Annotated in this window: 51 protein-coding genes and 1 riboswitch (1 of these 52 cut by a window edge); of the genes, 31 read left to right on the top strand and 20 right to left on the bottom strand. The window is 67.2% G+C overall.

Translation table 11 applies throughout. The features are described 5' to 3' along the window. On the top strand, positions 1 to 2,669 hold the 3' portion of the coding sequence (locus AC5P5R_RS12415) for a hybrid sensor histidine kinase/response regulator (protein WP_033835356.1). The gene continues 778 nt to the left of window position 1, outside the view; the window shows 2,669 of its 3,447 coding nt (coding positions 779-3,447); the start codon falls outside the window, past its left edge; it ends in the stop codon at positions 2,667 to 2,669. Positions 2,670 to 2,784: 115 nt separating this feature from the next. On the opposite strand, the gene AC5P5R_RS12410 is transcribed toward AC5P5R_RS12415, so the two are convergent. The 3 genes from AC5P5R_RS12410 to acs form a co-directional block, all read right to left on the bottom strand. Then, positions 2,785 to 3,360, bottom strand: a complete 576-nt coding sequence (locus AC5P5R_RS12410; RefSeq protein ID WP_024957786.1) for a manganese efflux pump MntP — start codon at positions 3,358 to 3,360, stop codon at positions 2,785 to 2,787. A gap of 88 nt (positions 3,361 to 3,448) precedes the next feature. Next, positions 3,449 to 3,538: riboswitch (yybP-ykoY riboswitch) on the bottom strand. 232 nt (positions 3,539 to 3,770) lie between these two features. Continuing rightward, positions 3,771 to 4,436 (bottom strand): response regulator transcription factor, encoded by a 666-nt coding sequence (locus tag AC5P5R_RS12405; RefSeq protein ID WP_005411662.1) that lies wholly within the window; start codon positions 4,434 to 4,436, stop codon positions 3,771 to 3,773. 79 nt (positions 4,437 to 4,515) lie between these two features. Then, complete coding sequence (gene acs / locus AC5P5R_RS12400) at positions 4,516 to 6,459, bottom strand: acetate--CoA ligase (protein WP_005411661.1); 1,944 nt, start codon at positions 6,457 to 6,459, stop codon at positions 4,516 to 4,518. A 245-nt stretch (positions 6,460 to 6,704) separates the two neighbouring features. Between acs and AC5P5R_RS12395 the strand changes: the two genes are divergently transcribed. From AC5P5R_RS12395 to xth, 4 genes are all read left to right on the top strand, one after another. Next, entirely contained in the window at positions 6,705 to 8,132 is a 1,428-nt protein-coding gene (locus tag AC5P5R_RS12395) for a DcaP family trimeric outer membrane transporter (RefSeq protein ID WP_049460637.1), read from the top strand. 160 nt (positions 8,133 to 8,292) lie between these two features. Further along, entirely contained in the window at positions 8,293 to 9,954 is a 1,662-nt protein-coding gene (locus AC5P5R_RS12390; protein ID WP_005411659.1) for an MFS transporter, read from the top strand. A gap of 213 nt (positions 9,955 to 10,167) precedes the next feature. Continuing rightward, on the top strand, positions 10,168 to 11,577 hold the full coding sequence (locus tag AC5P5R_RS12385) for a coniferyl aldehyde dehydrogenase (protein ID WP_100438178.1): 1,410 nt from the start codon (positions 10,168 to 10,170) through the stop codon (positions 11,575 to 11,577). 131 nt (positions 11,578 to 11,708) lie between these two features. Beyond that, complete coding sequence (gene xth / locus AC5P5R_RS12380; RefSeq protein WP_049471204.1) at positions 11,709 to 12,476, top strand: exodeoxyribonuclease III; 768 nt, start codon at positions 11,709 to 11,711, stop codon at positions 12,474 to 12,476. A gap of 72 nt (positions 12,477 to 12,548) precedes the next feature. Here the strand turns inward: xth and AC5P5R_RS12375 are convergent, their stop codons facing one another. After that, positions 12,549 to 12,800, bottom strand: coding sequence for a GlsB/YeaQ/YmgE family stress response membrane protein (locus AC5P5R_RS12375; protein ID WP_005411656.1), 252 nt, complete (start codon positions 12,798 to 12,800; stop codon positions 12,549 to 12,551). 84 nt (positions 12,801 to 12,884) lie between these two features. On the opposite strand from AC5P5R_RS12375, the gene AC5P5R_RS12370 reads away from it, so the two are divergent. The 9 genes from AC5P5R_RS12370 to AC5P5R_RS12330 all read left to right on the top strand — a co-directional run bounded on the left by AC5P5R_RS12370 (position 12,885) and on the right by AC5P5R_RS12330 (position 21,344). Continuing rightward, positions 12,885 to 13,484, top strand: a complete 600-nt coding sequence (locus AC5P5R_RS12370; protein WP_005411655.1) for a 4'-phosphopantetheinyl transferase family protein — start codon at positions 12,885 to 12,887, stop codon at positions 13,482 to 13,484. A gap of 39 nt (positions 13,485 to 13,523) precedes the next feature. Continuing rightward, positions 13,524 to 14,162 carry a 16S rRNA (guanine(527)-N(7))-methyltransferase RsmG gene (rsmG, locus tag AC5P5R_RS12365; RefSeq protein WP_005414912.1) on the top strand — a complete coding sequence of 213 codons (639 nt, stop codon included), beginning with the start codon at positions 13,524 to 13,526 and terminating at the stop codon, positions 14,160 to 14,162. A gap of 113 nt (positions 14,163 to 14,275) precedes the next feature. Next, a complete protein-coding gene (locus tag AC5P5R_RS12360; protein WP_005411653.1) occupies positions 14,276 to 15,073 on the top strand; it encodes a ParA family protein in 798 nt (265 codons plus the stop codon). Continuing rightward, positions 15,073 to 15,996, top strand: a complete 924-nt coding sequence (locus AC5P5R_RS12355) for a ParB/RepB/Spo0J family partition protein (RefSeq protein ID WP_005411652.1) — start codon at positions 15,073 to 15,075, stop codon at positions 15,994 to 15,996. The genes AC5P5R_RS12360 and AC5P5R_RS12355 overlap by 1 nt, the downstream gene beginning before the upstream one ends. 124 nt (positions 15,997 to 16,120) lie before the next feature. Continuing rightward, positions 16,121 to 16,855 carry a suppressor of fused domain protein gene (locus AC5P5R_RS12350; RefSeq protein ID WP_005411651.1) on the top strand — a complete coding sequence of 245 codons (735 nt, stop codon included), beginning with the start codon at positions 16,121 to 16,123 and terminating at the stop codon, positions 16,853 to 16,855. Between the two features lie 45 nt (positions 16,856 to 16,900). Then, a complete protein-coding gene (locus AC5P5R_RS12345) occupies positions 16,901 to 17,866 on the top strand; it encodes an NAD-dependent epimerase/dehydratase family protein (protein WP_005411650.1) in 966 nt (321 codons plus the stop codon). A gap of 89 nt (positions 17,867 to 17,955) precedes the next feature. Beyond that, positions 17,956 to 18,678, top strand: a complete 723-nt coding sequence (locus AC5P5R_RS12340; protein ID WP_049459721.1) for a glycosyltransferase family 2 protein — start codon at positions 17,956 to 17,958, stop codon at positions 18,676 to 18,678. After that, positions 18,678 to 19,025 carry a lipid-A-disaccharide synthase N-terminal domain-containing protein gene (locus tag AC5P5R_RS12335; RefSeq protein ID WP_005414908.1) on the top strand — a complete coding sequence of 116 codons (348 nt, stop codon included), beginning with the start codon at positions 18,678 to 18,680 and terminating at the stop codon, positions 19,023 to 19,025. The genes AC5P5R_RS12340 and AC5P5R_RS12335 overlap by 1 nt, the downstream gene beginning before the upstream one ends. 546 nt (positions 19,026 to 19,571) lie before the next feature. Then, entirely contained in the window at positions 19,572 to 21,344 is a 1,773-nt protein-coding gene (locus AC5P5R_RS12330) for a DUF885 domain-containing protein (protein WP_005414906.1), read from the top strand. Positions 21,345 to 21,439: 95 nt separating this feature from the next. Here AC5P5R_RS12330 and AC5P5R_RS12325 read toward each other — a convergent pair whose 3' ends face one another. The 5 genes from AC5P5R_RS12325 to AC5P5R_RS12305 form a co-directional block, all read right to left on the bottom strand. Further along, a complete protein-coding gene (locus AC5P5R_RS12325; protein WP_049459521.1) occupies positions 21,440 to 24,649 on the bottom strand; it encodes an efflux RND transporter permease subunit in 3,210 nt (1,069 codons plus the stop codon). Positions 24,650 to 24,659: 10 nt separating this feature from the next. Further along, on the bottom strand, positions 24,660 to 25,865 hold the full coding sequence (locus tag AC5P5R_RS12320) for an efflux RND transporter periplasmic adaptor subunit (RefSeq protein ID WP_012481627.1): 1,206 nt from the start codon (positions 25,863 to 25,865) through the stop codon (positions 24,660 to 24,662). After that, entirely contained in the window at positions 25,862 to 27,115 is a 1,254-nt protein-coding gene (locus AC5P5R_RS12315; protein WP_100438179.1) for a TolC family protein, read from the bottom strand. The genes AC5P5R_RS12320 and AC5P5R_RS12315 overlap by 4 nt, the downstream gene beginning before the upstream one ends. Before the next feature lie 56 nt (positions 27,116 to 27,171). Further along, the gene (locus tag AC5P5R_RS12310; protein ID WP_005414902.1) at positions 27,172 to 27,504 is read right to left on the bottom strand and encodes a hypothetical protein; all 333 of its coding nucleotides are present in this window, start codon (positions 27,502 to 27,504) and stop codon (positions 27,172 to 27,174) included. Between the two features lie 161 nt (positions 27,505 to 27,665). After that, positions 27,666 to 28,064, bottom strand: a complete 399-nt coding sequence (locus AC5P5R_RS12305; protein ID WP_059035926.1) for a RidA family protein — start codon at positions 28,062 to 28,064, stop codon at positions 27,666 to 27,668. Between the two features lie 108 nt (positions 28,065 to 28,172). On the opposite strand from AC5P5R_RS12305, the gene AC5P5R_RS12300 reads away from it, so the two are divergent. Together AC5P5R_RS12300 and dnaQ are read left to right on the top strand one after the other, a co-directional pair. After that, positions 28,173 to 29,066 carry a LysR family transcriptional regulator gene (locus AC5P5R_RS12300; RefSeq protein ID WP_100438180.1) on the top strand — a complete coding sequence of 298 codons (894 nt, stop codon included), beginning with the start codon at positions 28,173 to 28,175 and terminating at the stop codon, positions 29,064 to 29,066. 55 nt (positions 29,067 to 29,121) lie between these two features. Beyond that, the gene (gene dnaQ, locus AC5P5R_RS12295) at positions 29,122 to 29,631 is read left to right on the top strand and encodes a DNA polymerase III subunit epsilon (RefSeq protein WP_005411640.1); all 510 of its coding nucleotides are present in this window, start codon (positions 29,122 to 29,124) and stop codon (positions 29,629 to 29,631) included. Between the two features lie 13 nt (positions 29,632 to 29,644). On the opposite strand, the gene AC5P5R_RS12290 is transcribed toward dnaQ, so the two are convergent. Next, complete coding sequence (locus tag AC5P5R_RS12290; RefSeq protein WP_100438181.1) at positions 29,645 to 30,859, bottom strand: nucleotide disphospho-sugar-binding domain-containing protein; 1,215 nt, start codon at positions 30,857 to 30,859, stop codon at positions 29,645 to 29,647. Positions 30,860 to 31,137: 278 nt separating this feature from the next. On the opposite strand from AC5P5R_RS12290, the gene rpmB reads away from it, so the two are divergent. The 6 genes from rpmB to AC5P5R_RS12260 all read left to right on the top strand — a co-directional run bounded on the left by rpmB (position 31,138) and on the right by AC5P5R_RS12260 (position 37,351). Beyond that, positions 31,138 to 31,374 carry a 50S ribosomal protein L28 gene (gene rpmB, locus AC5P5R_RS12285; RefSeq protein ID WP_005411638.1) on the top strand — a complete coding sequence of 79 codons (237 nt, stop codon included), beginning with the start codon at positions 31,138 to 31,140 and terminating at the stop codon, positions 31,372 to 31,374. A gap of 10 nt (positions 31,375 to 31,384) precedes the next feature. Then, on the top strand, positions 31,385 to 31,552 hold the full coding sequence (gene rpmG, locus AC5P5R_RS12280; protein ID WP_169411268.1) for a 50S ribosomal protein L33: 168 nt from the start codon (positions 31,385 to 31,387) through the stop codon (positions 31,550 to 31,552). A gap of 261 nt (positions 31,553 to 31,813) precedes the next feature. Next, positions 31,814 to 33,232 (top strand): cardiolipin synthase, encoded by a 1,419-nt coding sequence (cls, locus tag AC5P5R_RS12275; protein WP_100438182.1) that lies wholly within the window; start codon positions 31,814 to 31,816, stop codon positions 33,230 to 33,232. A gap of 45 nt (positions 33,233 to 33,277) precedes the next feature. Beyond that, positions 33,278 to 34,699 carry an FAD/NAD(P)-binding protein gene (locus tag AC5P5R_RS12270; protein WP_100438183.1) on the top strand — a complete coding sequence of 474 codons (1,422 nt, stop codon included), beginning with the start codon at positions 33,278 to 33,280 and terminating at the stop codon, positions 34,697 to 34,699. A 9-nt stretch (positions 34,700 to 34,708) separates the two neighbouring features. Then, positions 34,709 to 36,901, top strand: a complete 2,193-nt coding sequence (uvrD, locus tag AC5P5R_RS12265; RefSeq protein WP_088429540.1) for a DNA helicase II — start codon at positions 34,709 to 34,711, stop codon at positions 36,899 to 36,901. Positions 36,902 to 37,024: 123 nt separating this feature from the next. Then, positions 37,025 to 37,351: a low molecular weight protein tyrosine phosphatase family protein gene (locus tag AC5P5R_RS12260; RefSeq protein ID WP_099497362.1), complete on the top strand. Its 327-nt coding sequence runs from the start codon at positions 37,025 to 37,027 to the stop codon at positions 37,349 to 37,351. A 24-nt stretch (positions 37,352 to 37,375) separates the two neighbouring features. Here AC5P5R_RS12260 and AC5P5R_RS12255 read toward each other — a convergent pair whose 3' ends face one another. Continuing rightward, entirely contained in the window at positions 37,376 to 38,002 is a 627-nt protein-coding gene (locus AC5P5R_RS12255) for a YajG family lipoprotein (protein WP_060380864.1), read from the bottom strand. A 143-nt stretch (positions 38,003 to 38,145) separates the two neighbouring features. On the opposite strand from AC5P5R_RS12255, the gene AC5P5R_RS12250 reads away from it, so the two are divergent. Continuing rightward, positions 38,146 to 38,700, top strand: coding sequence for a hypothetical protein (locus AC5P5R_RS12250; RefSeq protein ID WP_049417909.1), 555 nt, complete (start codon positions 38,146 to 38,148; stop codon positions 38,698 to 38,700). 48 nt (positions 38,701 to 38,748) lie between these two features. Here the strand turns inward: AC5P5R_RS12250 and AC5P5R_RS12245 are convergent, their stop codons facing one another. After that, positions 38,749 to 38,895 (bottom strand): hypothetical protein, encoded by a 147-nt coding sequence (locus AC5P5R_RS12245; protein WP_005411630.1) that lies wholly within the window; start codon positions 38,893 to 38,895, stop codon positions 38,749 to 38,751. Between the two features lie 183 nt (positions 38,896 to 39,078). Here AC5P5R_RS12245 and AC5P5R_RS12240 point away from each other — a divergent pair, with 183 nt between their 5' ends. Beyond that, positions 39,079 to 39,525 (top strand): universal stress protein, encoded by a 447-nt coding sequence (locus AC5P5R_RS12240; protein WP_005411629.1) that lies wholly within the window; start codon positions 39,079 to 39,081, stop codon positions 39,523 to 39,525. 256 nt (positions 39,526 to 39,781) lie between these two features. Here the strand turns inward: AC5P5R_RS12240 and AC5P5R_RS12235 are convergent, their stop codons facing one another. Further along, positions 39,782 to 40,066 carry a DUF2782 domain-containing protein gene (locus AC5P5R_RS12235; protein WP_005411628.1) on the bottom strand — a complete coding sequence of 95 codons (285 nt, stop codon included), beginning with the start codon at positions 40,064 to 40,066 and terminating at the stop codon, positions 39,782 to 39,784. Positions 40,067 to 40,164: 98 nt separating this feature from the next. Between AC5P5R_RS12235 and polA the strand changes: the two genes are divergently transcribed. Beyond that, on the top strand, positions 40,165 to 42,939 hold the full coding sequence (polA, locus tag AC5P5R_RS12230) for a DNA polymerase I (protein WP_099473876.1): 2,775 nt from the start codon (positions 40,165 to 40,167) through the stop codon (positions 42,937 to 42,939). Between the two features lie 340 nt (positions 42,940 to 43,279). Continuing rightward, complete coding sequence (locus AC5P5R_RS12225; protein WP_024957711.1) at positions 43,280 to 43,759, top strand: DUF421 domain-containing protein; 480 nt, start codon at positions 43,280 to 43,282, stop codon at positions 43,757 to 43,759. A gap of 42 nt (positions 43,760 to 43,801) precedes the next feature. On the opposite strand, the gene AC5P5R_RS12220 is transcribed toward AC5P5R_RS12225, so the two are convergent. The 7 genes from AC5P5R_RS12220 to AC5P5R_RS12190 all read right to left on the bottom strand — a co-directional run bounded on the left by AC5P5R_RS12220 (position 43,802) and on the right by AC5P5R_RS12190 (position 52,198). Beyond that, positions 43,802 to 44,965 (bottom strand): hypothetical protein, encoded by a 1,164-nt coding sequence (locus tag AC5P5R_RS12220; protein ID WP_099497361.1) that lies wholly within the window; start codon positions 44,963 to 44,965, stop codon positions 43,802 to 43,804. A gap of 95 nt (positions 44,966 to 45,060) precedes the next feature. Then, on the bottom strand, positions 45,061 to 45,957 hold the full coding sequence (gene hemF, locus AC5P5R_RS12215) for an oxygen-dependent coproporphyrinogen oxidase (RefSeq protein ID WP_099497360.1): 897 nt from the start codon (positions 45,955 to 45,957) through the stop codon (positions 45,061 to 45,063). 54 nt (positions 45,958 to 46,011) lie between these two features. Further along, positions 46,012 to 47,625: a hypothetical protein gene (locus tag AC5P5R_RS12210; protein WP_099497359.1), complete on the bottom strand. Its 1,614-nt coding sequence runs from the start codon at positions 47,623 to 47,625 to the stop codon at positions 46,012 to 46,014. Positions 47,626 to 47,662: 37 nt separating this feature from the next. Next, the gene (locus AC5P5R_RS12205) at positions 47,663 to 48,784 is read right to left on the bottom strand and encodes a hypothetical protein (protein WP_100438184.1); all 1,122 of its coding nucleotides are present in this window, start codon (positions 48,782 to 48,784) and stop codon (positions 47,663 to 47,665) included. A gap of 34 nt (positions 48,785 to 48,818) precedes the next feature. Then, positions 48,819 to 49,379: a hypothetical protein gene (locus tag AC5P5R_RS12200; RefSeq protein ID WP_005411621.1), complete on the bottom strand. Its 561-nt coding sequence runs from the start codon at positions 49,377 to 49,379 to the stop codon at positions 48,819 to 48,821. A gap of 30 nt (positions 49,380 to 49,409) precedes the next feature. Further along, positions 49,410 to 49,829, bottom strand: a complete 420-nt coding sequence (locus AC5P5R_RS12195) for an NUDIX hydrolase (RefSeq protein ID WP_005411620.1) — start codon at positions 49,827 to 49,829, stop codon at positions 49,410 to 49,412. Further along, entirely contained in the window at positions 49,826 to 52,198 is a 2,373-nt protein-coding gene (locus tag AC5P5R_RS12190; protein ID WP_088429552.1) for a S9 family peptidase, read from the bottom strand. Before AC5P5R_RS12190 ends, AC5P5R_RS12195 begins: the two co-directional genes overlap by 4 nt. A 164-nt stretch (positions 52,199 to 52,362) precedes the next feature. Between AC5P5R_RS12190 and AC5P5R_RS12185 the strand changes: the two genes are divergently transcribed. The 5 genes from AC5P5R_RS12185 (at position 52,363) to AC5P5R_RS12165 (ending at position 56,413) form a co-directional block, all read left to right on the top strand. Further along, on the top strand, positions 52,363 to 52,692 hold the full coding sequence (locus tag AC5P5R_RS12185; RefSeq protein ID WP_043034435.1) for a hypothetical protein: 330 nt from the start codon (positions 52,363 to 52,365) through the stop codon (positions 52,690 to 52,692). A 37-nt stretch (positions 52,693 to 52,729) separates the two neighbouring features. Beyond that, on the top strand, positions 52,730 to 53,383 hold the full coding sequence (locus AC5P5R_RS12180) for an RNA polymerase sigma factor (RefSeq protein ID WP_099497357.1): 654 nt from the start codon (positions 52,730 to 52,732) through the stop codon (positions 53,381 to 53,383). Then, positions 53,380 to 53,595, top strand: coding sequence for a hypothetical protein (locus tag AC5P5R_RS12175; RefSeq protein WP_099497356.1), 216 nt, complete (start codon positions 53,380 to 53,382; stop codon positions 53,593 to 53,595). The genes AC5P5R_RS12180 and AC5P5R_RS12175 overlap by 4 nt, the downstream gene beginning before the upstream one ends. A gap of 321 nt (positions 53,596 to 53,916) precedes the next feature. Then, complete coding sequence (locus tag AC5P5R_RS12170) at positions 53,917 to 55,212, top strand: ABC transporter permease (protein WP_224119312.1); 1,296 nt, start codon at positions 53,917 to 53,919, stop codon at positions 55,210 to 55,212. A 1-nt stretch (position 55,213) separates the two neighbouring features. Next, entirely contained in the window at positions 55,214 to 56,413 is a 1,200-nt protein-coding gene (locus AC5P5R_RS12165) for an FtsX-like permease family protein (protein ID WP_099497354.1), read from the top strand. Positions 56,414 to 56,432: the final 19 nt, after the last annotated feature.

The raw sequence follows: 56,432 nt of genomic DNA, 5'->3' as shown, positions 1-56,432 counted from the left end.
TCGAGTGCGGTGACGTGCGCGACGTGCGCCGCGCGCGCTGGATGTTCGGTGGCTACCTGGTACTGATCTCGGGCATGGTGCTGCCGATCGCCACCGCCGGCGTGACCCTGTTCGGCACCGGCGGCAGCGTCGCCGACGACTCGATGGTGCTGGCCCTGCCGCTGGCCGAAGGCCGCAACGCGCTGGCGCTGATCGCCTATGTGGGCGGGTTCTCCGCCGCCACCGGCATGGTCATCGTCTCGTCCATTGCGCTGGCCACCATGGTCAGCAACGACCTGGTGATGCCGGTGCTGCTGCGTCGCAGTGGCGACCATCAGGAAGCCGCCGACGTTGCCTCGCGCGTGCTGTGGATCCGCCGCCTGGCGATCCTGCTGCTGGCGCTGATGGCGTACAGCTACTACCGCACCAGCAGCAACGACAGCACGCTGGCCTCGTACGGCCTGATGGCGTTCGCGGCGGTGGCGCAGTTCGCGCCCGGGCTGATCGGCGGCCTGTACTGGCGCGGCGCGAGCCGGCGTGGTGTCGAGGTGGGCATGCTGCTGGGCTTCGCCACCTGGCTGTACACACTGCTGCTGCCGGCGATGACCATGGCCGGCTGGGTCGATGCTGGCTGGGTGCAGCATGGCCCGTTCGGCATCGAATGGCTGCGCCCGCAGCAGCTGTTCGGCATGACCGGCTGGGACCCGCTGACCCATGGCACGTTCTGGTCGCTGCTGGTCAATGCGGCGACGATGATGCTGGTGTCCGCACGCTGGCGGCCCGGTGTGGACGAGCGGCTGCGCGCCGCGCCGTTCCTCGACCCGTATGCCGAGCGCCCGTCGGTAGCCGGTGGCTGGCCCGGTCATGTGCACGTGGGCGACCTGCTGGCACTTGCCTCGCGCGTGGTCGGCGAGCGCCATGCGCGGCGTTCGTTCTTCGAGCAGGCACAGTCGCTGGGCCGCGAGCTGCAATCCTCGGCGCCGGCCGACCGGCCGTGGGTGCAGTTCACCGAACGCCTGCTGGCCGCGTCGATTGGTGCGGCCTCGGCGCGCCTGCTGCTGACCAGCCTGCTGCGTGGCTCGGGCATGGACCTGGGCGAAGTGGTGGCGGTGCTGGACGAAGCCGGGCAGGAACTGCGCTTCAACCGCGAGATCCTGTCGACCACGCTGGAGAACATCAGCGCCGGCGTCAGCGTGGTCGATCCGGACATGCGCCTGACCGCATGGAATCGTCGTTACCAGGACATGTTCGGCTACCCCGACGGCATGCTCTACGTAGGTCGCCCGGTGGCCGACCTGATCCGCTACAACGCCGAGCGCGGCGAGCTGGGCGAGGGTGATATCGAAGTGCAGATCAACCGACGCATCGGCTACATGCGCGCGGGGTCACCGCACGTGTTCGAGCGCACCCGCAGCGATGGCAAGGTGATCGAGATGCGTGGCCAGGCGCTGCCCGGCGGCGGTTACGTGACCAGCTACAACGACATCACCGACTACAAGCACGCGGAAAAGGCCCTGCTGGAAGCCAACGAGACGCTGGAACAGCGCGTGGCAGAGCGTTCGCATGAGGCCGAGGTCGCGCAGCAGTCGAAGACCCGCTTCCTGGCGGCGATCAGCCATGACGTGCTGCAGCCACTGAACGCCGCACGCCTGTTCGCTTCCGCGCTGCGCGACAGCGATCACGTGAGCGATGAGCAGAAGCACCTGGCCGAGCGCGTGGATGCATCGCTGCGCGCGGCTGAAGAACTGCTCGATGGCCTGCTGGACGTATCGCGCCTGGACGCCGGCGGCCTGCACCCAGTGATCGGCGAGTTCGACGTGAGCGCGCTGATGCGCGAACTGGCTGCGCAGTACACTCCGGTCGCCGCCGGCCGTGGCCTGCGCCTGGATCTGTTCGCACGCCCGGCATGGGTGCGTAGTGACCGCCGCCTGCTGCGCCGCGTGCTGCAGAACTTCCTGGCCAATGCGCTGCGCTACACGCGCCAGGGACGCATCGTGCTGGCCGTGCGCCAGCGCGGCGACGAAGTGGAGCTGCAGGTCTGGGATACCGGGCCCGGCATTCCCGAGCACCACATGCGGCAGATCTTCGACGAGTTCCACCGCTACCAGCAACCGTTCGATTGGGGTGAGCAGGGGTTGGGGCTGGGCCTGTCGATCTGCCAGCGCATCTCGCGTCTGCTTGACCATCGCCTCAATGCGCGCAGCCGGGTCGGCAAGGGATCGATGTTCTCGATCATCCTGCCGCGGGTCGCACCGTTGCCGGGCTACACCGAACTGGCCGCGCCGGTACAGGCCGTCGCCGCGCCGGTGCGCAGCGATTCGCTGGCGGGCCTGCGCGTGCTGTGCGTGGACAACGACGAGGAGATCCTCGACGGCATGCGCGCACTGCTCGGCCGTTGGCAGGTGCAGGTGATCACGGCATCGACGGTGGATCAGGCGTTGGAGAAGGTGGCCGAACGACCACAGGTGATGCTGGTCGACTACCACCTGCACGACCGCATGGATGGCCTGGACGCGCTGGTGGCCCTGCGCGAAGCCGCCGGTTACCCGCTGCCGGGTGCGCTGCTGACCGCCGATGGTCGCGACGAGCTGAAGCGGATGGCGCGCGAGCGTGGCTATCGCGTGCTGACCAAGCCGATCAAGCCGGCCTCGCTGCGCGCCTTCCTCGGCGCGCTGCGCGACGCGCAGTAGTGCCGGCCGCTGGCCGGCAACCACTTCATCGGCCTGGCAGTAGATCCACGCCATGCGTGGATGTGACGTCAGGTAGTGCCGGCCGCTGGCCGGCAACCACGTAATCGCGGAAGCGTTACCCCACGCCGTGCAGGTGCTCGTACAGGATCGTCGCACCGATGATCACCAGGATCACGCCACCGATGATCTCGGCACGCTTGCCCACCATGCTGCCCAGCACGCGGCCGAGCATGATGCCGACGGTGACCATGGTCAGCGTGCACAGGCCGATGACCGCGGCCATCACGCCGATATGCACGTCCATGAAGGCCAGGCCGATACCCACCGCCATCGCATCGATGCTGGTGGCGAAACCGGTCAGCGCCAGCTTCCAGAAGCCGTGGTGCTGCGAAGGGTCTTCGTCTTCCTCGGCACTGTCCGGGCGCAGGCCGTTGTAGATCATGTGGATGCCCAGCGCGCCGAGCAGGCCGAAGGCGATCCAGTGGTCGAAAGCTTCCACGTACTGCAGCGCGGCGCGACCGAGCAGCCAGCCGATGATGGGCGTGATCGCCTCGATGACGCCGAAGATGATGCCGGCACGCAAGGCATCGCGGAACACCGGCCTGCGCATGGCCGCACCCTTGCCGATCGCGGCGGCAAAGGCATCGGTGGACATGGCAAAGCCGATCAGGAGGATCGAAATGGGGGACATGGACAGCGGCTGAGGTCGGGCCAGGACGGACGCACGGCCTGCGCTCGCGCCCAACCTGACGTTGCGCGCGCGGGCCGCTGGTCTCGCCAACCATCATGGTTGTCCACGCCACGGCGCACTGGCCGAGTATGTTGACGTGGACGATTCCTGCGAAGGAATCCGGCTACTCCCCAAGGGGACGCGAAGCTTAGCATCGCGATTCGCGCGTGGCGCATTTCCAGCGAAACGCGCAGGCAGGGCTGGTTTGTATAGCGATGGCTATATCGCGAGCGCAGCGGTGCCGGGTAGTGCCGGCCGCTGGCCGGCATGCGCAACGGCGAGAGCGTGCCAAGCAAGCTCGGCACCTACCGAAGCGGTTTCGGGTGATTTCAGGAGCTGAAGGCGATTGCCGGCCAGCGGCCGGCACTACCTCAATCTTCTTCCGGCGGCAGCACGATGGCGTCGTCGTCGATCGCCAGCTTGCCGGCCATCAGCACGGCCTGGGTGCGGTTGGTCACGCCCAGCTTGCGCAGGATGGCGGTGACGTGGGCCTTGATCGTCGCTTCGGAGACATTGAGGTCGTAGGCGATCTGCTTGTTCAAGCGGCCTGCGCCCAGCATCTGCAGCACGCGGAACTGCTGCGGGGTGAGCTCGCGCAGTCGCTGGCCGACTTCGCGTTCCTCGCGCTCGGTGGGCGGCACGTTGTGCGCTTCCGGCGGCGCCCAGGTCTCGCCATCGAGGATGGTGCCCAGTGCGTGGCCGATAGTGTCCGAATCCGCAGACTTCGGAATGAAGCCCAGCGCGCCGTGGTCGAGCGCGCGTCGCATCACCGTCGCCTCTTCGCGCGCGGACACCACGACCACCGGCAGGTGCGGATGCAGCGATCGCATGTGCACCAGCGCGTTGAAACCCTGCGCACCGGGCATGTTGAGGTCCATCAGGACCAGGTCGGCGTCGTTGTGCTGGTCGGCCAGCGCGTACAGCGCTTCCACGCTGTCGGCCTCGAACAGCTGCACGCCGGGGATGACCCGCTGCACGGCGCCGCGCAGGGCTTCGCGGAACAGCGGGTGGTCATCGGCAATCAGGAGGGTGGTCATGGTCGGGGGGAACCGTGGGGGAAAGCAGATGGGGTCAGAGCCCTTTCCTTGCGGAAAGGGATCCGACCCCGGTCGTACATCAGCGCACCTTGCGCTCGTCCACCAGTGACGCCACCACCGACGGATCGGCCAGGGTCGAAGTGTCGCCGAGCTGGTCCGGCGCGTTCTCGGCGATCTTGCGCAGGATGCGGCGCATGATCTTGCCCGAGCGGGTCTTCGGCAGGCCCGGCGCCCACTGCAGGTGGTCCGGCGTGGCGATCGGGCCGATCTCCTTGCGCACCCAGGCGATCAGCTCCTTGTGCAGTTCATCGCTCGGTGCCTCTTCGGCCACCAGGGTGACGTAGGCGTAGATGCCCTGGCCCTTCACGTCGTGCGGGAAGCCGACCACGGCCGCTTCGGCCACCTTCGGGTGCGAGACCAGCGCGCTTTCCACCTCGGCGGTGCCGATGCGGTGGCCGGACACGTTGATCACATCGTCGACGCGGCCGGTGATCCAGTAATAGCCGTCCTCGTCGCGTCGGCAACCGTCGCCGGTGAAGTAGCTGCCCGGGTAGGTGCGGAAATAGGTATCGATGAAACGCTGGTGGTCGCCGTACACCGTGCGCATCTGGCCCGGCCAGGAATCACGGATGATCAGGTTGCCCTCGGTCGGGCCGTCCTGGATCTCGCCATCGGCATTGACCAGCGCCGGCTGCACGCCGAAGAAGGGCAGGGTGGCCGAACCCGGCTTGAGGTCCATCGCGCCGGCCAGCGGCGAGATCAGGATGCCGCCGGTCTCGGTCTGCCACCAGGTATCGACGATCGGGCAGCGGCTGTCGCCGACCACCTCGTAGTACCAGCGCCAGGCTTCCGGGTTGATCGGCTCGCCGACGCTGCCGAGCAGGCGCAGCGAGGCGCGCGAGGTCTTCTTCACCGGCTCCTCGCCTTCGCGCATCAGCGCACGGATGGCGGTCGGGGCGGTGTAGAAGATGGTCACCTTGTGCTTGTCGATGACGTTCCAGAAACGCGAGGTGTCCGGGTAGTTCGGCACGCCTTCGAACATCAGCGAGGTCGCGCCGTTGGCCAGCGGCCCGTACACGATGTAGCTGTGGCCGGTGACCCAGCCGACGTCGGCGGTGCACCAGTAGATGTCGTCCTCGCGCAGGTCGAACACCGCTTCATGGGTGTAGGCCGCGTACAGCAGGTAACCGCCGGTGGTGTGCAGCACGCCCTTCGGCTTGCCGGTGGAACCGGAGGTGTAGAGGATGAACAGCGGGTCTTCCGCGTTCATGCGTTCCGGTTCGCAGGTGGCCGGCTGGCTGTCCACCACATCGTGGAACCAGCGGTCGCGCGGGGCCTGCATGTCCACGGCACCGCCGGTGTGGCGCACCACCAGCACGGTTTCCACGGTATTGGTGCCCGGCAGCTTCAGCGCGGCATCGACGTTGGCCTTGAGCGGAATCCTGCGGCCACCGCGCAGGCCCTCGTCGGCGGTGATGATCAGCTTGCTCTGGCAGTCGCTGACGCGGTCGGCGATCGAGTTCGGCGCGAAGCCACCGAACACCACCGAGTGGATCGCACCGATGCGCGCGCAGGCCAGCATGGCCACGGCGGCGTCGACGATCATCGGCAGGTAGATGGTGACGCGGTCGCCCTTCTTGACGCCGAGATTGCGCAGCGCATTGCCGAGGCGGCAGGTGCGCTCGTACAGCTCGCGATAGGTCACATGCTGGGCCGGTGCATCCGGGCCGTCCGGCTCGAACAGCAGGGCGGTCTTGTCGCCGCGCGTTTCCAGCTGGCGATCCAGGCAGTTCACGCTGGCATTCAGCTCGCCATCTTCGAACCACTTGATGTGGAAGTCGGACAGGTCGTAGCTGACGTTCTTGATCCTGGTCGGCTTGCGCATCCATTGCAGGCGCTCGGCGGCCTTGCCCCAGAAACCATCCGGGTCGGTCACCGAAGCCTGGTACTGCTGTTCGTACGACGTCTTGTCGATGCGTGCCTTGGCGGCGAACTGCGGATCGACGGGGTAGATATCAGCCATGGCACCCTCACTTGCACGTTGACTTTGTATGTGCGGTCGCAGCATCGCAGCGACCGATCCCCTTCAGTTTGCCCCATCCACCCCCGGCCGCGTCACCACTCTGGTTAGACCATGGTCGAAAGTGAGCGCCCAGCAGGGCCGGGTTCGACCAATGGCGAATAGCCGCTATACATAATCGCCCCGCAGTCTCGGCTCGACCGTGCCCCACGCGCGGCATCACCTTGCCACTTGGGAGAGAGGGCAACATGAGCCACCGTACGTTGAAAGCCGTGCGCACACCTTTGGCGGCCTGCCTGTTGGTCGCCCTGGTCGCACCGGGCATGGCGTTCGCTGAGACCGCCAAAGAGAAGGCACTGGAAGCACGCGTTGCCGAACTGGAACGCCAGGTCCAGCTGCTGCTGTCTTCGCAGCAACAACAACAGACCCAGATCAGCCAGACCCAGCAGGCGGTGACCGAAGTGCGCACGGTGCAGGCCGGGCAGAAGCCGGTTGCTTCGGTGCCGGCCGGCAAGCAGCCGATCCAGGTCACCACCATCACCCCGGGCGCCGCGCCGGGTACCACGGTCAAGATCGGCGGCTTCATCAAGGCCGACTTCCTGGCCACCCAGACCAGCGATGGCCAGCTGGCCGACGACGCCACCGGCCGCTCGCTGTACCTGCCGGGCCAGACCCCGGTGGAAGGCGCCGGCGGCAGCGGCAAGCGTTCGGGCACCGACTTCAACGCCCATGCCAAGTTCTCGCGCTTCAACCTGGGCATCGACAACGTGAGCGAATCGGGCAACAAGGCCGGTGCGTTCTTCGAGATGGACTTCTTCGGCAACTCGCTGGGCAACCAGACCGCCACCAATACCTACGGCGTGACCCTGCGTCATGCCTACATGTACTGGAACAACTGGATGGCCGGCCAGACCTGGTCCAACTTCATGGACGCGGCGTCGCTGCCGGAAGCGGTCGACTTCGTCGGCCCCACCGACGGCGTGATCTTCGTGCGCCAGGCCCAGGTGCGCTACACCCAGGGCGGCTTCAGCGTCGCACTGGAAAACCCGGAAACCACCACCCTCACCGGAACCCGCAATCCGGTCACCGGGGCCTGGACCAACGCCAGCGCTAACTCCGACCGTGGCAGCCTGCCCGACCTGACCCTGCGCTATGGCTGGAAGGGCAACTGGGGCACCTTCGGCGTCGGCGGCATCGTCCGTCAGCTGAAGGTCGACAACCAGGCCACCGGCGCCAAGGCCGACAAGGTGGCTGGCGGCCTGACACTGGGCGGCAAGTGGGTGATGGGCGACAGCGATTCGCTGCACTACCAGCTGACCGGCGGCGAAGGCATCGCCCGCTACATCGGTCTGGGCATCACCGCCGACAGCGCCTACGACGTGGCCCGCGACGAGCTCAACCCGACCGGCGTGCTGGCCGGCTACGTGGGCTGGCGGCATGCGTTCTCGCCGAAGCTGCGCACCAACCTGATCTATGCGCGCAGCGACTACGACAACGACAGCATCCTGGGCCCGCTGGTGACCAAGAGCGTGCAGAGCATCCGCGGCAACATCTTCTATTCGCCGCTGCCCAAGGTCGATATCGGCGCCGAGCTGATGTACGGCCGTCGCGAAGTGGAGAACGGCAACAAGGGTGACATCACCCGATTGCAGTTCACCACGAAGTACAGCTTCTAAGAGCGTGCCGGCCAGCGGCCGGCACCTACCGAGATGGGGTGCCGGCCAAGTTCGGCATCTACCGAGATGGAGTGCCGGCCAAGGTCGGCATCTACCGAATTGAGTGCCGCCCAACGGTCGGCACCCACCAACAACGATTGCTTCGGAGGGGAAGCGTCCCATGTCCAGTACACCCAGCACCGCACATAAAGCGGGCACCCTGACCAAGGGCCACAAGAAGGTCATCTTCGCCTCGAGCCTCGGCACGGTCTTCGAGTGGTATGACTTCTTCCTGTACGGCTCGCTCGCGGCCATCATCGCCAAGCAGTTCTTCAGCGGCGTCAATGAAACCACGGGCATGATCTTCGCCCTGCTGGCGTTTGCCGCCGGCTTCTTCGTGCGTCCGTTCGGCGCGGCCTTCTTCGGCAGCCTCGGCGACCGCATCGGCCGCAAGTACACCTTCCTGGTCACCATCCTGATCATGGGCATCTCGACCTTCCTGGTCGGCGTGCTGCCCAACTATGCCTCGATCGGTTTCGCCGCACCGGTGATCCTGATCATCCTGCGCCTGGCCCAGGGTCTGGCGATGGGCGGCGAGTACGGCGGTGCCGCCACCTACGTGGCCGAGCACGCGCCGGACGACAAGCGCGGCCTGTATACCAGCTTCATCCAGTGCACCGCCACGCTCGGCCTGTTCATGTCGCTGCTGATCATCCTGGCCTGCCGCTACTTCCTGGGCAATGAAGCCTTCGAAGCCTGGGGCTGGCGCATCCCGTTCCTGGTCTCGATCCTGCTGCTGGGCGTGTCGGTGTGGATCCGCCTGCAGCTGAGCGAGTCGCCGCTGTTCCAGCAGATGAAGTCCGAGGGCAAGGGTTCCAAGACGCCGTTCCGTGACAGCCTGAAGGGCGGCAACCTGAAGCTGATGCTGCTGGTCCTGCTCGGTGCGGCGGCCGGCCAGGCCGTGGTCTGGTACGGCGGCCAGTTCTACGCGCTGTTCTTCCTCAGCAGCATGCTGAAGGTCGATGCCACCACCTCCTACCTGCTGATCGCGGCCGCGCTGGCGCTGGGCGTGCCGTTCTTCATCTTCTTCGGCTGGCTGTCCGACCGCATCGGCCGCAAGAAGATCATCCTGGCCGGCTGCCTGCTGGCGGCCATCACCTACATCCCGATCTTCAAGGGCCTGACCCACTTCGCCAACCCGGCCATCGAAGAAGCGCGTGCATCCTCGCCGGCGCTGGTCGTCGCCGATCCGAACACCTGTTCATTCCAGTTCGATCCGGTGGGCCTGCGCAAGTTCACCAGCTCCTGCGACGTGGCCACCGCCGCGCTGACCAAGGCCGGTGTGCCGTACGACGTGCAGCCCGCCGCCGCCGGTTCGCTGGCGATGGTGAACGTGGGCAGCGCCAGCGTCACCTCGTATGAGGCCGCCGGCCTGACCAAGGAAGAGGGCAAGGCCAAGGCCGATGCGTTCGGTGCGGAACTGAAGACCGCCCTGACCACCGCCGGCTACCCGGCCAAGGCCGACGGCGCCCGCATCAACATCGCCGGCACCATCTTCATGCTGTGGCTGCTGGTGCTGTACGTGACCATGGTCTACGGCCCGATTGCCGCTTACCTGGTCGAACTGTTCCCGACCCGCATCCGCTACACCTCGATGTCGCTGCCGTACCACATCGGCAACGGCTGGTTCGGTGGCTTCCTGCCGGCGATCTCGTTCGCGCTGGTGGCCGGTACCGGCAACCTCTACTACGGCCTGTGGTACCCCATCATCATCGCGTTGATGTCGGTGGTGATCGGTGGCCTGTTCCTGCGCGAGACCAAGGACGTGGATATCACCAAGTAACCGGTGTGCCGACCAACGGTCGGCACCCACCGGGTTTCAGGGGCCGCGGTGCAGACCGCGGCCTTTCTGTTTGTGGGGTGTGCCCACTCGGCTCGCATTCCGGTAGTGCCGGCCGCTGGCCGGCAACGGCTTTATGTCCGCGGAGATTCATGAGGTTGCCGGCCAGCGGCCGGCACTACCATTGCGTCGCGCAGCACGCCGTATAGTCGGCCTATGACCACCACTACGCCGGAAGACCTCCCCGCCCTCCTGCACACCCTGCGCAGCGCCTGGCAGTCGCAGCGCCCGTCGCTGGACCAGCGCGAAGCCGACCTGCGCCGCCTGCGCGAGGCGTTGAAGCCACGTTTGGACGAGATGGCCCAAGCCATCGCCGAGGATTTCGGCCATCGCGCCCACGTTGAATCGAAGCTGGCCGATGGCATGAGCGTACTGTCGGCCATCGACCACCTGCGCCGCCACCTGCGGCGCTGGTCGAAGCCGCAGCGGGCATCGGCGGGATGGAAGCTGTGGCCGGCGCGCGCGCAGCTGCGGCCGACGCCGCTGGGTGTGGTCGGGGTGATCTCGCCCTGGAACTACCCGGTCACGCTGGCATTGGTGCCTTTGGCCACCGCCATCGCTGCGGGCAACCACGTACTGCTGAAGCCTTCGGAACACACGCCGCGCACCAGCGCGTTCCTGGCCGATCTGCTGGCCAGTGTGTTCCCGCCCGATCGGGTGGCGGTGGTGCAGGGCGGGGCGGACGTGGCGGAGGCAGTGTCTTCGCTGCCGCTGGACCATCTGTTGTTCACCGGTTCGACGGCGGTCGGCCGCAAGGTGATGGCCGCCGCCGCCGAACATCTGGTGCCGGTCACGCTGGAACTGGGCGGCAAGTCGCCGGCCATCGTCTGTCGCGATTTCCCGCTGGACAAAGCCGCCGCGCGGCTCGCCACCGGGAAATGGTTCAACGCCGGGCAGACCTGCATCGCGCCGGATTACGTGCTGATCGACACCGTGCGCCAGCGCGAGTTCGTACAGGCGCTGCAGCAGCAGGTGCGCGAGCGCTATGGCGACTTCAGCGATGCCGACGACTACACCCGCATCATCAATGAAGGCCAGTACCGGCGCCTGCAGGGCTATCTGGCACAGGCGCGCGAACGCGGCGTGCCGGTGATTCCGCTGGCGCAGGTGGATGAGGCGCGCGCCGACCGCGAGCGCCTGCTGGTGCCGACCGTGGTGCTGGACCCGCCGGACGACCTGGACCTGATGCGCGAGGAGATCTTCGGGCCGATCCTGCCGGTGCGGGCCTACCCGGATCTGGATGCCGCGCTGGCCGACGTGCTGTCCCGCGACCGGCCGCTGGCGCTGTATCCCTTCAGCCACGACACGGCGACGGTGGAACGCATCCTCCGTCAGGTGGTGGCCGGCGGGGTGACGGTGAATGACACGCTGCTGCACTTCGCCGCCGATGGCCTGCCGTTCGGTGGGGTGGGGGCCAGCGGCATGGGCGCGTACCACGGCCGCGCCGGGTTCGATGCGATGAGCAAGCGGCTGCCGGTGCTGTGGCAGTCGCGCTGGGCGGCCAGCGACCGGCTGCGGCCGCCGTATTCGAAGATTGCGGGGTTGTTGAAGCTGCTGCTTCGGTAGTGCCGGCCGCTGGCCGGCAACTGCATGGACCGTCGGCAAGACCCTGCAGTTGCCGGCCAGCGGCCGGCACTACCGGTGGGTGCCCACCTGGGGTGGCACGCGTGCCAAGCGCACCCGGGTAGAATGCCGGCATGAAGATCGCCTCGTGGAACGTCAATTCGCTCAATGTCCGCCTGCCGCACCTGGAGCAGTGGCTCAGGGAGTTCGGCCCGGACATCGTCGGTATCCAGGAAACCAAGCTGGAGGACCACAAGTTCCCCGATTCGGCGCTGATCGCCGCCGGCTACCGCAGCGTGTTCGCCGGCCAGAAGACCTACAACGGCGTGGCGCTGCTGTCGCGTGAGTCGGCGCAGGACGTGCAGATCGGCATTCCCGGCTTCGAGGACGAACAGAAGCGCGTCATTGCCGGTACCTTCGGCGACCTGCGGGTGATCAACCTGTACGTGGTCAATGGCCAGGACATCGGCACCGACAAGTACGACTACAAGCTGCGCTGGCTCGAGGCGGTGCATGCCTGGATCGCCGAAGAACTGCAGCGGCATCCGAAGCTGATCGTGATGGGTGACTTCAACATCGCCCCGGACGCGCGCGATGTGCACGACCCGGAGGTGTGGAACGACAACCACGTCCTGACCTCCACCGCCGAGCGCGGCGCGCTCAACAAGCTGCTGCAGCTGGGTCTGCACGATGGCTTCCGCCTGCACAACGACGAGGCGGGCACCTTCAGCTGGTGGGATTACCGTGCCGCCGGCTTCCGCCGCAACCTGGGCCTGCGCATCGACCTGACCCTGGTCTCCGATGCGCTGAAGGGCAGCGCGGTGGCCTCGGGCATCGACCGCGAGCCGCGCACCTGGGAACGCCCGAGCGACCACGCGCCGGCGTGGGTGCAGATCGGTTGAACGAACAGGGCCCGACGATTGCCGGGCCCGTTCTGGAACATCCGCCGGCCAGTGGCCGGCACTACCCTCGGATCACCGTATGCTCTTGCGGGTGAACAGGTTGACGATCGCCAGCAGGATCACCGCGCCGATCAGCGAGAACAGGAAGGTGCGGATGGTGATCGCTTCGTTGATGCCGCCGCCGAACAGCCAGCCGGAAATCAGCGCGCCGACGATGCCGACCACGATGTTGAGGATGATGCCCTGCTGGGCATCGCGCTTCATGATGATGCTGGCCAGCCAGCCTACGATGCCGCCGACGATCAGCCAGATGATGATGCCCATGATCGAACCTCCGGTGGGGAACTGTGACCAGTTGACGCGCAGGGCTGTGAACCCGTCGTGCAATTGCGTGATGGGCGCGTGCGGATGAGCCTGCCAGCCACCCTCGACGGTCCGTGGCGCTTCGGTCCGGTAACGGTCTGGCGGCGTCCGCACGTGCCGGGCCAGCGCGGTGAACCGCAGGCCCGGCAGGTACTGGCGCAGGCGCTGGGCACCGATCCGCAGACGCTGCCACTGGTCCGTGACGACAAGGGCCGGCCGGAGCTGAGCGGCCCGTTGGCCCACTACGGGACCGGCTGGAGCCACAGCGGTGAGGTGCTGCTGGTGGCGCTGGGCGAAGGCGTGCGGCTGGGCGTGGACCTGGAACTGCTGCGGCCGCGGCCGCGTCTTCTGGAAATCGTGCGGCGCTTCTTCCACCCGCAGGAGGTGGCCTGGCTGGAACGCCTGGACGAGGCCGACCGCGAGCACTGGTTCTTCCGCGTATGGTGCGTCAAGGAGGCCATCCTGAAGGCGCACGGGCAGGGCATCTCGTTCGGGCTGCACCGCCTGCAGCTGGCGCCGGGGGCCGATGGCGCTCTGCACCTGCGCTGGTGCGCCCCGGAACTGGGCGAGGCCGCGCGCTGGCACCTGCACGAATGGCAGGCCACCGGCCAGTTCCGTGCGGCGTTGGCCTGGTATCCGCACTGAAGCGGGGAATCAGCGCGCAAAACCGGCGATAATGGCGGCATGAGCGAACACCCACTTCCCGCCAGCGTGGTTGCCACGCTGGAACAGGGCCTGGCCAGCATGGGCCTGGACGCCGCGCTGGCGCCGCCGCTGCTGCGCTACCTGGCCCTGCTGCACCGCTGGAACGGCACCTACAACCTCACCGCCATCCGCGACCCGCAGGAGATGGTTACCCGCCACCTGCTCGATTCGCTGGCGATGCAGCCGTTCGTGGCTGATGGCAGCCTGGCCGACCTCGGTACCGGCCCCGGGTTGCCCGGCATCCCGCTTGCGATCGCCTGCCCGGGCCTGCAGGTCACCCTGGTGGAGAGCAACGGCAAGAAGGCGCGCTTCATGCGCGAGGCCGTGCGCCAGCTCGGCCTGGGCAACGCCCGCGTGGCCGAATCGCGGGCCGAAGCGCTGGACGAGGCCGGTCGTTACGACCAGCTGACCGCGCGCGCAATGGATACCCTGGCTGGCATCGTCCGCGTCGGTGGCCATCTGCTGCGCCCCGGTGGCGTGCTGCTGGCCATGAAGGGCGTCTACCCGCATGAGGAGATCGCGGAACTGCCGGCTGGCTGGCAGGTGCGTGAGGTGACCCCGCTGAGCGTGCCCGGCCTGGCCGGCGAACGCCACCTGGTCACCGTTACAGGTCCCTGATTCCCGCCGCCAGCCCTTTGTGGAACAACGGGTTGGCGATCCACGATTTCCGCAAGGGGCCGGTTGTACGCATAATGACCGGTCCCAACCATCCGTCGACGAGGCACACCCGCATGGCCCGCATCATCGCCATCGCCAACCAGAAGGGTGGCGTCGGCAAGACCACGACCGCCGTCAACCTGGCCGCTTCCCTGGCCAACGCACCCAAGCGCGTGCTGTTGGTCGACCTGGACTCGCAGGGCAACGCGACCATGGGCAGCGGCGTGGACAAGCGTGAGCTGGCGGCCTCCACCTGCGATCTGCTGCTGGGCGAGAACAGCGCCGCCGATGTGCGCGTGCAGACCGCCGAAGGCTACGACCTGCTGCCGGGCAACATCGACCTGACCGCCGCCGAGATCCAGCTGATGGGCCAGAGCGAGCGCGAGCAGCGCCTGAAGCGCGCATTGGCGCCGATCCGCGACGAGTACGACTACATCCTGATCGATTGCCCGCCGGCGTTGTCGCTGCTGACGCTCAACGCGCTGGCCGCCGCCGATTCGGTGATCGTGCCGATGCAGTGCGAGTACTACGCACTGGAAGGCCTGAGCGCGCTGGTGGAAACCATCGAAGCGCTGCGCACCAGCCTGAACCCGGCGCTGGAGATCGAAGGCGTGCTGCGCACCATGTTCGACGTGCGCAACAACCTGGCCAACGCAGTGTCGGCCGAGCTCACCGAGCACTTCGGCGACCGCGTGTTCCGCACCATCGTGCCGCGCAACGTGCGCCTGGCCGAGGCGCCCAGCCATGGCCAGAGCATCGTCGGCTACGACCGCGCCTCGCGCGGTGGCGTGGCCTACCTGGGCCTGGCCGGCGAGATCATCCGCCGCAACAACGAACGCAACAAGGCCGCCAAGGCCGTGGAGACCGTCTGATGACCAGCAGCAAGCCGGCAGCCAAGAAGCGAGGCCTCGGCCGTGGCCTGGACGCGCTGCTGGGCCCGAAAGGCGCGGTCAGCCAGGTGCAGGCCACCACTGCGGTGATCGAACCGCTGCCGGGTGAAGTGCTGCGCAAGTTGCCGGTCGGCCAGCTGCAGCCGGGCAAGTACCAGCCGCGCCGCGAGATGGACGAGGGCAAGCTCTCCGAGCTGGCCGACTCGATCAAGTCGCAGGGCGTGATCCAGCCGATCCTGGTGCGCCAGCTGCCGGCAGGCAACTACGAAATCGTCGCCGGTGAGCGCCGCTGGCGCGCATCGCAGCTGGCCGGCCTGGACGAAGTGCCGGTGGTGGTGCGCGAGCTGGAAGACCGCACCGTCATCGCGATGGCGCTGATCGAGAACATCCAGCGCGAAGACCTCAACCCGCTGGAAGAAGCCGAGGCGCTGCAGCGCCTGATCAGCGAGTTCACCCTGACCCATGCCGAGGCCGCCGAGGCCGTCGGCCGCTCGCGCGCGGCGGTGTCCAACCTGCTGCGCCTGCTGGAGCTGCCGGTGGCGATCCGGCTGCTGCTGGAAACCCGCCGCCTGGAAATGGGCCACGCCCGCGCGCTGCTGACCCTGGCTCCCGAGCTGGCTGGCAAGCTGGCGCAGGAAGCTGCCGATGAAGGCTGGTCGGTGCGCGAGGTCGAGCGCCGTGCGCAGGCCTTCGCCGCCGGCAAGGTGCCGAGCAACCGCCCGGTGGCGACGCCGAAGGTGCAGCAGGCCGACATCGCCTCGCTGGAAACCGAACTGTCCGAAGCACTGGGTGCCAAGGTTGCGATCAACCACGGCCGGGGCGGCAAGGGCAAGCTGATCATCCACTACACCGACCTGGATACCTTGGACGGCGTGCTGGAAAAGCTGCGCACGCGCCAGGGCTGAGCCCGGCGCAGCGCCAGGGGGTGCGGCCTGTTCCCGCCGCGTCCTGCAGATGACAGGGAACGCACCGCCGCGCGTGCCGGGATGCACTGCTCTCCGGTCCGTGGCCTCATCCAGGGAACAGGACATGAGCAACGAATACGAGGACGTCAGCCCGGACGGCACCCAGATACTGGTACATCGCCGCGAAAAGGACTTCGCGCCCGCCATCGGCGAAGAACAGCACATCGAGGCGATCAGCGCCCACCTCGAACGCCATCTGGGCCCGGTGTCCGGTGTCTTCCACGAGATCATCTCCGACCTGGTGCACATCGACGTGCACGTGGTGCCGGCCAATGACCACTGCCCGTACCTGCGCCTGGTCACCTCCGGCATGAGCGACCTGCCGATGACCGTGCCCGCCGAGGTGGACGCGGACGTGCCGCGCTACATGGAACTGATGGTGACCCTGCCGGCCGACTGGCCGATCTCCCAGGACGCCTTCGAGGACGAGCGCAATTACTGGCCGGTGCGCCTGCTGAAGGGTATGGCACGGTTGCCGCACGAGTACGACACCTGGCTGGGCTTCGGCCACACCATTCCCAACGGCCATCCCAGCGAGCCCTACGCGCCGGGCGTGGGTTTCGACGGTGCCATCGTGCTGTCGCCGGTGACCGCCCCGGAGGACTTCGCCACGCTGGCGCTGGAGGACGGCAGGACCATCAGCTTCATGAGCCTGGTTCCGCTGTACCCGGAAGAGATGGACCTGAAGCTGAGGAAGGGCGCCGAGGTGCTGCTCGACCGCTTCGATGCGAAGAACATCCAGGACGTGATCGAACCCGGCCGCACCAACGTGGCGAAGAAGCGTTTCGGTTTGTTCTGAGACCGGTAACATCAGGGGCCTGAACTTCGTTTCCAGGCCCCTGTCATGACCATCCTGCTCACCGGCGCTGCCGGCTTCATCGGTGCCTACACCGCCCGCGCGCTGCTGGAGGCCGGCCAGCCCGTGGTCGGCCTGGACAACTTCAACGACTACTACGACCCGCAGATCAAGCGCGACCGCGTGGCTGCGCTGTGCCCGGCGCTGGACCTGCGCACCCTGGACCTGACCGACCAGCAGGGCCTGGCGGCACTGTTCGACGAGGTGAAGCCGACTGCGGTGATCCACCTGGCCGCGCAGGCCGGCGTGCGCTATTCGCTGGAAAACCCGCACGCCTACGTCGACAGCAACCTGGTCGGCTTCGTCAACATGCTCGAACTGTGCCGTCACCGTGGCGTGCAGCACCTGGTGTATGCCTCCAGCAGCTCGGTCTACGGTGATTCGGCCACGCCGCCGTTCTCCGAGGACCAGCGCGTGGACCAGCCGCGCTCGCTGTACGCGGCGACCAAAGCGGCCAACGAGCTGATGGCCTACACCTACGCGCAGCTGTACGGCCTGCATGCCACCGGCCTGCGCTTCTTCACCGTGTATGGCCCGTGGGGCCGGCCGGACATGGCACCGCTGCTGTTCTCGCGCGCGGTGCTGGCCGGGCGGCCGATCGACGTGTTCAACGAGGGCCGCATGCAGCGCGATTTCACACATGTCTCCGACATCGTGTCGGGTATCCTCGGCGCGCTCGCGCATCCGGCCGATGGTCCGGTACCGCACCGGGTGTTCAACCTCGGCAACCATACGCCGGTCGAGCTGGAGCGCTTCATCAGCGTGATCGAGCAGGCCGCCGGTCGCCCCGCGCAGAAGGTCTACAAGCCGATGCAGCCGGGCGACATGGTGCGCACGATGGCCGATACCCGGCGCGCCCATGACGCATTCGGCTTCGACGCGGTGACCCCGATCGAAGAAGGGTTGCCCCCCGTCGTGCAGTGGTGCCGCGAGTATTTTGGCGACCGCGCCTGAGGACGGATCCTCACACAGCCGGATTCATCTTCGGATAACCTCGGCTTCGGAGAATGCGCGGTCTTTGTTCCCCTTTGGCCGAGTGCCTTATGAGCCAACCCGAGCTTTCCGTTGTCGTCCCGGTGTTCAACGAACGCGACAACGTCGCCCCGCTGGTTGCCGAAATCACCGCTGCACTGCGTGGCCGGCTGCCGTTCGAGATCATCTACATCGACGATCACTCGCGCGATGACACCCTGGCGGTGCTGCAGGGGCTGAAGGCGACCACGCCGGAACTGCGGGTGCTGCACCACGTGGACCAGAGCGGGCAGAGCACCGCCGTGCGCACCGGCGTCAAGCACGCACGTGCGCCGTGGATCGCGACCCTGGATGGCGATGGCCAGAACGATCCGGCCGACATTCCCAAGCTGCTGGCCGCGCGCGATGGCGCCGAGGCGCAGGTGAAGCTGTTCGCCGGCTGGCGGGTCAACCGCCAGGACAGCGGCAGCAAGCGCTGGGCCAGCAAGTGGGCCAACGCCATCCGCGCGCGCATGCTGCGCGACGATACGCCCGATACCGGCTGCGGCATCAAGCTGTTCGAGCGCAGCGCGTTCCTCGACCTGCCGTACTTCGACCACATGCACCGCTACCTGCCCGCGCTGATGCAGCGTGCCGGCTGGAAGACCACCAGCGTGCCGGTCAACCACCGCCACCGTACCGCCGGCGTGTCCAAGTACAACAACCTGGGCCGTGCACTGGTCGGCATCCGTGACCTGCGCGGCGTGGCGTGGCTGATCACCCGCAGCAAGCGCACCGCGGTGGAGGAGCGTTGATGGATCTGGAGCTGCACTGGCTCGACCAGCCGCTGACCTGGTTGTACTGGACCGGCCTGCATGTGACCGGCTGGAAGCTGATCGGCTATACCGGCGCGCTGATGTTCGGCGGCCGCTGGCTGGTCCAGTTCATCGCGTCCAAGCGTGCGGGCAAGCCGGTGATTCCGCGCCTGTTCTGGTACATGAGCGTGGTCGGCAGCCTGATGACGCTGAGCTACTTCCTGTTCTCGGCCAAGCAGGACTCGGTGGGCGTGCTGCAGAACCTGTTCCCGGCGTTCACCGCGCTGTACAGCCTGCAGCTGGACATCAAGCACCGGGGCTGGAAGCGGGACAAGGCCAGCCATTGAGACTGCGCCGGGATGCGGTCTGCCGTGGGTAGAGTCGACTGTCAGTCGACTTTCGCGCGGAGCGCGGGGTTTGCTGCATATGGCGGAAGAGCAGCCGACTGACAGTCGGCTCTACCACGCGCCTTCGGCGCTGGGGCCCCGACCTGCGGCCGGGGCCCGGTCCTGCCTGCCGTGGGTAGAGTCGACTGTCAGTCGACTTTCGCGCGGAGCGCGGGGTTTGCTGCATGTGGCGGAAGAGCAGCCGACTGACAGTCGGCTCTACCACGCGCCCCCGGCGCTGGGGCCCCGGCCTGCGGCCGGTTCCCGGCCCTGCCTGCCGTGGGTAGAGTCGACTGTCAGTCGACTTTCGCGCGGAGCGCGGGGTTTGCTGCATGTGGCGGAAGAGCAGCCGACTGACAGTCGGCTCTACCACGCGCCTTCGGCGCTGGGGCCCCGGCCTGCGGCCGGTTCCCGGTCCTGCCTGCGCTGCAGGCAGGACCTTCGTCCCATGCCGTGGGCCGTGGGCGGTGCCATCATCGGGGTCTGCCTTCCCGGGAACCTGTGCTCGTGAAAACCCGTCTTGCCGTTGCCCTGCTGATTGCCCTGTCCGCCCCCGCCGTGGCCCTTGCCGCGCCGCCTGCCACCGCCGCACCGGCCAGCGTGGCCACCGAATCGCCCGCCGATGCCGCCTTCCGCGCGCTGTACGAGAAGGAATGGAAGTGGCGCCAGCAGGGCGGCGGTGAGGCCAGCGAGGACGAAGACGCGCCGGCCAATGCCACCCGCATGCCCGATGTCGGCCCGGCCGCGCAGCAGGCGCGCCTGAAGGTGTGGGACGAGACCCTCGCCGCGCTGAAGAAGATCGACCCGAAGACCCTGTCGCCCGACAACCAGGTCAACTACGCGATCTACCACGACCAGGTGTTCAACCTGGCCGAAGAGACGCGCCTGCGCGGCTACGAGATGCCGTTCAACGCCGACTCCTCGTTCTGGTCCAACCTATCCTTCATGGCCCGGCGCGAGATGAAGACCGTGCAGGACTACCAGAACTACATCGCACGGCTGAACGATGTGCCGCGTTACTTCGGCCAGCAGACCGAGAACATGCGTGCCGGCCTGAAGCGTGGCTTCAGCGTGCCGCGTGCCGTGCTCGATGGCCGCGAGGTCTCCATCGCCACCGTCGCCGAGCTGATGGATCCCACCGAGTCGCCGCTGTACGCGCCGTTCAAGAAGCTGCCCACCACCATCCCGGCCGCCGAGCAGGCCAGGCTGCAGGCGCAGGCGCGTGAAGCGATCAGCGGCAAGGTGGTGCCGGCGTTCCAGCAGCTGCGCACCTTCTTCGTCAACGAGTACGTGCCGCAGGCGCGCACCACCCTGGCCGCCGAAGCGATGCCTGATGGCAAGGCGTACTACAAGCAGCAGATCCACGAATACACCACGCTGGACCTGTCGCCGGACGAGATCCATCGCATCGGCCTGGATGAAGTCGCACGCATCCAGAAGGAAATGAACGACATCATCAAGCAGGTGAAGTTCAAGGGCAGCTTCGCCGAGTTCCTGACCTTCCTGCGTACCGATCCGCAGTTCTATGCCAGGACGCCGGAAGAGCTGCTGTCGCGTGCCGCGTGGATCTCCAAGCGGGCGGACGGCCAGCTCGGCAAGTACATGACGCTGCCGCGCGCGCGCTTCACCATCGTGCCGGTGCCGCCGGATATCGCGCCGTTCTGGACCGCCGGCCGTGGTGGCATGGGCACCTACTGGCTCAATACCTACAACCTGCCGTCGCGCCCGCTGTACAACCTGCCGGCACTGACGCTGCATGAGTCCGATCCGGGCCACGCGCTGCAGGGCGCGATCGCCGCCGAACAGAAGAACCTGCCCGAGTTCCGCCGCAACGCCTACATCTCCGCCTATGGCGAAGGCTGGGCGCTGTACTGCGAGAAGCTGGGCGTGGAGATGGGCATCTACGAAACCCCGTACGAGGATTTCGGCCGCCTGACCTATGAGATGTGGCGCGCCGCGCGCCTGGTGATCGACACCGGCGTGCACAGCAAGGGCTGGACCCGCGAGCAGGCGCTGGCCTACCTGCGTGACCACACCGCGCTGAGCGAGCATGAAGTGACCACCGAAGTGGACCGCTACATCTCCTGGCCGGGCCAGGCACTGAGCTACAAGCTGGGCGAGATCGCCATCGTGCGCCTGCGCGCGCAGGCCGAGAAGGAACTGGGCGACAAGTTCGACATCAAGGGCTTCCACGACACCCTGCTCAAGCAGGGCTCGGTGCCGCTGCCGGTGCTGGAACAGCAGATCCAGGCCTACATCGCCGAGCGCAAGAAGGCCTGACCGTTACCGGGTAGTGCCGGCCGCTGGCCGGCAATCCGACCCGGTCACGGGGTCGGATCCCTTTCCCACGGAAAGGGCTCCGACCCCCTCTCAGCTCACCCCACCGCCCGCGGCTTGGCTACCCGCGCCGCGAAGGTCGGCAGCACCAGCAGGGTCAGCACGGTGGCGGTGATCAGGCCACCGATCACCACTGTCGCCAACGGCTTCTGCACCTCCGCACCGGAACCGCTGGCAATCGCCATCGGAATGAAGCCGACGATCGCCACCAGCGCCGTGGTCAGCACCGCACGGATACGGCTCGATGCACCGTTGATCGCTGCCTGCAGCGGCAGGTCACCGGCATCCAGGCGTTCGCGGATCGCCTGCATCAGCACCAGGCCGTTCAACGTGGCCACGCCGGAGACGGCGATGAAGCCGACCGCCGCCGATACCGAGAACGGCATGCCACGCAGCAGCAGCGCGAGGATGCCGCCGACCAGCGCCAGCGGCACGCAGCTGAACACCAGAATGGCTTCCTTGCCGCTGCGCAGGGCCATGAACAGCAGGCTGCCGATCAGCAGGAACACCACCGGCACTACCGTCGCCAGCCGCTTCTCCGCGCGCTGCAGGTTCTCGAACTGGCCACCCCAGGTCAGGTAGGCACCTGGCGGCAGTGCCACGTCGGCCACCGCTGACTGCGCCTCGCCGACGAAGCCACCCAGATCGCGACCGCGCACGTTGGCCTGCACCACCACGCGGCGGCTGCCGTTGTTGCGGCTGATCTGGTTCGGTCCTTCGCTGACCGTGATGCGCGCGACCGACGACAGCGGAATCACCAGCCCCGAAGGCGTGGCGATCGGCAGCGAGGCCAGCTGGTCCGGATCGTTGCGCGAGGCATCGTCCAGGCGCACCACTACGTTGAAGCGGCGATCACCTTCGAAGATCTTGCCGGCCGCCGTGCCGCCAATGCCGGTGGACAGTGCATCACTCACATCCGCGGCAGTCAGGCCGTACTGCGCCGCCGCCACGTGGTCGATCGCCACGTTGAGCGTAGGCAGGCCGGAGATCTGTTCCACCCGCACGTCGGCCGCGCCGTTCACCGCACGCAGCTTCAGCGCCACCTGGTCGGCCACCTTCTGCAGCTGGCTGAAGTCATCGCCGAAGATCATCACTGCCAGGTCGGTACGCACGCCGGAAATCAGCTCGTTGAAGCGCAGTTCGATCGGCTGGCTGAACTCGAAGCTGTTGCCCAGCTGCTGCCCGGCCAGCTTTTCGAAGCGCGCCACCAGTGCGTCCTTGGCCAGCTTCGGATCGGGCCAGTCCTTGCGCGGCTTCAGCACGATCACGCTGTCGGAGATGTTGGTCGGCATCGGGTCGATGGCCGCCTCGGCGGTACCGGTACGCGAGAACACGGTCTCCACTTCCGGCTGCGTGGCGATCGCTTTCTCCAGCGCCAGCTGCATCGCCAGCGACTGCTCCAGCGAGGTCGACGGCACGCGCAGGGCCTGCATCGCCACGTTGCCTTCGTCCAGCGTCGGCATGAACTCGCGGCCCAGCAGCGAGAACGCGCCGATGCCCACCACCACCATCATCACCGCAGCTGCCAGCACCGTGCGCGGATGCGCCACGGCCTTGCGCACCATCGGCTCGATGCGCGCACGCAGCACGCGGATCAGCTTCGTCTCGTGCTCGCCATCTTCGGCATGCGTATCGCCGTCCTTCACCTTCGGCTCGCGCACCAGCAGCGCGGCCATCGCCGGCACGAAGGTGAAGGAGAAGATGAAGGCACCGACCAGGGCCAGCATGAAGGTCGCTGCCATCGGGTGGAACGTCTTGCCCTCCACGCCTTCCAGGGTGAGGATCGGCGCGAACACCAGCAGGATGATCAACTGTCCGAACGCAGCTGGACGCGCCATCTTCATCGCCGAATCGGCAGCCACGCGCAGCCGCTCCATCGCGGTCAATGCACGGCCCAGTTCGGCGCGGCGCTGGCCCAGCATCAGCAGCGTCGACTCGACCACGATCACCGCACCGTCCACCAGGATGCCGAAGTCCAGCGCACCCAGGCTCATCAGGTTGCCGCTGATGCCGAAGCGGTTCATGCCGATCACTGCGAACAGGAACGACAGTGGAATCACCAGCGCGGTGATCGTTGCTGCACGCAGGTTGCCCAGCAGCAGGAACAGCACCACCACCACCAGCAGCGCGCCCTCGGTGAGGTTCCTGGCCACGGTCTTGATGGTGGAATTGACCAGCACGCTGCGGTCCAGCACCGGCGCGGCCACGATGTCGGCCGGCAGCGATTTGTTCACCTGTTCCAGGCGCGCCGCAGCGGCCTGCGCCACGGTGCGGCTGTTGCCGCCGGCAATCATCAGCGCGGTACCCAGCACGGCTTCATGGCCGTTGCGGCTGGCCGCACCCAGGCGCGGCGCGCGGCTCAGCTCGACCTCGGCCACATCGGCCACGCGCACCACCACGCCATTGCGGGTCGCCACCGGGGCCTGTGCCAGATCCTCGGTGGTCAGCGCCAGGCCATCGGCACGCACCACCAGTCCTTCGCCGGCGCGCTGCACGAAACCGGCACCGGCCTGCACGTTGGAACGCTGCAGGGCGGTGACCAGATCGGCCAGGCCGAGGCCGTGCGCGGCCAGCCGGGCGCTGTCCGGATGCACGCCATATTCCTTGACGTAGCCACCGACCGTATCGACGCCGGCCAGCCCCGGGCTGGAACGCATCTGCGGCGCGATGATCCAGTCCTGCACGGTGCGCAGGTAGGTCGCACGTTCTTCCGGTGTACGCAGCAGATTGCCTTCCGGCGTGCGGTAGACCTCGCCGGCCTGCCAGCCGGCTTCACCCGGCTTGGCCAGCCTGGCCGGATCGAACGCGGTGAAGTCCACGGTCCACATCAGCACTTCGCCGAGGCCGGTGGTGACCGGCGACAGCATCGGCGACGCGCCATCGGGCAGGTCTTCCGATGCCTCGCGCATGCGTTCGGCCACCTGCTGGCGCGCGAAGTAGATGTCGGTCGCATCGGTGAAGATCGCGGTGACCTGCGAGAAGCCATTGCGCGACAGTGAACGCGTGGTGGTCAGGCCGGGGATGCCGGCCAGCGCGGTTTCCAGCGGGTAGGTCACCTGCCGCTCGATCTGCTCCGGGGTCAGCGCCGGTGCCACCGTGTTGATCTGCACCTGGCGGTTGGTGATGTCCGGCACCGCGTCGATCGGCAGCTTGCCCAGCTGGAACAGGCCCACCGCAGCGATCAGCGCCGCCATGAACACCACCAGCCAGCGGTGGCGCACCGCTGTTTCAATGATCAGCTTGAACATGGTCGCCTCCTCAGTGGCCGTGCTCGGCTTCGCCCTTGGCCAGTTCGGCCTTGAGCAGGAAGGCATTGGCACCGACGATGCGCTCGCTGCCGGTCAGGCCACCGAGGATCTCGATGCGGTCACCGGCACGGCGCCCAGCCAGCACCGGCTGCGCCTTGAAGCCGCCTTCGACGGCGACGAACACCGCGCTGCTGCCATCGACGTTCTGCACTGCATCGGCCGGGACGCTGAGCGATCCGTCCTGGCCTTCGGTGACGACCACGGCCGATACCGGCGAACCGGCCGGCGGCAGCGACGCATCCACCGGCGTGGCACGGATCACCGCGACGCCGCCCTGCTGGCGCACATCGGCGGCCGAACCGGTGACGGTGGCGGTGAAGCTGCCACCCGGCACGCTCACTTCCAGCTTCATGCCCGGCGTGACCTGTGCGGCCAGCGCCGGCGGTGCGGTGAACACCAGCTCGTTCATCGTCGGGTCGGCGACGTCGGCCACCGCGCTGCCGGCGGCGACCACGCCGCCCGGGGTGACCTGCACGTTGCCGACGATGCCGGCCACCGGGCTGGTGATGCGCACGCGACCGCTGGCATCGGGCGCACCGTTGGCGGCGGCCTGGGCCTGCGCGGCAGCAGCCTGGGCCTGTGCCGCCAGCGAACGTGCACGCGAGGCTTCCATCTCCTGGCGGGCGACCACGCCCTGGTCGACCAGCGCCTTGTCGCGGCCATAGGCCAGCCGCGCGGCTTCGGCTTCGGCCGCTGCGGCCAGCGCATTGGCGCGGAACACCGCCGCTTCGCCGCTGACCACGATCGCCAGTGCCTGGTTCTGCTTCACCGCGGTGCCCGGTGCGACCAGAACGCGTTCGACGCGGCCGGTCACGGTCGACGCCACCGAGGCGCGTGCACCGACCGACGGTTCGACCCGGCCGGACAGGCGCGTGGAACCACCGCCACCGCGACCGATCGCGACCACTTCGATACCGGAGGCCTTGATCTGCTCCGGGGTCAGCTGCACCACGCCTTCGTCGGCGTCAGCAGGCGCCTTCGTGGTTTCTGCCTTGGCTTCCTTGCTGCCGGCGGCATGGCCGTGGCCATCGTCGGTGCCGGCCTTGGCCGCGGCTGGTTCCTCGTTTGCAGGCGTCTGCGCGTTGCCGGCGCAGCCAGCCAGCAGGACGGTCAGCAGCACGCCGCCGATCAGCGGGAAAGTACGGGAGAGAGTCATGGAGCCTCCACAAAGGGTGCGCGCCCTTCCAGGCGGGCAAGATCGATTTCCGCGGCGACGCGCGACAGGCGCGCATCCACGGCGGTGCCGCGGGCGGCGATGAGGGCGCTGCGCGTGCTGCGCAGTTCCAGCTGCGAGATGCGTCCGGCGTCGAAGCCGACGCGCGCAAGGCGATACGCCTCTTCGGCGGCGACCACGCTTTCATCGGCGGCACGGGTGCGGCTGCCGGCAGCCTTCAACCCGGCCACGGCAGACAGGCGCTCGGCCTCGCTGTCGCGGCGCTGCTGGTCCAGGCGCGCTTCGGCCGCGCGCTGGTCGGCATTGGCGGCGCGGATGCCACCGCCGTTGCGGTCGAACAGCGGGATGCTGAGGCTGACCCCGAGGTTGTAGGCACGCTCGCCGCCTTCGCGGAAGCGGGTCTGCGCGGCGGTGACACTGAGGTCGGGCAGGGCACGCTTGCGCTCCACCTCGACCAGCTTGCCCGCCGCATCGGCTTCGGCTTCGGCGATGCGCACCGCCAGTGCCACGTCGGTGGCGCCACGCGGTAGCGGCGGCGCACGGTCGAGCAGGCTGTCGTTGATCGACTGCACCGGTGCATCCAGCAGCGCGGCACCGGCCAGGCGGGCCAGCGCGGCATCGCGGAACGCCTGCGCTTCATCCAGCGCTGCGCTGGCGTTGGCCACCTCGCTCTGCGCCTGCACCGCACGCAGCTGCGGTTCGCGGCCCTGCTTGACCAACGCGTTGACGGCGTTGGCGTCAGCGCGGGTGAGGGTCAGTGCTTCTTCGGCCAGGGTGTAGCGGCGCAGTGCACTTTCCGCCTGTGCGTAGACCACCGCCAGCTGGCTGGCCACGTCGCTGCGGCTTTGGGCACCACGCAGGTTGGCGGCCTGTGCTTCGGCCCGGGCGGCACGGACGCGCGCGCCACGCTGGCCCCAGACCTCCAGCGGCTGGGACAAAGTGAGCACGGTATCGGCCTTGCCCATGCCGCCATAGGAGCCGGTGCCCCAGGCATTTTCAGCGGAGTAGGAGAGGGAAGGGTTGGGCAATGCACGGGCCTGGTCGGCGCGCGCGTCGGCGGCCTCGGCCAGCGCCGCACCCACACGGGTGCCGGGCAGCTGCTCCAGGCGTTCAAGCAGGGCGTCGTAGGAAGGGGCGGCTTGCGCCATCAACGATGCCGCCGGGGCCAGGCCCAGCAACACAGCGACGACCAGCCCGGCCGCGCGCGGCGACCGAGGTGTCAGGATCGACATAGGGGGATTCCGGTTGTGAGTGAAACGGGAGCCCGCAATCGCGGGACGCGCTCAACTCACGCCCGGGGGGGACGCGTCAATTCATCCTGGGCGACCGCATAGGTCGCCGCGTCGCCGGCATTCATCCAGCGCGCCGGCAGTGGCGCACCGAAGGCGGCGAGGGTACTGGCCGGCAGGCTCAGGTTGGAGTGGTGGCAGTGGTTGTGGCCACAGGCACCAACATGCTTGCCGTCGGTATCGCCATCGGCATCCGGTGCGGACTCCACGTGCACCGTGCTGGCGTGCGGTTCCACCGTGCAGGCCAGCGCGTCGGCCACCGGCACGACCACGAATGCCGCCATCAGCAGCATCATCAGGTACGTACGCAGTTGGCGGGTGATCCGGCGCATGGAAGGGAGGCTAGCAAGCGGTTTTCGCCGGATACAATATCAATGGCCGCTTCGGGAATACGTCGGAATCTCCCGTTCAGGTGGGCCGGGCGCGGGGTCGGATCCCTTTCCGCCGGAAAGGGCTCTGACCCCGACACCTTGCTGCCGGCCAGCGGCCGGCACTACCGGTCTGCAGGCAGCTTCGCGATCACCTTGATCTCGAACTGGAACCCGTACAGCCAGGTCACGCCGATGCCGGTCAGGGTCGGGTGCGGCGCCTCGCCCCAGTACTCGGGCACGATCGCCCACGTCTTCTCGAAATTGGTTTCCGGATCGACCAGGAACACGGTCACGTCGATCACGTCATCGAAGGTACAGCCGGCAGCGGCCAGCACCGCATTGAGATTCTCGAAGGCGCGGCGCACTTGGGTTTCGAAATCCGGCTCGGGCGAGCCGTCCTCGCGGCTGCCGACCTGGCCGGAGACGAACAGGAAGCCATTGGATCGGATCGCCGGCGAGTAGCGGTTGCGCTCGTACAGGGCCTGGCGGCCGGCGGGGAAAACGACATCACGCTGTGACATGGGGAAGATCCCGTGGGAGAGAACGCCATCCTCCGCGCCAGTTCTGTCTGGATAAACCGCGATGATCGGCCTAGATTGATTGCCAATTCCAAACAATCATGGCCCGCCATGGACCGTTTCGAGGCGATGCGGGCGTTTGCCCGCGTGGTGGAAACCGGCAGCTTCACCCGCGCCGCACACACGCTGCAGATCAGCCGCACTACGGTCACCCAGCTGGTGCAGCAGCTGGAGGCGCACCTGCGGCTGCGCCTGCTCAACCGCACCACGCGCCGGGTCAGCGTCACCGCCGACGGCGCGGCCTACTACCCGCGCATCGCCCGCCTGCTGGCCGAGCTGGAAGAAGTGGAGGGCGGGCTGGGCGACGCGGCCACCCAGCCACGCGGGCGGCTGCGCGTGGATGTGCCCGGGCCGTACGCGCGGTTGCGGCTGGTGCCGGCGTTGCCGGATTTCCAGGCGCGCTACCCGGAGATCCAGCTGGACATCGGCGTCAGCGACCGCGAGGTCGACGTCATCGCAGACAACGTCGATTGCGTGATCCGGGGTGGCACCCCGGCCGACCCGGCACTGGTGGCGCGACCGCTCGGCGCGCTGCCGATCGGTTTCCACGCCGGTCCGGGCTATGTGCAGCGCTTCGGCCTGCCGACCGACCCGCGCGCGCTGGAAGGACGCGACCACCACATGGTCGGCTTCCTCAGCCCGCGCAGTGGCCGGGCGCGGGTGTTCAGCGCACAGCGCGGCGATGAGCGCGTTGAGGTGCAGGGCCGCTATACGGTCGGCTTCGATGATGGAAACGCCTATCTGGCCGCTGCGTTGGCGGGGTTGGGCGTGGTGGCGCTGCCCAGCTACATGGCCGAACCGCACGTGGCGCGCGGCGAGCTGCTGCCGGTGTTGCAGGACTGGCAGCTGCCGCCGATGCCGATGCATGTGATGTTCCCGCCGAACCGGCACATGAGCCAGCGGCTGCGGGTGTTCATCGATTGGGTGGTGGAAGCGTTGGGGTGAGTGCATCGGTCGCGTGCGAAAATCGGCGTGTACGTACTGGAGAACGCACACCCTGATGAGCCGCATCGTTGCACTGGATACCGAAACCACCGGCATCTCCCACCGCCTGGGGCACCGGGTGATCGAAATCGGTGCCGTCGAACTGATCGATGGCCAGCTCACCGGCCGCCAGTTCCACACCTACCTGCAGCCGCAGCGCAAGGTGGATTGGGGCGCACAGCGCGTGCACGGCATCAGCGATGCGATGCTGGTGGGCAAGCCGCTGTTCTCCAGCAAGGCGGCCGAACTGCTGGAGTTCCTGCGCGGCAGCGAGATGGTCGCGCACAACGCTACCTTCGATGTGGGCTTCCTGGACAACGAGCTGCGCCTGTCCGGCATCCCCGGCACGCTGGCCCAGCACTGCCGCATCACCTGCAGCCTGAAGCTGGCGCGCGGGCGCTGGCCGGGGCAGGGCAACAAGCTGGACGATGTGCTGCAGCGCCTGCGCATTCCCAGCCAGCGCGGCCTGCATGGCGCGTTGAAGGATGCGCACTTGCTGGCGCAGGTGATTCCGCACCTGCGCTGAGGCCTGGCCGCTGTCACACCGGCCGCAACCATCGCTCGATCATTGCAACGCCACAGGCCACCCCGTCCTCATGGCGCATCGCCACGCCCAGGGCCGCCGCGCGTGCGCGTGTTGCGTCGGTTTCAACGAAGGTGATGGCTGCCGCCAGCGTTGCTGCGTCCAGCCGCTTCGGTGACAACGGTGCCGGTGCCACGCCCAACCGATACAGACGATCAGCCCAGAAGAACTGATCGGCGGCGAACGGCATCACCAGCGAAGGAACACCGGCGCGGCAGGCCGAATGCGTGGTGCCGCTGCCACCGTGGTGGATGGCGAATGCGCAACGCGGGAACAGCGCTTCGTGTGGAGTCGGCCCCAGTACGAAGACCGAATCGGGCAAGCGCATCGCAGGCAGTCCCACCCAGCCAGGAAACAGCAGCACCCGGCGTGGCGCCAGCGCCTGCAGCAGGGCCGGCAACACGCGCTCGCGATCAAAGCCGGTCATGCTGCCGAAGCCCAGATACACCGGCGGCGGACCGGCATCGAGGAAGGCCTGCAGATCGGCCGGGGGTATCCAGGGCGCATCAGGAAGGCGCCATTGGCCACAGACGATGTGGTCGGCCGGCCAATCCGCCGGTGGCGGCAGCAGCTGCGGCGAGATGCCATAGAGCATCGGCAGGCCGGGCCACAGCGAGCGGCGCGGCGATTGCCCCAGCTGCTTGCGGGCTGCGTTGATCGGCCGACGGAACTGGCGCCAGATCAGGCCGTTGACCAGCCCATAGCTGGCGCGGTTCAACCAGCCCGGCGAGCGTCCCGGTGGCAGGAACGGTGAGCGGAAGGCCCGCGTCGGGGTCAGCGGGATCATGCCGGTGCCGATGACCGGCAGTCCGCGGCGTTCGCCCACGCTCATGCCGACAAAGGCCGCCAGGCCACCGGTCAGAATCGCATCGCAGCCTTCGGCAGCGGCATCGGCCTGACGCATCCAGCCGCTGACATGCTGCAGCGCCATCCGCGCCAGCCCGCTACTGGCGGCGGCAACACCGTTGCCACGCGAGACCAGCGCGACCACTTCGTCATGGATGTCACCTTCAAGGGCCGCATGGGGCACATCCAGTGCCTGCGCGCTGCCCAGGGTGCCGCCATCGGCAAGCAGTGTCACCTCGTGGCCTGCGCCGATCAGCCCATGGCAGAGCATGGCCAGGGGACGCGTATCGCCTTCGGTTCCGTAGGTCAGGGCCAGCAGCCGCATGGAAAGCTCCGCAGTGAACCGGAGCAGTATGCCGGTTGGCGGGCTCCCGGCCCTGCCGGTTCAGCCGCAGCCTGTGGGTAACTTGCGCAAGTGCTTGAACCCGTGCATAATGCGCGGCTCGCTGTGTCCGGTTTTCTACCGGGCGGCGCCCCCGGGAGCACGTCCCCGGCCGCCCAACGCCAGCGTAACCCTTTGATTCTCTTGACGTGTGGTGGGCAACCATCGAGGCCGCCGTCTCCCGGGCTACGGGCTGACAACTACTACTATCGAGGTGCGCAATGTCCCGCGTATGCCAGGTTTCCGGCAAGCGAGTGCAGACGGGTAACAACGTCTCGCACGCCAACAACAAGACCCGTCGTCGTTTCCTGCCGAATCTGCACGAGCGCCGTTTCTGGGTGGCCAGCGAGAACCGCTGGGTCAAGCTTCGTGTTTCCGCGCATGCACTGCGCACCATCGACAAGAACGGCATTGATTCCGTTCTGGCTGAGCTGCGTGCGCGCGGCGAAAAGGTCTGAGGAGTAAAGCATCATGGCAGGCAAGCGCGATAAGGTCCGTATGATTTCCTCGGCCGGTACCGGCCACTTCTACACGACCGACAAGAACAAGAAGAACACCCCGGGGAAGATGGAATTCCTGAAGTACGATCCGGTCGTGCGCAAGCACGTCCTGTACAAGGAAGGCAAGATCAAGTAATCCGCAAGGATTGCTGGTCCCCGCGAAGAAACCCGCCCTTGTGGCGGGTTTTTTCATGTCTGGCATCCAGGTGGTGGGTGCCGACCGTTGGTCGGCACGCTGTCCCCGTGCCCGGTAGGTGTCGACCTTGGTCGACACGCGGTCCCCGCCCCCGGTAGGTGCCAACCTTGGTTGGCACGCTGCTTCAACGCAGTCGAGCGCGGCTCGACTCTACAAAGGCCGGTGGGCAGAATGGCCCATCACCTCCCGACGGGCGACACGATGCTGTTCGAGTGGTTGCTGGGTTCCTACCTGCTGCTGATCGACTGGCTGATCCGGCTGGTCGCGCTGTGCTGGATTCCCACCCGCACCACGCCCGGCGCGGCGCGCAGCTGGCTGCTGCTGGTCGGCTTCGTACCGCTGCTGGGCCTGCCGCTGTACCTGCTGTTCGGCCATCCGTGGCTGTCGCGCGAGCGCATCCGCCGCCAGGCCGAGGCCTCGCAGGTGATCCGTGAGGAGCAGGCGCTGCAGCATCGCCTGCGCTGGACCCCACAGCCCGACACCGCCAGCGCCGAGATCGTGCCGCTGGTGCAGCGCCAGGGCGATTTCATGCCGGTGCACGGCAACGCCGTCGATCTGCTGACCGGCTACGACGAGTCGCTGCACACGCTGATCGCCGACATCGACCAGGCCGAAGACCGCGTGCACCTGCTGTACTACCTGATGTTCGATGACGCGGTCGGCGAGGCCATTGTCGAGGCCTTGCAGCGTGCCGCCGCGCGTGGCGTGCAGTGCCGCGTGCTGCTCGATGCGGTGGGCGCCAAGCGTGGCCTGCGCGCCTATCGCAAGCGCCTGCAGGCGCGCGACATCGAAGTGCGCGCGATGCTGCCCGGTGGTTTGCGCTGGCGCCGCAGCGGGCGCATGGACCTGCGCAACCACCGCAAGATCGCGGTGATCGACAACGAAGTGGCCTATGTCGGTTCGCAGAACCTGGCGGGCCCGCAGTTCGTGCCGGGCCACCCGAACCGCGAGCTGGTGGCGCGTGTGCGCGGCCCGGCGGTGGCGCATCTGGAAGCCGTATTCGCCAGCGACTGGTACATGGAGACCGGCCAGCGCCTGGATGTGATCACCGATGTGCCCGAATGCGGCGACGACATCGCCACCCAGCTGCTGCCCAGCGGCCCGGCCTACCCGTACAGCAACGCGCGCGACGCGGTAGCCGCGCTGATCCACCTGGCGCGACGCCGGCTGGTGATGGTCACCCCGTACTTCGTGCCTGACGAAGCCACACTGAGTGCGCTGCGTATCGCCGCATTGTCCGGCGTGCAGGTGCAGCTGATCCTGTCTGCCAGCAACAACCAGCGGCTGACGTCGTGGGCGCAGGAGGCCTACTACGATGAACTGCTGCGCTGTGGCGTGCGCATCGCGCTGTACGAGCCGCAGTTCCTGCACGCCAAGCACATGAGCGTGGATGAGGACATCGCCGTGCTCGGCTCCATCAACATGGATATCCGCTCGTTCGCGCTGAATGCCGAGATCGGCCTGATCTGCTACGACCGCGCGCTGGTCCAGCAGCTGTGCGCGATCGAGGACGGCTACCTGCGCGAGTCGCGGCAGCTGGACCTGCAGCAGTGGCGCAGCCGTCCCACGTGGCGGCGCAGCCGCGAGGGCATCGCACGTCTGGCCGACGCGTTGATGTAAGGCAATGCCGGCCGCCCATTTCGGCAATCCGGCCTGTCATCGCCGATGGCCTACAATCGGCACATGACTGATTCACCGCGTAATGGCGAACTGGACCTGGCAATCATCGGTGGTGGTGCGGCCGGGGTGCTGGTGGCGATCCAGGTGTTGCGCCAGGCCAAGGCGCCGCTGGCGCTGGCCATCTTCGAACCCGCCTCGCAGCTGGCGCAGGGCATCGCCTATGCCACGCCATGGCCGGAGCATCTGCTGAACGTGCCGGCGGCGAGGATGAGTGCGTTTGCCGACCAGCCCGGCGATTTCCTCGACTACCTGATGGCCGCCAATGCCTACCCGGGCGAGGCGCGCGAGGTGCTGGGCGAGCGCTATGTGTGCCGCCACTACTTTGCGGCTTATCTGCAGCAGCGCTTGCAGGAGGCCGCTGCGACCAGCCCGGCACAGCTGCAGGTGATCGCGCAGCCGGTGCTGGGCCTGCAGCCGGATGACCATGGCTACCAGCTGACACTCGGCGATGGCAGCACGCTGCACGCCGCGCAGGCGGTGCTGGCCACCGGCAACAGCATGCGGCCGCTGCCGGTGGCCGGTGCCCAGGCACTGCCCGCCGATGACGTGATCGAGGCCTGGGACTACGACGGCGTACGCACCCTGGCCGGCGAGCAGGCCGTGGCCATCGTCGGGTCCGGCCTGAGCATGGCCGACACCGTGTTGGCATTGGTCGCCGCCGGCCACACCGGCCCGCTGCATGTGATCTCGCGCCACGGCCTGCTGCCGTTGCCGCATGCGCATGGTGGCCTGCCCACGTTCGACCCGGCCACGCTGCTGCCGATGAACCTGCACCAGCGCCTGCGCGCGTTGCGTGGGTTCGCACGCCAGGCACAGGCCGACGGCCTGCCGTGGCAGGGCGTGATGGACCGCATCCGTCCGCACGGGCAGGCGCTGTGGTGCAGCCTCGACGCGGCCGACCAGCGCCGCTTCCTGCGCCATGTGGTGCGCTACTGGGACGTGCATCGCCACCGCATCGCCGAAGAGGTCGACGCACAGCTGCAGGCGCTGATCGAAAGCGGCCAACTGCGTGTTCACCGGTCCCGCTTGCAACGCGTCGGCCGCGAAGGCGATGCCCTGCGGCTGTCGGGTCACGATGCCACCGGCAATGAACAGCAGTGGACGATCAGCGGCGTGATCAACGCTACCGGCGTGGAAACCCGCGCCAGTGCGCTGCGTAACCCGCTGCTGCAGCAGCTGCAGGCCGATGGGCTGGCCCGCCCCGGCCCGCATGGGTTGGGCCTGGACAGCACGGTGCCGGGCGACCGCCTGTGTGCTGCCGGGGGCCAGCCGCAGGCACGGCTGGGCGTGCTCGGCAGCCTGCGCATCGGCAGCCTGTGGGAAAGCCTGGCGGTGCCTGAACTGCGTCAGCAGGCGCAAGCACTGGCCACCCAGGTGGTCGCAGGAGCCGCGACGGCGATGCCGTAAAATGGGGGCATGGATGTCTCCCACCTGCTTGATGGCCTGAACCCGGCCCAGCGCGAAGCCGTCTCCGCTCCCCCCGGCCACCACCTGGTGCTGGCCGGTGCCGGTTCCGGCAAGACCCGCGTACTCACCCACCGCATCGCCTGGCTGCATGAAGTCGAAGGCGTGCCGACCCACGGCATTTTCGCGGTGACCTTCACCAACAAGGCGGCCGGTGAAATGCGCCACCGCATCGACGCGCAGCTGCCCAATGGCAGCCGCGGCATGTGGATCGGCACCTTCCACGGCCTGGCCAACCGCCTGCTGCGCCTGCATTGGCAGGACGCCAAGCTGCCCGAAGGCTTCCAGGTGATGGATTCAGATGATCAGCTGCGGCTGGTCAAGCGCGTGGTGCAGGCGCTGGAACTGGACGACGGCAAGTACCCGGCCAAGCAGATCGCCTGGTGGATCAACGAACAGAAGGATGAGGGTCGCCGCCCGCAGCACATCCAGCCCGAGCCGCATGATGCGTGGCTGGAAACCATGCGCCAGGCCTATATCGAATACCAGGCACGCTGCGACCGCGCCGGCCTGGTCGACTTCGCCGAGCTGCTGCTGCGCGCCCATGAACTGCTGCGCGACAACCCGGCGCTGCTGTCGCACTACCGTGCCCGCTTCCGCGAGATCCTGGTGGACGAGTTCCAGGATACCAATGCCATCCAGTACGCCTTCGTGCGCGTGCTGGCCGGCGATTCCGGCCACGTGTTCGTGGTCGGCGACGATGACCAGGCCATCTACGGCTGGCGCGGCGCCAAGGTCGAGAACGTGCAGGGCTTTCTGCGTGATTTCCCAGGTGCGCAGACCATCCGCCTGGAACAGAACTACCGCTCCACCGCCAACATCCTCGGCGCCGCCAACGCGGTGATCGCGCACAACCCGGATCGCATCGGCAAGCAGCTGTGGACCGACAGCGGCGACGGCGAGCCGATCGACCTGTATGCCGCGTACAACGAGATGGACGAGGCGCGCTACATCGTCGAGCGTGCCCGCCAGTGGGTACGCGATGGTGGCAGCTACACCGAAGTGGCCGTGCTCTACCGCAGCAACGCACAGTCGCGCGCGCTTGAAGAGGCGCTGCTGAGCGAACAGGTGCCCTATCGCGTGTACGGCGGCATGCGCTTCTTCGAACGTGCCGAAATCAAGGACGCGCTGGCTTACCTGCGCCTGCTGTCCAACCGCAACGATGACGCCGCCTTCGAGCGCGCGGTCAACACGCCTACCCGGGGCATCGGCGACCGCACGCTGGACGAAGTGCGCCGCGAGGCGCGCGCGCAGGGCATCTCGCTGTGGGAAGCAACGATGCTGGTCACCCAGGGCAACGCGCTGGCCGCACGCGCGCGCAATGCACTGGCCGGCTTCCTGGGGCTGGTCAACGAGCTGCAGGCGCAGACCGTGCACATGACCCTGGCCGAGCGCGTGGACCACGTGTTGGCCCGCTCGCAGCTGCGCGAGCACTGGAGCAAAGAAAGCCGCAATTCGCTGGATTCGGAATCGCGCACCGACAACCTCGACGAACTGGTCTCGGTCGCTTCGCGCTTCGTGCGCCGCGCCGACGACATCGAGGAAGTGGGCGAGGACATGGACGAGCTGGTCGCGTTCCTGGCCTACGCCGCGCTGGAGGCCGGTGAAGGCCAGGCGCAGGCCGGCGAGGACGGCGTGCAGCTGATGACCCTGCATTCGGCCAAGGGCCTGGAATTTCCGCTGGTGTTCCTGGCAGGCATGGAAGACGGCCTGTTCCCGAGTGCACGTTCGCTGGAGGAAAGCGGGCGGCTGGAAGAAGAGCGCCGCCTGGCCTACGTCGGCATCACCCGCGCGCGCCAGAAGCTGGTGCTGAGCTATGCCGAATCGCGCCGCATCCATGGTCAGGACAACTACAGCCTGCCGTCGCGCTTCCTGCGCGAGATTCCGCGCGAGCTGCTGCACGAAGTGCGCCCGAAGGTGCAGGTCTCGCGGCCGGCCTCGCTGGGCAGCAGCCGGGTGATGGGCCATGCCTCGATCGAGGCGCCGCCAGTCAAGCTCGGCGCGCTGGTCACCCATCCCAAGTTCGGAGAAGGCATGGTGACCGACTACGAAGGCAGCGGCGCCCACGCCCGCGTGCAGGTCGAGTTCGCCGACGCCGGCAGCAAGTGGCTGGTGATGGCGTATGCCAACCTGACGGTGATCTGATCACCGTCGGGGGGTCGGATCCCTCCCGCAGGGAGGGCTCTGACCCCATCGCGGAATGCACGTGGTTGGGGGCGGAGCCTTCTCCGTTGGAAAAGGAGTCCGACCCCCGATTAGGCTGCGCTCATGACCCGCAACGTGCTCTTCCTCTGCAGCCAGAACCGCCTGCGCAGCCCGACGGCCGAGCAGCTATTCGCCGAGTGGCCGGGCATCGAAACCGCATCGGCCGGGTTGCTGGCCGACGCGGATGAAGTGCTCAGCCCGGAGCTGCTGCAGTGGGCGGACCTGGTGTTCGTGATGGAGAAGGCGCACCGCAACCGCCTGTCCAGCCGCTACAAGACATGGATGAACGGCAAGCGGGTGATCTGCCTGGATATTCCGGACGACTACGAGTACATGGACCCGGTGCTGGTGGAGCTGCTCAAGCGCAAGGTGACCCCGTTCCTGCGCTGACCGCCAGCTCTGAAGAGCCGAGCGTCAGTCCTGCGCCTTTGAACCGGCCGCCGCATCCTGTTCGGACATCGACTGCTGCAGGCTGCTGGTGAAACTCTTTACCGCGCGCTCCAGTGCGATCTCCCAGTTCTCCCGCGAGGCCACCTGGAAGATGTTTGCTCCGTGGCCGGAAGCCGTGAAGGTGCGCGTCTGCCCGTCCTTGCGCGCCGTCACCTGCACCGCGATGTCTGCAAGCATCTGCTGGGTGTACGTCGCTGCGCGCCAAACATTCACCGGAGAACTTACCGAAAGATCGGTCAGCGTAGCCTCCAGGCGCGTGCACGACGCTTCGCAGTTGTCTGCAGTCCGGTAACCCATGTTGCGCAGGGCCTGGATCATGATCTCGCGGGCCTTGTCCGAGGCCGTGGACGTCTCCAGTTCCACCAGTACACCATTGCCGGCACGGATGACACCGCCGATGTTCTTTGCGCGTGCTGCCGATTGCACCTGTGGGAAGTACTGGGGGCGGTTGTCGCGCACCGACGCAACCACTACCACCGGACCCTGTTCCGGATTCACCCGGATGTCGGGCACGTTCACGCGCACCACTTCGGTGCGGATGCCGCAGCCGGTGAGCAACAACAGCAGTGCCGGTGCAATGATCGACTTCATGTATTCCCCCTGTTGGAATGGTGTCCTTGCGCCGCGCATTATCAGCTCGGCTGACAGACAGAGGGAGTGGCTTTGGTCAGGGAGACGCAGCCGGGCACGGCTCGGTCCTACAATAGGCGGCGACATCTTCCAGGAACGCCTCCATGACCGAACCCACGCTGCACGTCACCGTGAAGTTGAACGCCCGGCTGCAGCCGGAGCATCGCCACGAACTGTTCGAGGATCCGCTCGACGCGCTGCTGCAGGCGGCCCAGGTGGGCGAGCTGACCGGCGGCGGCACCGCGATGTCCGATCTCGGCGAGGTCGAATACGGTGATATCGAAGTTGCCCTGGTCGATGCGGCCGGCGTGCCGAAGCTGATCGATCTGCTGGAACAGCTGGGTGCACCGAAGGGTTCGCAGCTGCAGGGCGCGGGTGAAGCGGACCGCAGCTTCGGCGTGACCGAAGGCCTGGGCATCTACCTGGATGGCCTGAACCTGCCGGACGAAGTCTACGAGCAGTGCGATTCCAACCACGTGTTCGAACAGCTGTCGGAGAACATCGACGGCCTGGGCGAGATCTGCAGCTGGTGGCAGGGCCCGACCGAAACCGCGCTGTACATGTACGGCGAATCGTTCGAAGCGATGCGTGATGCGATTGCCGGATTCGTGGGCAGCTATCCGCTGTGCCAGAACGCACGCGTGGTGCAGATCGCCTGAAGGTAGGGGCGCTGTAGAGTCGAGCAAGCTCGACTCTACGGCAGCAGGTTATCGGCCGGCTGACTGCCGGGCGTTGTCGCGCAGCGCCATGTCCTTGCCGATCTGGTAGCCGCCGAACAGCACCGCCAAGGCGATGATCGCGGCGACCATGATGGACTTCTGGGAACTCCAAACGGGCGGCTTGTTGTCCTGCATGTCGGTCATCCTTGAGCGCGGCAGTGCGCCGCCCGCCGAGCATGCGCCGCCCGACCGGTGCGTGCAAGCGGGCGGTGCGCACGCCCCTGCACGGCGCCGGATTGATTCTGCTCAAGGCACGGCCTGCACATCCGGTGTGCAATGGTGTCGTTCCCATCTGGCAGATCGCTACGGAGCCCCACCATGTACAAGCGCATCCTGATTGCCACCGACGGATCCGAGCTGGCCGATAAGGGCCTGGCCAAGGGCCTGGAGCTGGCCAAGGACCTCAATGCCGAGGTCGATATCGTGACTGTTTCCGAGCCATGGGCCGTCGGCATGTACGATGCCATGGGCTGGAGCGTGGGCTACATGAACAGCCCGGAGTACAAGGCCGACCGCGAGGAAGGTGCGCAGAAGGTGCTGCAGCCGGCGCTGGCCAAGGCGGCCGAGCAGGGCATCACCGCCAATCCGGTGCACGTGCTGGACCGCTACGCGGCTGACGGCATCATCGAGACCGCCGGCGAGCGCAACAGCGATCTGATCGTGATGACCTCGCACGGCCGCCGTGGCGTGACCCGCGTGCTGCTGGGCAGCCAGACCGCCGAAGTGCTGGCACGCAGCACGCTGCCGGTGCTGGTCATCCGCTGATCCACACCACTGATTCAAGCGTTCCCGGGGAGGGGACCCGACGCCGGCCGCAGGATGCGCGCCGGCGTTGTTTTTTGTCGGGGATCGGGGGGCGGATCCACGCATGGCGTGGATCTACTGATAGGCGGTCACCCACGCATGGCGTGGATCCACGTTCGTTGTCCCGGTAGATCCACGCCATGCGTGGATGGGCCGTGCCGATGGCCTTGAGGGGTCAGAGCCCTTTCCTGTGGAGAGGGATCCGACCCCGGTCACATCACCAGCTGTACAGCTTCCAGTACACCGGCGACACACCGTCCTTGTCGTTGTCGAAACGGCCATCGCCGTTCTTGTCGTACATGTAGAACGGAGCACCGCGCGATGGCGTCACCTTGACCATGCGCAGCTGGCCGGACACACGGTATTCCTCGATGACATCGCCGTTGTCCATGGTGCGCTTGGAGACATCGGCGCCCTTGACGTCCACCGGGGGAGCACCTGCGCCACCCATGCTGGCGCAGCCAGCGAGCAGGAGCAGGGAAGCCAGCATCAGGGTCTTCATCGGCGGGGGCCTTTGCCTGGAGAGAGCCCTGATTATGCCCCATCGCCAGGTGCGTGCCGTGTCGTCGCGGTGCAGGCACGGGCGCGTAGAATCGGCCCATGAGCAGATTAGTCCTGATCGACGGGTCCAGTTACCTGTACCGCGCGTTCCACGCGCTGCCGCCCCTGTCCAATGCACAGGGTGAACCCACTGGCGCACTGTTCGGCGTGGTCAACATGCTGCGTTCGACGCTGAAGGAACGCCCGGCCTACGTCGCGTTCGTGGTCGATGCGCCCGGCAAGACCTTCCGTGACGACCTGTACGACCAGTACAAGGCCAACCGCCCGCCGATGCCCGATGAGCTGCGCAGCCAGGTCGAGCCGATGTGCCGCATCGTCGAGGCGCTGGGCATCAGCATCCTGCGCGTCCCCGGCGTGGAAGCCGACGATGTGATCGGCACGCTGGCCCTCCAGGGCCTGGCGCAGGACCTGAAGGTGACCATTTCCACCGGCGACAAGGACTTCGCCCAGCTGGTGCGCCCGGGCATCGAGCTGGTCAACACCATGACCGGCAGCCGCATGGATTCGGATGCGGCGGTGATGGAGAAATTCGGCGTGCGCGCCGACCAGATCATCGACCTGCTGGCGCTGATGGGCGACGCGGTCGACAACGTGCCGGGCGTCGAGAAGTGCGGGCCGAAGACCGCTGCCAAGTGGCTGGCCGAGTACCAGCACCTGGATGGGGTGATGGCGGCCGCGCCCACCATGAAGGGCAAGATCGGCGAAAACCTGCGCGCCGCGCTGGAGCGTCTGCCGCTGAACCGCGAGCTGGTGACCATCCGCACCGACCTGGCGCTGGACGCCAGCCCGACCACGCTGGCCCTGCGCGAGCAGGACGTGCCGGAGCTGACCGAGCTGTATGCGCGCTACGGCTTCACCCAGGCGCTGAAGGAGCTGGGTGCGCCGGTGCCGGCACCGGTGGCCGCCAGCGAGGCGACCCCGAGCCTGCGCGGCACTGCGGCCGGCTTCGCGCGTGGCAGCGTCGAGGCGCCCGCCGCCGGCACGCTGGATCCGGCACTGTCCGCGCCGGGTGAATACGAGACCGTGCTGAGCGCCGAGCAGCTGCAGGCCTGGGTCGAACGCCTGCAGCAGGCCGACCTGATCAGCTTCGATACCGAAACCGATGCGCTGGACGCGATGCGTGCGCGCCTGGTGGGCATCAGCCTGGCCGTCGAGCCGGGCAGGGCGGCGTACATTCCGGTCGGCCACGATTACCCGGGTGCGCCGGCCCAGCTGCCGATGCAGCAGGTGCTGGACGCACTGCGCCCGGTGCTGCAGGACCCGGCGAAGAAGAAGCTGGGCCAGCACGGCAAGTACGACCTGCACGTGCTGCGCCGCCACGGCGTGCAGGTGCAGGGTTACCACGACGACACCATGCTCGAGAGCTTCGTGCTCAATTCCACCGCCACCCGCCACGACATGGATTCGCTGGCGCTGCGCTACCTGGGCTACAGCACCATCAAGTTCGAGGACGTGGCCGGCAAGGGCGCCAAGCAGATTCCGTTCTCGCAGGTGGGCATCGACGAGGCCAGCCGCTACGCCGCCGAGGACGCCGACATCACCCTGCGCCTGCACCACGCGCTGCAGCCGCAGCTGCTGGCCGAGCCGGCGCTGGACAGCGTTTACCGCGGCATCGAGATGCCGCTGGTGCCGGTGCTGGCCAGCATCGAAGCCAACGGCGTGCGGGTCGACACCGACGAACTGCGCCGGCAGAGCCAGGACCTGTCTTCGCGCATGCTGGCAGCGCAGCAGAAAGCCACCGAACTGGCCGGGCGCAGCTTCAACCTGGATTCGCCCAAGCAGCTGCAGGCGGTGCTGTTCGACGAGTTGAAGCTGCCGGCGGTGGTGAAGACTCCCAAGGGCCAGCCCAGCACCAATGAAGAGGCGCTGGAGGCGATTGCCGACCAGCACGAGCTGCCGCGCGTGATCTTGGAGTACCGCGGGCTGGCCAAGCTGCGCAGCACCTACACCGACAAGCTGCCGGAGATGGTCAACCCGGACACCGGCCGCGTGCATACCAGCTACCACCAGTCCGGTGCCGCCACCGGCCGCCTGTCCTCGTCGGACCCGAACCTGCAGAACATCCCGATCCGCACCGAGGATGGTCGCCGCATCCGCCGCGCGTTCGTGGCGCCGGAGGGCTTCCAGCTGCTGGCGGCCGACTATTCGCAGATCGAACTGCGGATCATGGCCCACCTGTCCGAGGACCCGGGCCTGGTGCGTGCCTTCGAGCAGGGCGCCGACGTGCACCGTGCCACCGCCGCCGAGGTGTTCGGGCGCACGCTGGAGGAAGTGACCCCGAACGAGCGCCGCGCCGCCAAGGCGATCAACTTCGGGCTGATGTACGGCATGAGCGCCTTCGGCCTGGCCCGCAACCTGGGCATCGACCGTGGCCAGGCGCAGGACTACGTGGCGCTGTACTTCAGCCGCTACCCGGGCGTGCGCGATTTCATGGAGCGGATGCGCCAGCAGGCCCGCGACCAGGGCTATGTGGAAACCCTGTTTGGTCGTCGCCTGTACCTGAACGACATTCATGCACGTAACCAGGGCCTGCGCGCCGGTGCCGAACGCGCGGCGATCAACGCGCCGATGCAGGGCACCGCCGCCGACATCATCAAACGCGCGATGGTGGACGTGGACCAGTGGCTGCGTGACAGCGGCGCACCGGCACGGATGATCCTGCAGGTGCACGATGAACTGGTGTTCGAAACCGAAAGCAGTTTCGTTGAAGACTTGCGTTTGCAGGTGGTCGAGCGCATGTCGCAAGCGGCCAAACTGCGGGTGCCGCTGGTGGTCGATACCGGCATCGGCAACAACTGGGACGAAGCGCACTGAGGGCATTTCAGGCCGAAAACGACGTGAATTCGTTCATTCGTCAGAGGTTTCTGACTCGATCATGAATGTTGTCCTGATCGAGGTTCATTAAATTGGGCCCCTTCACGAACCGTTAGTGTTCGGAGTGCTTCTATAACTCTCGACAGGCGCAACGCCTGTTGTGGATCTCTCCCATCCCCTGGAGCAGATCTCGGAACGGGGACTCCTCCCCAAGTGCCCGTTCCCCGGCCCCGTTGACCTCCCCCTGGTCAGCGGGGCTTTTTATTTGTGCCGCCGCAGCACCAGGGATGGGGTCAGATCCTTGGTGCTAGGCTGGGCTACCGTTCCACAGGGGAAGACCATGCCCGATCTGTTTGCACTGGCAATGCCCTGGTGGGAGTTCATCCTGCGCGCGGTGGTGGTCTATGTCGTGGTGCTGGGCATGGTCCGGCTTGGCGGCAAGCGGGCTCTAGGGCAGATCACGCCCTTCGACGTGCTGTTGATCGTGCTGCTGGGCAATGCGGTGCAGAACGCGCTGCTGGGCACCGATACCTCGCTGGGCGGCGGCCTGCTGCTGGCCGCGACCCTCATCCTGCTCAACTATGGGGTGGGCTGGCTGACCACCCGGAATCGACGCATGGAGCGGATGATCGAAGGAGAACCTACCGTAATCGCGCGCGATGGCCGGCTTTTGGAGGGTGTTCTCCGCCGCGAACTGATCAGCCGGGCCGATTTCGATGCTGCGTTGCGCCAGCAGGGTGGCCTGCGGATCGAGGATGTGCAGATCGCCCTGCTGGAGACGACCGGGCACATCACCATCCTTCCGCGGAAGGGCACCTGATCGTGTAGCACCGAGCATGGGCTCGGCGCTACAGGGCATCATTCACGGTGTGCAGCGGGTAGTGCCGGCCGCCGGTTTGCGCTCGTAATAGGCGAATCGATTGCCGCTGTCGATACCGACCAGGTTACCGTTCTGCAGCAGCTGCAGAACGAAGTCGCTGCCGATATCGCGGTGGATGAGGATGCGGCCATCGCGCAGGCTTGCCCGCAGTGGCTGTTCGCGGCCACCGGCCTCAACCACACCACCCTCGAGGAAACGCAGCTGCGACAGCACGCTGCGCTCGGCTTCAAAGCTGCCACAGGGCAGTGCGGCGGCCGGCACCGGCGTGAGCGCTGCCGCGGGGGCGCTGGAGAGAACGGCAAGGTCCTTGGCCGGACCGCAGGCCGGGGCATCCGCGCGCTGCGCACAGGACCGCTGCAGCGCATCGCGGGCCTGCTGCAGGCGGCCACTGCTCCACAAGGTTTCGGCGGTGTCGGCGCAGAACGTTTCGCCCTGTTGCACGCGGCAAAGGTCGATCAGTTCATCAAGCTGTGCAGGTGGCAGAGGCGCATCCACGGAATGCTGCAGGCCGAGCAGGGCCTTGCCCATCATTTCCGAGGCAATCTCCTTGGCTGCCGTCATGCAACCCTCGGCGTCGAACGAGGGCAGCTCCTCCCTGCAGATCTCGGGAATCGGCGGTTCTTCCTTTCTGGGCGCTGCGTCCTTGGCCTGCTGCTGGTAGGTCTCCAGCAGGCGCATGCAGGCTGCGCCCACGCCCTCGGCGCACCAGGCGTGCAGTTTCACGGGTGCGGCCTCTGGCAGCGCCTCCAGGCACTCGGAGGTGTTCATCACGCAACCGTCCTCGACGGGCTGCGGCATCGTCTTGCAGGCGGCGGCGTGCTCACGGGTGAACTCGCGATAGGGCGTGCTGATCGTGCGGTCGTTGTCCGAGAAGTACCAGTTTTCCAGCTGGCCCGTGGAGAGGTTGCCGGCACCGAGCACGTCTTCCTGGCGGGCGATGCGCAGCTCCTCGGTGGCCTGGTAGGGGCCGGACAGGAAGCCGTGGCCTTCGCTCTCCAGGGTCAGCGTGGTGTTGCCGTTGCTGTCCTTGTAGGTGCCGCAGGCCATCGACTGCGCGGCGGCCGGCAGGCTGGCCGAGGCCAATGCAAGCAACAGCAGGGAGCGCCAGCCCGCAGCGCGGGGGCGGAGGGAAACAGCAGCGGGCATGGGGTCATCCTTGAAGGAAGTGAGCAGGGCCTGTCCGGTGCGGGGCGCACCACAGGCAGGAGAGGGCGCCACGGGTCAGGCGTGGCGCCGGAAGATCACAGCCAGTCGCGCGGCACCAGATAGTCGGCCAGGCGCGCCTCGGCGCTGCCCGCTTCCGGCGCGAAGCCGTACTCCCAGCGCACCCGTGGCGGCAGGCTCATCAGGATGCTCTCGCTGCGGCCGCCGCTCTGCAGGCCGAACAGCGTGCCGCGGTCGTAGACCAGGTTGAACTCCACGTAGCGGCCGCGGCGGTACAGCTGGAATTCGCGCTCGCGCTCGCCATGCGCGGTGTCCTTGCGCTGCTGCACGATCGGCAGGTAGGCGTCGAGGAAACCATCGCCGACCGCACGCAGATAAGCGAAGTCGCGCTCGAAGTCGCCGTGCAGGTCGTCGAAGAACAGCCCGCCGACGCCGCGCGTTTCATTGCGGTGGCGCAGGAAGAAGTACTCATCACACCAGCGCTTGTGCGCAGCATAGCGTTCGTCGCCGAACGGAGCACACAGATCGCGTGCCACCTGGTGCCAGTGCTGCACGTCCTCGTCGAACGGATAGAACGGGGTCAGGTCGAAGCCGCCGCCGAACCAGCTGGCCACCACTTCACCGTCGCGCTGTGCCTGGAAGAAGCGCACGTTGGCATGGGTGGTCGGCACGTAGGGGTTGAGCGGGTGGAACACCAGCGACACGCCGGTGGCGCGCCAGGAGGCGCCGGCCAGTTCCGGGCGGTTGGCCGAGGCCGACGGCGGCAGGCGGCTGCCGGACACATCGGAAAAGCCGATACCGGCCTGCTCGAACACCGCGCCGTCGCGCAGCACGCGGGTGCGCCCACCGCCGCCCTCGGCACGCTGCCACAGGTCTTCCTGGAAGCGGGCCCGGCCATCGACGGCCTCGATCGCCGCACAGATGCGGTCCTGCAGGTCGGTGAGGTAGGCGCGCACGCGCTCGAATTCGTTCATGGCGCGTACTTTACCGCAGGGCCCGCCCGAAGCTGCGGACAGGCCCTGGCCGGCTCAGCGCTTGCGGTTGGAATGGCGCGGCGGCGGGGTGTCGTCTGATGCCGCGTCATCGGCCGCCTTCTGCAGCGCGCGGCCCAGATCGATCAGTTCCCAGTTCTGGGTGCCGAGCACGTCGCAGGCCACGTGCAGGCCACTGCGGTCGGCCTTGCACAGCCGGTCCAGCAGTGCATGTGCATCCACCTCGGCATCGTTGCCCTGGGCCGTGACCAGGTTCTCGCAGCCCTCGCGGACGCCGGCGCGGCAGACCGTGGTGTAGTGCTCGGCGGCCTGCAGCCAGTGCCCGGACAGCGCAAGGCGGTTGCCGAGTACGTTGCAGCCCTGCAGCTTGCCCTGCGCGCAGCAGGCTTCCGCCCCGCCGGCAGCGAGCGCCTGCGGGCAATCCTGGGGTAGCGGCAGCACGGTGTACTGCTTCGGTGCACTGCAGCGGCCCGGGCCATCGCCAGTGGGGGTGAACACCTGGAAGCGGGTCCAGGTATCCAGGCCCAGCAGTTGGCCGCCAGGCAGCGGACGCAGCACGAAGTCGCCGCCCCTGTCGTGGCGGATGCGGATGTCGCCCTCTTCGACGCGGGCGCGGAGATGACTGTTCCAGCCAACGCCGACCAGGCCGTTGTCACCGAAGTCCAGCGTGTCCATCAGACCGCCATCGGCCCGGTAGTTGCCGCAGGGCAGGGCCGTTGCCGGTTGCGGTCGCAATGATGCGCCCAGCGCCTGCAACGCCGGCAGACGCTCGCAGGTGGCGGTGTCGTTGCCCGGTGTGCAGGCCGCAGCCAGCGCCTGCACCGCAAGCAGGGGATCTCCCGCGTCCCAGGACAGTTCGGCCACCCGCTCGCAGAAGCCGCCATGCGCTACCTCGCGGCACAGCCGCAACAACTGTTGCCGCCGCTCAGCCGGAATGATCACCGGCACGGTCGGCGCCGTCATCGTCACCATGGCTTCGGTCATGGCTGCCGTCATCGCGGCCTTGACCAGCTGCGCCTGCACTGCGGGGTCGGACTCGAGCGCGGCGGCACATGCCGGGGTTTCCTGTTCGAAGCCACCGTTGTCACAGGCAGCGGGGAGCTTGATACCGGACAGGGCGGCGTCGAGGGCCGCCTTCTGCTGGACAGGATCGGCCTTCACCGTAGGCTTGGCTTCATCACGCCAGCGATCAGCCAGTTGCAGGCACATGCCGGGCACGCCTTCCCGACACCCTGCTTCCAGCGCGGCCGGAGTGGCTTCGTGACGGTTGTCCAGGCAGGCCACGGCATTGGCCAGGCAGCTGCCTTCAGCCGGTGTGGCTGCGGCGGCGCACTGTGCGGGGGCCTGCAGGATGTATACCGTGCCATCCACCTCGACCGTGCGACCACGATCACCTACCTGCAGCGGGCTGGGCAGGCCGTACTCCAGGTTCACCAGTTGCAGCTTCCCGTCGATCTGCTGGAACGCGACCGGAGACGGCGCACTGCCGAAGTGCTTCTGCTCGCCACGGTTGGGTGAGCTGATGCGCAGCGTGCTGCTGCCTTCGTCGGCCTTGAACAGGCCGCATTGTGGTGACTGTGCGGCGGCCATCGGTGCGGCCAGCAGCAACGCCCAGGCCAGCCAGCGCTGGCGCGGTGCGGGTGAATGCATGTCGTCTCCTTGACGATCGAACGGGAAACTCCAGGCGCTACGGCGAACCAGGGCCCTCGCGCGGGGGCGTACATTCTGCCGTGCCGGGCACGGGCTGGTAACGCTGGTAGGCGGTCTGCGCATCCATGCCGAGCAGATCGCCGTTGCCGAGCTGGCGCAGCACAAGGGTTTCGCCGTTCTGCTGCATGTGGATGGCGCCGTTCTGCAGGCGGGCCCGGGTGCCATCGCCGAAGTCGAGCCTGTCGATCACGCCTCCATCGGCCTGGTAGCGGCCGCAGGGCACCTGCTGGGCCGGGACGAGGTGCAGGTCAGCGCCGGGACCGCGCAGCGGTGCGATGCGTTCGCAGGCGCTGGCGCGGCCGGCATCGCAGACCACCTGCAGCGCCTGCACCGCCAATGCGGGCTCCAGCGCGATCAGCTGCTGTGCGGCTACTTCGACGCAGAAGCGGCCACCACGTTGCTGCAGGCACAACTGCTGCAGGCGATCGCGTGCAGCGGCCGGAAGCGGTGAATCCGGCATGTCTTCGTCTTCCTGTTGCAGGCGTTCACCGACCTTCTGCATGGCGGCGGCCAGCGCATCGCCGGTCAGCGTCTCGCAGGCCTGCGGGTCATGGCCGGGCGTGTGTTCGCGGCAGATGGGCGGGCGTTCGAAGCGCGCGGGGCTGGTGTCATCGCTGCCGGCTACAGTTGTTCCATCGCGAAGCTGGCGCAGCAGCGCCGAGCAGCCCGCGCCAACGCCTTCGCTGCACGCACGCTGGGCCTGGCCGGGTGAGGCCGTGGGCAGCCGTGCAACGCAGTGGCTGCCGGCGGCGCGGCAGCTGCCGTCCATCGCGCTGGGCTCGCTGGCGCAGGCGCGGGGCTGGCGCAGGATGTAGAGCACCACCCCGTCGTGCTCGATGCGCTGCCCATCGGCGCTGATCCGGATCAGCTGCGCCACGCCATCGTCGAGCATGACCAACCGCGTCTGTGCCGCACCGCGATCAACCCACAGCGGCTGCGGCTCGCTGCCATCATCGTGGTGGTAGCCGCTGCCGGGACTGGTGAACACCAGCGCCATGCCGCCATCGGCGCTGCGGTATTCGCCACATTGCAGCGCGTCGGCGCTGGCAGGCAGCGCAGTCAACAGCAGCAATGCGGGGAGAAGGGTCGGTAAGCGCAAGCGACGGTCCTTGTCGTGCGGGAAAGGGGGGGGCTCAGTGGAAGCGCGAGCGGAGGTCCGGCCGCAACAGGCGCCAGGCCAGCCAGCCCTGCAGGCCGAGGAGCACCAATGACATGGCCACCACGGTCAGCGTGATCAACCAGCGTTTCAGATGGAGTTCCTGCTGCAGGACGGCGTCGTCGGAGAGAAACGGGATGACGTCACGCATGAACACGTCCAACCAGCCGGCGATCGCAAAGTTGGCCAATGCGCTCAGCAGCAGGATCACCACAAAGCTCCACAGGCCCCAGCTGCGCTCGCGCAGCAGGCCCCAGCTGGCCAGCGTCGAGGCCAGGCACAGCAGCGCGGCAATCATCGACGCGGCCACCGGATGCGCCAACAGCCAGGTCAGGCTGTGCAGGTGCTGGTCTTGTACTTCCCTCTCAACCAGATGCCAGATCGGAAGGTTGTGCAGCGGCCACAGCAGCAGTCCCTGCATCACGAAGTACACCGTGAGCAGCAGCGACAGCCAGAACGAAGCGTGTGCGATCGGGCGCACCCAGGCGTGATAGGTCGGCTGGACCAGCGAGGGAATCGGCGGGATCGACATTGACATCCGGTGTCCTTGCAATCGGTGCCCGCGCGATCAGCGGGCCGTCACCCGGGTGGCGACGGCCGGCAGGATATGGTGTTCGCTCAACGGTGCCAAGGGCTGGCCATGCGGCGGCTGCAGTGGCACCCAGGCCAGTTCGGCGATCTCGGCACATGCCTGTGGCGTGCCGTCCACCCGCACCCACCAGGCCTGTGCCTGCACCCGATGGCCGGGTTCGTTCACCGCCCAATCCTCGAAGGTGCCCAGCGCGATGGCGGTTTCGGCGCACAGCTGCACACCGAGTTCTTCGTCCAGTTCGCGGGCCAGCGCCTGCAGCGGCGCTTCGCCGGGTTCGGGCTTGCCGCCCGGTTGGATGAAGCGGCTGGCGCCGTGCTTGCGCACCACCAGCGCCCGGCCGCGGTCATCCAGGATGACCGCGGCCACGATGTGGATCGTGGCCGCGGCGTTGCTCACTTCAGGTTCTGCTCGAACAGCTTGAGGATGCGCTTGTACTGGTCCAGCCAGGAATCGGCGCGCACATAGCCGTGGCGCTCCAGCGGGTACGGTGCGATCGACCAGTTGTCCTTGTGCAGTTCGATCAGGCGCTGGGTGAGGTTCACCGAGTCCTGGAAGAACACGTTGTCATCCATCATGCCGTGGGCGATCAGCAGGTTGTCCTGCAGGTTCTGCGCGTATTCGATCGGCGAGGACACGCGGTACGCCTCCGGATCGATGTCCGGGGTATTGAGGATGTTGCTGGTATAGCCGTGGTTGTACTGGTGCCAATCCACCACCGGGCGCAGCGCGGCGCCGGCCTTGAACGTGCCCGGCGAGCGGAACAGGGCCATGAAGGTCATGAAGCCGCCGTAGGAACCACCGTAGATGCCGGCATGGTCGCGGTCACCCTGCTGGGTGTCGACCAGCCAGTCCAGGCCGTCCTTGTAGTCTTCCAGTTCCGGGTGGCCCATGTTGCGGTAGATCGCCGTACGCCAGTCGCGGCCGTAGCCCTCGCTGCCGCGGTAATCCATGTCCAGCACGATGTAGCCCTTCTGCACCAGCAGGTTGTGGAACATCTGCTCGCGGAAGTAGGCCGGGTAGCGCTGGTGCACGTTCTGCAGGTAGCCGGCGCCGTGCACGAACATCACGATCGGGTACTTCTTCCCCGGTTCCTTGTTTTCGGGCTCGTAGTACTTGGCCCAGACCACGCCGGCGCCATGCTTGGACGGCACCGCCACCAGCTTCGGCTGGATCCACTGGCGCGCCTTGAACTCGGCAGTGCGGGTGTCGGTCAGCACGCGGGCCTGGCCTGCGCCGGTGCTCGGTACCACGGCCAGCTGCGCCGGCAGGTAGGCGCCGGAGTAGCGCACCAGCAGCTGCTGGCCGTCCGGCGACAGCGAGAAGTCTTCCACGCCGTTGAGGCTGGTCAGCTCGCGCACTTGGCGGCTGCCGGTGTCGACCGCGCAGACTTCGTAGTCATGCGGCGCCTGCTGGTTGCACAGGAAGTAGAAACCCTTGCCGTCGGCCGACAGCACCGGCGCCGAGGTTTCCCACTTGCCGCTGGTCAGCGCCTGCGGCTTGCCCGTACCGGACTGGGTATACAGGTGCGAGAAGCCCGATTCCTCCGACAGCAGCCACAGCGTGCGGCCATCGGCCATCCAGCCGAAATCATTGAAGCCCCAGTTGATCCAGGCGTTGTCGGTCAGGCGATGGCGGTTCTGCACGCGGCCGTCGGCGGCGTTGACGCTGATGATCCAGCGGTCCTTGTTGTCGTTGGCACGCAGCATCACCGCGGCCTGCTGGCCATCGGGGCTCCAGCGGATGCCACCGCCCATGAAGTCGCTCATCACCTGCAGGCTGCGCTCGCCCTTCAGCGCGTCCTTGCCGGCCTTGCGGCGCAGCTCGGCCAGCGGATCGGTGCTGATGCCCGGCAGGCCGGCCAGAGAGACTTTCTCGGCCTTGCCGGTGCGCACGTCCACGTACCACAGCGTGTGCGGCTCGAAGCCGTTACGGCCGACGCGGGTGCGGGTGTCTTCGGTTTCCTCGTAGCCCGACTCGGTCACGTACAGCGGCATCTTGCCGCCACGGCCGTCATCGAAGTCCTTCGGCTTGGTCACCACGACCAGGTGGGTCAGGTCAGGCGACAGCACGCTGTCGGCGATCTCCACGTCGGCGCCCAGGTACACCGGGCCCGGCGCGCGGGTCGGGTCAGCCTGGCGCCAGCGCTGGTCCTGGTCCTTCAGTGCTTCGCGCTGGTCACGGTCGCGGCGAAGGGTTTCCAGCGTGCGCAGCTGCTGGTCGCGCAGGACGTCGGCCTTCGGCGGCGTACGCGGATCCTTTTCGGCCTTCAGGCTGGCCACCTGCTGCACGCCGCTGGCGGCGGTCCAGTGGAACCAGTTCTGGCCGACGCGCCAGATCACGCCATTGTCGGCGGCGAAGTTCACGTTGCCCGCGCGCTCGTTGCTGCGGGTGAGCTGGGTCAGCGCGCCGCTGCGCAGGTCGCGCACGAACACATCGCCATTGCGCACGAAGGCGCTGCGGCTGCGGCTGCGGTCGTAGACCGGCTCGGCCACGTCCAGGGTGCCGCGCTGGTCATCGGCCACCTGCGCGGCCACGCCACCGGCCACCGGCTGGCGGAAGGTATCGCGCACCGGGCTGCCGTTGCGCTTGAGCTGGTACTCCACCTGCTGGCTGTTCCACGACCACCAGGCCTTCTCGACCGGCGGGCCGATCCAGTCCGGGTCGGCCATGGCCTGTTCGATGGTGATCGGCGTCGGCGCGGCATGCGCGGCCGGTGCGGCCAGCACGGCCGACAGCAGGAGGGACAGGGGCAGCACTCGGGACATGGGTGGACGGCACCAGTAGAGGAAAACCGGCCAAGCGTAGCAGCCGTAAGGGCCGGGGGCAGGGGCCACAGGTCATGGCAGCGGGATTGGCAAAGTAGTGCAACCGCTGGCCGGCCTCGCGCATCCATTCTCCTGAACATCATCCACCGAACAGGAGCCCGACCATGCAGGAACTGATCCCGATCACCCTCTTCATCTGCATCGCCTACGCGATCCACGCCATTGCCGATGCCCGCGCGCGCAGCAAGCTGGTGGCCCCGCACGTGCCCGAGGAAGTGATCCGCTCGCTGGCCGTGCTGGAAGAAGAGCGCCGCCGCCAGGGCGCGCTGCGCTGGGGCATCAGCCTGGTCTGCCTGGCGCTGGCCATGGCCCTGCTGGAAGCGATGGGTGCCCGTGACCTGACCTTCGGCGCCGCCGCCGCACTGGTCGGCAGCGCCGGCCTCGGCCAGCTGCTGGCCTGGCACTTCACCCGTCCCGCCGTCCGCAAGGGCTGAGCCGGAACATGCCACGGGCACAGGGGGCGCCCCGTAGATGAGCCTGCTCGGCGAAGCACTGTCGGCACTGCGGGGCCGTCGCCGCCACGATACAGCGGCGACGGCGGCACCCGCCGCACCGCTGGACGCGGACCAGGCCCTGGTGCGGGCCATCATCGATGGCTCGCAGGTGGCGTTTTCGCAGCTGGTCGAGACCCATCAACGCACCTGCGCGCATGTGATCGGGCGCATGGTGGGCGATCGTGATCAGGTGGCCGACCTGCTGCAGGAAACTTTCCTTGCGGTGTTCCGCCAGCTGCACCGGTTTCGTTTTGAATGCTCGCTGCGCACCTGGGTATCCCGGGTCGCTTACACCACGGCGCTGCAGCACCTGCGCCGGCGGCGGCTGGAGGCGCAATGGATGGTGGCCGTGGAGGTGCCGGAGGAACTGGGGACCGGCGATGAAGGCCCCGGGCCCGCCGAGTTGAGCGAGGCGCTGCAGGCCGGGCGCCAGCTCGGCGTGGCACTGGAACGGCTGAGCGCGCCGCAGCGCCTGATCGTCGGCCTGCATTACCTGGAGGATTTCGATCTGGCCGAGATCGAGCAGGTGACCGGACTGGCACGCGGTACCATCAAGAGCCACCTGCACCGCGCGCGCCAGGTCCTGAAGCAGGAACTGACGCGGCGTGCTGCCGCCGGAGAACTGCTGTGAACCCATCGACCGACCCTCGTGATGCGGAAGAGCGCGCGCTGGCGCAGGCGTTGCGTGAGCAGGTGCAGCGGGAAGAAACGCCGGATGTGAGTGAGGCGCTGCAGAAGCGCATTGCCGCTGAGTCACGCGACAGTGGCGTGGGCTATGTGGTGGTGCAGGTGCTGTTGTTTGGCGCGCTGTTGGCTGCAGCGGCCTGGTACTTTTGGGTCTAGAAGAACATTGACGCCCGCAACTGCTTTGGGACGCTTCTTCCTCCAACTTCCGATCAGATATCCAAGCGTCGGGCGTTGTCTCCACGTCGGCAGTTGGCCTTTCCCGTCAGACTCCGTCACGTCGGCCTCGTCATCAGTGGCAGTCGCTCTATCCAGGGTCCGCGAGCTACGTGTGTTTCCTGAGGAAAGTTGCAAACTCCATGCCTCCGCTTGAGTCGGAGTTTCACAATCAGAGACTCTCAACCATCAGCTTCCACGGGTATGGAGTGAGAATCACATGGACAGGTGCGCCAGTAATCCAACGCCGGATGCAATTGGATGATGCTCTACTACATCCAGCTTTCGCTTGCCCGATTCAAGCAACGAATCGGCACTCATCTGGCAATCGCTCTCATGCTGGGTGCGGGGGTGGGGATCACGACCGTGATGCTCTCCATTGTTCTCCAGGCATCGTCGGATCCCGCGCCAGGCCGGAGCTCCGCATTGTTCCGCCCGTACCTTGACGCGCGTCCAGATGCTCTGCGCAGTGGTTCCCCGGATCCGGGACAGGCACTGACCTGGCCGGATGCGAAGGCGCTTCTGGGCCAGGGGAGGTCGTGGAAGCAGGCCGCCATGGCGGGCGGGGCGGTGACGCTCTCCCGGCCGGGAGCCTCCAGCGCAAGGCTGCGTGCGAGGTTCGCAACGTCCGAAGTGTTCAGTGTTCTTGGCATTGCTGTTGTTGAAGGGCGAGCATGGACCGCCGAGGAGGGGCATGCTGCGAGTCGTATAGTGGTCCTGTCGCGTGCGCTCGCCGAGCGCGAGTGTGCGCAGGACTGTGTTGGTCATCGGTTGGAACTGGGCAGGCGCACCTACACTGTTGTGGGTGTCGCGGAGGATTGGCATCCGGTGCCGATGTTTCAGGGAGATCTCACACGCCGGCCGTTTGTGGAACCTGACGAGATCTACCTGCCGGTTGAAACCGCAATCGCAGACAGGCTGACTGTTGTGGACGGGACGGCGATCTGGGGGGGTGACCAGGACACGGACCCTGCAGGAGCCAACGTGTCATGGCTTCAATTGTGGGCGTGGCTGCCCAACGCGGATGATGTCGCCGCCTACCGGGCGAATCTGGATGCCTATGCACAGGCAAAGGGCCTTCGGATCGAACCAGGCACCCAGCAGGTGGCACTCTGGCCGTTGACGGAGTGGCTGGACAGGCTGGGATTGGTTCCAGAGCGGGCCAGGATGCAGCTTCGGCTGTCACTGATCCTTCTCGGTGTGTGCATCGTCAACGCGGCGGCGCTGCTGAGCTTCAGTCTGGGGCGCCGTCGGCGGGAGCTCGCGATACGACGTGCACTGGGAGCGCGACGTCGGGACGTGTTCATCCAGCTCATGTGGGAATCCATCGCGGCGGGAGCCGCAAGCAGTGTGCTCGCTGTCGTCACCTACACGCTGGGAATCCGGGTGGTTGCTGCGGGAGACGTTCTGCCCAGCGCGATAACGGCGATGCATGCTGGGGCAATGCTGATGGCCGCTGGCCTGGGAGTCGTCACGACGTTGCTCTGTTCATTGGTCCCGTCGTTTGAAATCTGCAGGGTCAGCTCCCTGTCGAGTGCCTTCGCGAAGGGGGCTGCCTGAAATGTTCGAATCGATGAGGGAGACCCGACGACATTTGGGAAGCGCCGCACTGCTTGCAGTGCAGGCAGCGCTTGCAAGCCTGGCATGTGCGTTCGCACTGCAATCTGCGCTGGACAGCTTCGCCAGATTGAACGCCGGGAGCATCCGGGAGGCAGCATCGATTGGTGTGGTCAGAGTCTCTGATGTCGAAGACGGCGCGGATGCGGCAGTGCTGCGGGCAGACCTGTCCGCGATCCGGCTGCCCGGTGTTCAGAACACGGTTGTGAGCGACGCTGTTCCGTTCGGGGGAAGAGCCCATCGATACGGCGTATGCACCAGTGAGTCGGCCATGGTGCATTCGATGAACGCGGGCACGGCAGACGTTGCTGGATGTGATCGCGTTCCCGTTGTAACTGCAAGCTCTGGCTTGCTGGCGATGCTGGGCGCGGGAATCGTCCTGGGGCGCGATGCCATGGAGGAGGACATGGTTGAAGGCGCTCCGGTGGTGCTGATCAGTGAATCGCTGGCTGCCCATCTGTTCGGAACGGGGAATGCTGTTGGCCGCCACCTGTATTTCGGCCCCGGCAGCAGCCGGGTCATCGTGGGCGTATTTGCGTCTGTTGCTGGACCGGCGCCAGGCGGCAATGAGCGGGACTCGCAGTGGGTGCTGCTCCCGGGCCTTCCCATGGGCGCCAGTCGCTATTATCTGGCGAAGTGGAGGTCGGAGGTTGATCGTTCATCGCTTGATCGCACCGCCGATGCGCTGCAGCGGCCTTATCGGATCATGCATCCAGCCGGTGTCGAGACGCTGGCGGGTTATCGCGACGCCTACGTCAAAGCTGATCGCTTCGCTACGACCGTGCTCGCGGTCATGACCGCCGTTGTTCTCGGTGTGCTGATGGCCGGCGTTTCCGGAGTTGTGGGCGCGTGGCTTGATCGGCGCCGGCACTCCATTGGGGTCCGACGGACATTGGGTGCTCGCAGGTCCGTGATCTTTGCCGAAATCATGTTCGAGGTTTCACTGTTCACCACGCTGGGCACCCTGCTCGGCGCGTTGTCGTTGCAGTGGGTAGGGTCGCCGCAGGACGGCAGCACAGGTTCACCGTGGTTCTCGATATCGAGCGCTGTCGTGCTGGTGATGGCGGCCTGCTTGACTGCACTGGTACCCCGGGCCCTGCGAATCGCCAAGGAGCCGCCCTTGACCTTGCTGAAGCCCCTGTAGCCCATTCATCCTGTCACCC

The sequence above is a fragment of the Stenotrophomonas sp. YJH_SMC_19 genome, from assembly GCF_059367915.1.
Note: the sequence above shows the minus strand (reverse complement) of the source record. Positions and strands in the feature narration are given on the sequence as shown.

Bases quoted from the DNA above. Each gene is read 5' to 3' on its own strand.
- AC5P5R_RS12180 (WP_099497357.1), top strand. From the start codon at position 52,730: ATGAGCCTGCTCGGCGAAGCACTGTCGGCACTGCGGGGCCGTCGCCGC.
- AC5P5R_RS12315 (WP_100438179.1), bottom strand. From the start codon at position 27,115: ATGTCGATCCTGACACCTCGGTCGCCGCGCGCGGCCGGGCTGGTCGTC.
- AC5P5R_RS12260 (WP_099497362.1), top strand. From the start codon at position 37,025: ATGACCCGCAACGTGCTCTTCCTCTGCAGCCAGAACCGCCTGCGCAGC.
- AC5P5R_RS12320 (WP_012481627.1), bottom strand. From the start codon at position 25,865: ATGACTCTCTCCCGTACTTTCCCGCTGATCGGCGGCGTGCTGCTGACC.
- AC5P5R_RS12385 (WP_100438178.1), top strand. From the start codon at position 10,168: ATGACCACCACTACGCCGGAAGACCTCCCCGCCCTCCTGCACACCCTG.
- AC5P5R_RS12345 (WP_005411650.1), top strand. From the start codon at position 16,901: ATGACCATCCTGCTCACCGGCGCTGCCGGCTTCATCGGTGCCTACACC.
- xth (WP_049471204.1), top strand. From the start codon at position 11,709: ATGAAGATCGCCTCGTGGAACGTCAATTCGCTCAATGTCCGCCTGCCG.
- AC5P5R_RS12395 (WP_049460637.1), top strand. From the start codon at position 6,705: ATGAGCCACCGTACGTTGAAAGCCGTGCGCACACCTTTGGCGGCCTGC.
- acs (WP_005411661.1), bottom strand. From the start codon at position 6,459: ATGGCTGATATCTACCCCGTCGATCCGCAGTTCGCCGCCAAGGCACGC.
- rpmB (WP_005411638.1), top strand. From the start codon at position 31,138: ATGTCCCGCGTATGCCAGGTTTCCGGCAAGCGAGTGCAGACGGGTAAC.
- rsmG (WP_005414912.1), top strand. From the start codon at position 13,524: ATGAGCGAACACCCACTTCCCGCCAGCGTGGTTGCCACGCTGGAACAG.
- AC5P5R_RS12335 (WP_005414908.1), top strand. From the start codon at position 18,678: ATGGATCTGGAGCTGCACTGGCTCGACCAGCCGCTGACCTGGTTGTAC.
- AC5P5R_RS12245 (WP_005411630.1), bottom strand. From the start codon at position 38,895: ATGCAGGACAACAAGCCGCCCGTTTGGAGTTCCCAGAAGTCCATCATG.
- AC5P5R_RS12325 (WP_049459521.1), bottom strand. From the start codon at position 24,649: ATGTTCAAGCTGATCATTGAAACAGCGGTGCGCCACCGCTGGCTGGTG.
- AC5P5R_RS12270 (WP_100438183.1), top strand. From the start codon at position 33,278: ATGGCCTACAATCGGCACATGACTGATTCACCGCGTAATGGCGAACTG.
- AC5P5R_RS12310 (WP_005414902.1), bottom strand. From the start codon at position 27,504: ATGCGCCGGATCACCCGCCAACTGCGTACGTACCTGATGATGCTGCTG.
- AC5P5R_RS12240 (WP_005411629.1), top strand. From the start codon at position 39,079: ATGTACAAGCGCATCCTGATTGCCACCGACGGATCCGAGCTGGCCGAT.
- AC5P5R_RS12290 (WP_100438181.1), bottom strand. From the start codon at position 30,859: ATGCGGCTGCTGGCCCTGACCTACGGAACCGAAGGCGATACGCGTCCC.
- AC5P5R_RS12170 (WP_224119312.1), top strand. From the start codon at position 53,917: ATGCTCTACTACATCCAGCTTTCGCTTGCCCGATTCAAGCAACGAATC.
- uvrD (WP_088429540.1), top strand. From the start codon at position 34,709: ATGGATGTCTCCCACCTGCTTGATGGCCTGAACCCGGCCCAGCGCGAA.
- AC5P5R_RS12405 (WP_005411662.1), bottom strand. From the start codon at position 4,436: ATGACCACCCTCCTGATTGCCGATGACCACCCGCTGTTCCGCGAAGCC.
- AC5P5R_RS12220 (WP_099497361.1), bottom strand. From the start codon at position 44,965: ATGCCCGCTGCTGTTTCCCTCCGCCCCCGCGCTGCGGGCTGGCGCTCC.
- dnaQ (WP_005411640.1), top strand. From the start codon at position 29,122: ATGAGCCGCATCGTTGCACTGGATACCGAAACCACCGGCATCTCCCAC.
- AC5P5R_RS12355 (WP_005411652.1), top strand. From the start codon at position 15,073: ATGACCAGCAGCAAGCCGGCAGCCAAGAAGCGAGGCCTCGGCCGTGGC.
- AC5P5R_RS12255 (WP_060380864.1), bottom strand. From the start codon at position 38,002: ATGAAGTCGATCATTGCACCGGCACTGCTGTTGTTGCTCACCGGCTGC.
- polA (WP_099473876.1), top strand. From the start codon at position 40,165: ATGAGCAGATTAGTCCTGATCGACGGGTCCAGTTACCTGTACCGCGCG.
- AC5P5R_RS12200 (WP_005411621.1), bottom strand. From the start codon at position 49,379: ATGTCAATGTCGATCCCGCCGATTCCCTCGCTGGTCCAGCCGACCTAT.
- AC5P5R_RS12185 (WP_043034435.1), top strand. From the start codon at position 52,363: ATGCAGGAACTGATCCCGATCACCCTCTTCATCTGCATCGCCTACGCG.
- AC5P5R_RS12210 (WP_099497359.1), bottom strand. From the start codon at position 47,625: ATGCATTCACCCGCACCGCGCCAGCGCTGGCTGGCCTGGGCGTTGCTG.
- AC5P5R_RS12360 (WP_005411653.1), top strand. From the start codon at position 14,276: ATGGCCCGCATCATCGCCATCGCCAACCAGAAGGGTGGCGTCGGCAAG.
- AC5P5R_RS12165 (WP_099497354.1), top strand. From the start codon at position 55,214: ATGTTCGAATCGATGAGGGAGACCCGACGACATTTGGGAAGCGCCGCA.
- AC5P5R_RS12375 (WP_005411656.1), bottom strand. From the start codon at position 12,800: ATGGGCATCATCATCTGGCTGATCGTCGGCGGCATCGTAGGCTGGCTG.
- AC5P5R_RS12340 (WP_049459721.1), top strand. From the start codon at position 17,956: ATGAGCCAACCCGAGCTTTCCGTTGTCGTCCCGGTGTTCAACGAACGC.
- AC5P5R_RS12305 (WP_059035926.1), bottom strand. From the start codon at position 28,064: ATGTCACAGCGTGATGTCGTTTTCCCCGCCGGCCGCCAGGCCCTGTAC.
- AC5P5R_RS12250 (WP_049417909.1), top strand. From the start codon at position 38,146: ATGACCGAACCCACGCTGCACGTCACCGTGAAGTTGAACGCCCGGCTG.
- AC5P5R_RS12225 (WP_024957711.1), top strand. From the start codon at position 43,280: ATGCCCGATCTGTTTGCACTGGCAATGCCCTGGTGGGAGTTCATCCTG.
- AC5P5R_RS12235 (WP_005411628.1), bottom strand. From the start codon at position 40,066: ATGAAGACCCTGATGCTGGCTTCCCTGCTCCTGCTCGCTGGCTGCGCC.
- AC5P5R_RS12350 (WP_005411651.1), top strand. From the start codon at position 16,121: ATGAGCAACGAATACGAGGACGTCAGCCCGGACGGCACCCAGATACTG.
- hemF (WP_099497360.1), bottom strand. From the start codon at position 45,957: ATGAACGAATTCGAGCGCGTGCGCGCCTACCTCACCGACCTGCAGGAC.
- AC5P5R_RS12300 (WP_100438180.1), top strand. From the start codon at position 28,173: ATGGACCGTTTCGAGGCGATGCGGGCGTTTGCCCGCGTGGTGGAAACC.
- AC5P5R_RS12410 (WP_024957786.1), bottom strand. From the start codon at position 3,360: ATGTCCCCCATTTCGATCCTCCTGATCGGCTTTGCCATGTCCACCGAT.
- AC5P5R_RS12190 (WP_088429552.1), bottom strand. From the start codon at position 52,198: ATGTCCCGAGTGCTGCCCCTGTCCCTCCTGCTGTCGGCCGTGCTGGCC.
- AC5P5R_RS12370 (WP_005411655.1), top strand. From the start codon at position 12,885: ATGAGCCTGCCAGCCACCCTCGACGGTCCGTGGCGCTTCGGTCCGGTA.
- cls (WP_100438182.1), top strand. From the start codon at position 31,814: ATGCTGTTCGAGTGGTTGCTGGGTTCCTACCTGCTGCTGATCGACTGG.
- AC5P5R_RS12390 (WP_005411659.1), top strand. From the start codon at position 8,293: ATGTCCAGTACACCCAGCACCGCACATAAAGCGGGCACCCTGACCAAG.